This is a genomic window from Glycomyces luteolus (assembly GCF_027622875.1).
Lineage (GTDB): Bacteria > Actinomycetota > Actinomycetes > Mycobacteriales > Micromonosporaceae > Glycomyces > Glycomyces luteolus.
Genome location: NZ_JAPZVP010000004.1, coordinates 297,220 through 349,526, shown reverse-complemented (window position 1 = coordinate 349,526; position 52,307 = coordinate 297,220). Strand labels below are relative to the sequence as shown.

At 69.9% G+C, this 52,307-nt stretch carries 48 protein-coding genes and 1 tRNA gene; 21 read left to right on the top strand and 28 right to left on the bottom strand.

Features of this window, described 5'->3' with window-relative positions:
• Positions 1–101: 101 nt before the first annotated feature.
• The 3 genes from O1R50_RS07250 to thyX all read right to left on the bottom strand — a co-directional run bounded on the left by O1R50_RS07250 (position 102) and on the right by thyX (position 3,633).
• Entirely contained in the window at positions 102–1,793 is a 1,692-nt protein-coding gene (locus tag O1R50_RS07250) for a ribonuclease J (protein WP_270109242.1), read from the bottom strand.
• The gene (dapA, locus tag O1R50_RS07245; protein WP_270109241.1) at positions 1,793–2,686 is read right to left on the bottom strand and encodes a 4-hydroxy-tetrahydrodipicolinate synthase; all 894 of its coding nucleotides are present in this window, start codon (positions 2,684–2,686) and stop codon (positions 1,793–1,795) included. Before dapA ends, O1R50_RS07250 begins: the two co-directional genes overlap by 1 nt.
• A 194-nt stretch (positions 2,687–2,880) precedes the next feature.
• Entirely contained in the window at positions 2,881–3,633 is a 753-nt protein-coding gene (gene thyX / locus O1R50_RS07240) for an FAD-dependent thymidylate synthase (protein ID WP_270109240.1), read from the bottom strand.
• A 206-nt stretch (positions 3,634–3,839) separates the two neighbouring features.
• Between thyX and O1R50_RS07235 the strand changes: the two genes are divergently transcribed.
• Positions 3,840–4,331: a hypothetical protein gene (locus O1R50_RS07235; RefSeq protein ID WP_205326155.1), complete on the top strand. Its 492-nt coding sequence runs from the start codon at positions 3,840–3,842 to the stop codon at positions 4,329–4,331.
• A gap of 13 nt (positions 4,332–4,344) precedes the next feature.
• Positions 4,345–5,166, top strand: coding sequence for a DUF4097 family beta strand repeat-containing protein (locus tag O1R50_RS07230; protein ID WP_270109239.1), 822 nt, complete (start codon positions 4,345–4,347; stop codon positions 5,164–5,166).
• Positions 5,167–5,253: 87 nt separating this feature from the next.
• On the opposite strand, the gene O1R50_RS07225 is transcribed toward O1R50_RS07230, so the two are convergent.
• Positions 5,254–5,763 (bottom strand): DUF2752 domain-containing protein, encoded by a 510-nt coding sequence (locus tag O1R50_RS07225; protein WP_270109238.1) that lies wholly within the window; start codon positions 5,761–5,763, stop codon positions 5,254–5,256.
• Positions 5,764–6,040: 277 nt separating this feature from the next.
• Between O1R50_RS07225 and O1R50_RS07220 the strand changes: the two genes are divergently transcribed.
• Both O1R50_RS07220 and O1R50_RS07215 read left to right on the top strand, forming a co-directional pair.
• Complete coding sequence (locus O1R50_RS07220; RefSeq protein WP_270109237.1) at positions 6,041–6,727, top strand: LppM family (lipo)protein; 687 nt, start codon at positions 6,041–6,043, stop codon at positions 6,725–6,727.
• Between the two features lie 150 nt (positions 6,728–6,877).
• Positions 6,878–7,675 (top strand): hypothetical protein, encoded by a 798-nt coding sequence (locus O1R50_RS07215; protein WP_270109236.1) that lies wholly within the window; start codon positions 6,878–6,880, stop codon positions 7,673–7,675.
• An 82-nt stretch (positions 7,676–7,757) separates the two neighbouring features.
• On the opposite strand, the gene dapB is transcribed toward O1R50_RS07215, so the two are convergent.
• The 6 genes from dapB to O1R50_RS07185 all read right to left on the bottom strand — a co-directional run bounded on the left by dapB (position 7,758) and on the right by O1R50_RS07185 (position 14,166).
• The gene (gene dapB / locus O1R50_RS07210) at positions 7,758–8,492 is read right to left on the bottom strand and encodes a 4-hydroxy-tetrahydrodipicolinate reductase (protein ID WP_270109235.1); all 735 of its coding nucleotides are present in this window, start codon (positions 8,490–8,492) and stop codon (positions 7,758–7,760) included.
• Complete coding sequence (locus tag O1R50_RS07205; protein ID WP_270109234.1) at positions 8,489–9,787, bottom strand: M16 family metallopeptidase; 1,299 nt, start codon at positions 9,785–9,787, stop codon at positions 8,489–8,491. The genes dapB and O1R50_RS07205 overlap by 4 nt, the downstream gene beginning before the upstream one ends.
• Positions 9,788–12,226 (bottom strand): polyribonucleotide nucleotidyltransferase, encoded by a 2,439-nt coding sequence (locus tag O1R50_RS07200; protein WP_270109233.1) that lies wholly within the window; start codon positions 12,224–12,226, stop codon positions 9,788–9,790. It lies immediately after the preceding gene.
• 322 nt (positions 12,227–12,548) lie between these two features.
• Positions 12,549–12,824 (bottom strand): 30S ribosomal protein S15, encoded by a 276-nt coding sequence (rpsO, locus tag O1R50_RS07195; RefSeq protein WP_205326163.1) that lies wholly within the window; start codon positions 12,822–12,824, stop codon positions 12,549–12,551.
• A gap of 85 nt (positions 12,825–12,909) precedes the next feature.
• Entirely contained in the window at positions 12,910–13,839 is a 930-nt protein-coding gene (locus O1R50_RS07190; protein WP_270109231.1) for a bifunctional riboflavin kinase/FAD synthetase, read from the bottom strand.
• 93 nt (positions 13,840–13,932) lie between these two features.
• Positions 13,933–14,166 carry a hypothetical protein gene (locus tag O1R50_RS07185; RefSeq protein ID WP_270109230.1) on the bottom strand — a complete coding sequence of 78 codons (234 nt, stop codon included), beginning with the start codon at positions 14,164–14,166 and terminating at the stop codon, positions 13,933–13,935.
• Between the two features lie 260 nt (positions 14,167–14,426).
• Between O1R50_RS07185 and O1R50_RS07180 the strand changes: the two genes are divergently transcribed.
• Positions 14,427–15,536 (top strand): phospholipase D-like domain-containing protein, encoded by a 1,110-nt coding sequence (locus O1R50_RS07180; protein ID WP_270109229.1) that lies wholly within the window; start codon positions 14,427–14,429, stop codon positions 15,534–15,536.
• Positions 15,537–15,585: 49 nt separating this feature from the next.
• On the opposite strand, the gene O1R50_RS07175 is transcribed toward O1R50_RS07180, so the two are convergent.
• The 3 genes from O1R50_RS07175 to O1R50_RS07165 form a co-directional block, all read right to left on the bottom strand.
• Positions 15,586–16,539, bottom strand: coding sequence for a carbohydrate ABC transporter permease (locus tag O1R50_RS07175; RefSeq protein WP_270109228.1), 954 nt, complete (start codon positions 16,537–16,539; stop codon positions 15,586–15,588).
• On the bottom strand, positions 16,536–17,513 hold the full coding sequence (locus O1R50_RS07170) for a carbohydrate ABC transporter permease (protein ID WP_270109227.1): 978 nt from the start codon (positions 17,511–17,513) through the stop codon (positions 16,536–16,538). Before O1R50_RS07170 ends, O1R50_RS07175 begins: the two co-directional genes overlap by 4 nt.
• A 121-nt stretch (positions 17,514–17,634) precedes the next feature.
• Positions 17,635–18,966, bottom strand: coding sequence for an ABC transporter substrate-binding protein (locus O1R50_RS07165; RefSeq protein ID WP_270109226.1), 1,332 nt, complete (start codon positions 18,964–18,966; stop codon positions 17,635–17,637).
• Between the two features lie 319 nt (positions 18,967–19,285).
• Here O1R50_RS07165 and O1R50_RS07160 point away from each other — a divergent pair, with 319 nt between their 5' ends.
• Positions 19,286–20,632, top strand: a complete 1,347-nt coding sequence (locus tag O1R50_RS07160) for a GH1 family beta-glucosidase (protein WP_270109225.1) — start codon at positions 19,286–19,288, stop codon at positions 20,630–20,632.
• On the opposite strand, the gene O1R50_RS07155 is transcribed toward O1R50_RS07160, so the two are convergent.
• Positions 20,629–21,198, bottom strand: coding sequence for a thiamine phosphate synthase (locus tag O1R50_RS07155; protein ID WP_270109224.1), 570 nt, complete (start codon positions 21,196–21,198; stop codon positions 20,629–20,631). The two genes, O1R50_RS07160 and O1R50_RS07155, sit on opposite strands and share 4 nt — an antisense overlap.
• 144 nt (positions 21,199–21,342) lie before the next feature.
• Between O1R50_RS07155 and O1R50_RS07150 the strand changes: the two genes are divergently transcribed.
• Both O1R50_RS07150 and O1R50_RS07145 read left to right on the top strand, forming a co-directional pair.
• Positions 21,343–22,125: a maleylpyruvate isomerase family mycothiol-dependent enzyme gene (locus O1R50_RS07150; RefSeq protein WP_205326170.1), complete on the top strand. Its 783-nt coding sequence runs from the start codon at positions 21,343–21,345 to the stop codon at positions 22,123–22,125.
• 165 nt (positions 22,126–22,290) lie between these two features.
• Positions 22,291–23,571 carry a YibE/F family protein gene (locus O1R50_RS07145; protein ID WP_270109223.1) on the top strand — a complete coding sequence of 427 codons (1,281 nt, stop codon included), beginning with the start codon at positions 22,291–22,293 and terminating at the stop codon, positions 23,569–23,571.
• Positions 23,572–23,587: 16 nt separating this feature from the next.
• Here O1R50_RS07145 and O1R50_RS07140 read toward each other — a convergent pair whose 3' ends face one another.
• Complete coding sequence (locus tag O1R50_RS07140; RefSeq protein ID WP_270109222.1) at positions 23,588–24,508, bottom strand: LysR family transcriptional regulator; 921 nt, start codon at positions 24,506–24,508, stop codon at positions 23,588–23,590.
• A 101-nt stretch (positions 24,509–24,609) separates the two neighbouring features.
• Between O1R50_RS07140 and O1R50_RS07135 the strand changes: the two genes are divergently transcribed.
• Entirely contained in the window at positions 24,610–25,857 is a 1,248-nt protein-coding gene (locus tag O1R50_RS07135; RefSeq protein ID WP_270109221.1) for a pyridoxal phosphate-dependent aminotransferase, read from the top strand.
• Here the strand turns inward: O1R50_RS07135 and O1R50_RS07130 are convergent.
• From O1R50_RS07130 to O1R50_RS07120, 3 genes are all read right to left on the bottom strand, one after another.
• Entirely contained in the window at positions 25,854–26,201 is a 348-nt protein-coding gene (locus O1R50_RS07130) for a hypothetical protein (protein ID WP_270109220.1), read from the bottom strand. The genes O1R50_RS07135 and O1R50_RS07130 overlap by 4 nt on opposite strands.
• A 125-nt stretch (positions 26,202–26,326) precedes the next feature.
• Positions 26,327–26,617: a 4a-hydroxytetrahydrobiopterin dehydratase gene (locus tag O1R50_RS07125; protein WP_270109219.1), complete on the bottom strand. Its 291-nt coding sequence runs from the start codon at positions 26,615–26,617 to the stop codon at positions 26,327–26,329.
• 26 nt (positions 26,618–26,643) lie between these two features.
• Positions 26,644–27,255, bottom strand: coding sequence for a carbonic anhydrase (locus tag O1R50_RS07120; protein WP_270109218.1), 612 nt, complete (start codon positions 27,253–27,255; stop codon positions 26,644–26,646).
• Positions 27,256–27,415: 160 nt separating this feature from the next.
• Between O1R50_RS07120 and O1R50_RS07115 the strand changes: the two genes are divergently transcribed.
• The gene (locus O1R50_RS07115) at positions 27,416–28,141 is read left to right on the top strand and encodes a winged helix-turn-helix transcriptional regulator (RefSeq protein WP_408612621.1); all 726 of its coding nucleotides are present in this window, start codon (positions 27,416–27,418) and stop codon (positions 28,139–28,141) included.
• Here the strand turns inward: O1R50_RS07115 and O1R50_RS07110 are convergent.
• A complete protein-coding gene (locus O1R50_RS07110; protein WP_270109216.1) occupies positions 28,138–28,953 on the bottom strand; it encodes a putative hydro-lyase in 816 nt (271 codons plus the stop codon). The genes O1R50_RS07115 and O1R50_RS07110 overlap by 4 nt on opposite strands.
• A gap of 204 nt (positions 28,954–29,157) precedes the next feature.
• On the opposite strand from O1R50_RS07110, the gene O1R50_RS07105 reads away from it, so the two are divergent.
• Together O1R50_RS07105 and O1R50_RS07100 are read left to right on the top strand one after the other, a co-directional pair.
• Positions 29,158–32,205, top strand: a complete 3,048-nt coding sequence (locus tag O1R50_RS07105) for an AfsR/SARP family transcriptional regulator (protein WP_270109215.1) — start codon at positions 29,158–29,160, stop codon at positions 32,203–32,205.
• 97 nt (positions 32,206–32,302) lie between these two features.
• Positions 32,303–33,283: a zinc-binding dehydrogenase gene (locus tag O1R50_RS07100; RefSeq protein WP_270109214.1), complete on the top strand. Its 981-nt coding sequence runs from the start codon at positions 32,303–32,305 to the stop codon at positions 33,281–33,283.
• A gap of 81 nt (positions 33,284–33,364) precedes the next feature.
• On the opposite strand, the gene O1R50_RS07095 is transcribed toward O1R50_RS07100, so the two are convergent.
• Both O1R50_RS07095 and O1R50_RS07090 read right to left on the bottom strand, forming a co-directional pair.
• Positions 33,365–34,570: an MFS transporter gene (locus O1R50_RS07095; RefSeq protein WP_270109213.1), complete on the bottom strand. Its 1,206-nt coding sequence runs from the start codon at positions 34,568–34,570 to the stop codon at positions 33,365–33,367.
• Positions 34,571–34,762: 192 nt separating this feature from the next.
• Complete coding sequence (locus tag O1R50_RS07090; protein WP_270109212.1) at positions 34,763–35,617, bottom strand: helix-turn-helix transcriptional regulator; 855 nt, start codon at positions 35,615–35,617, stop codon at positions 34,763–34,765.
• Positions 35,618–35,720: 103 nt separating this feature from the next.
• Between O1R50_RS07090 and O1R50_RS07085 the strand changes: the two genes are divergently transcribed.
• Entirely contained in the window at positions 35,721–36,494 is a 774-nt protein-coding gene (locus O1R50_RS07085; protein ID WP_270109210.1) for an SDR family oxidoreductase, read from the top strand.
• 77 nt (positions 36,495–36,571) lie between these two features.
• Entirely contained in the window at positions 36,572–37,045 is a 474-nt protein-coding gene (locus O1R50_RS07080; RefSeq protein ID WP_270109209.1) for a GNAT family N-acetyltransferase, read from the top strand.
• Positions 37,046–37,085: 40 nt separating this feature from the next.
• Here O1R50_RS07080 and O1R50_RS07075 read toward each other — a convergent pair.
• A tRNA-Ile gene (locus O1R50_RS07075) sits at positions 37,086–37,159 on the bottom strand.
• Positions 37,160–37,531: 372 nt separating this feature from the next.
• Between O1R50_RS07075 and O1R50_RS07070 the strand changes: the two genes are divergently transcribed.
• The 4 genes from O1R50_RS07070 to O1R50_RS07055 are packed head-to-tail and all read left to right on the top strand — an operon-like array spanning position 37,532 to position 41,635.
• Entirely contained in the window at positions 37,532–38,851 is a 1,320-nt protein-coding gene (locus tag O1R50_RS07070) for a branched-chain amino acid ABC transporter permease (RefSeq protein ID WP_270109208.1), read from the top strand.
• A gap of 9 nt (positions 38,852–38,860) precedes the next feature.
• Entirely contained in the window at positions 38,861–39,904 is a 1,044-nt protein-coding gene (locus O1R50_RS07065) for a branched-chain amino acid ABC transporter permease (protein ID WP_270109207.1), read from the top strand.
• Positions 39,894–40,790, top strand: a complete 897-nt coding sequence (locus O1R50_RS07060; RefSeq protein WP_270109206.1) for an ABC transporter ATP-binding protein — start codon at positions 39,894–39,896, stop codon at positions 40,788–40,790. The genes O1R50_RS07065 and O1R50_RS07060 overlap by 11 nt, the downstream gene beginning before the upstream one ends.
• Positions 40,791–40,798: 8 nt before the next feature.
• Positions 40,799–41,635: an ABC transporter ATP-binding protein gene (locus tag O1R50_RS07055; protein WP_270109204.1), complete on the top strand. Its 837-nt coding sequence runs from the start codon at positions 40,799–40,801 to the stop codon at positions 41,633–41,635.
• 74 nt (positions 41,636–41,709) lie between these two features.
• Here the strand turns inward: O1R50_RS07055 and O1R50_RS07050 are convergent, their stop codons facing one another.
• The gene (locus tag O1R50_RS07050) at positions 41,710–42,951 is read right to left on the bottom strand and encodes an ABC transporter substrate-binding protein (RefSeq protein ID WP_270109203.1); all 1,242 of its coding nucleotides are present in this window, start codon (positions 42,949–42,951) and stop codon (positions 41,710–41,712) included.
• A gap of 312 nt (positions 42,952–43,263) precedes the next feature.
• Here O1R50_RS07050 and O1R50_RS07045 point away from each other — a divergent pair, with 312 nt between their 5' ends.
• Both O1R50_RS07045 and O1R50_RS07040 read left to right on the top strand, forming a co-directional pair.
• On the top strand, positions 43,264–44,376 hold the full coding sequence (locus tag O1R50_RS07045; RefSeq protein WP_270109202.1) for a hypothetical protein: 1,113 nt from the start codon (positions 43,264–43,266) through the stop codon (positions 44,374–44,376).
• A gap of 90 nt (positions 44,377–44,466) precedes the next feature.
• Complete coding sequence (locus O1R50_RS07040; protein ID WP_270109201.1) at positions 44,467–45,384, top strand: carbohydrate kinase family protein; 918 nt, start codon at positions 44,467–44,469, stop codon at positions 45,382–45,384.
• 35 nt (positions 45,385–45,419) lie between these two features.
• Here O1R50_RS07040 and O1R50_RS07035 read toward each other — a convergent pair whose 3' ends face one another.
• The 5 genes from O1R50_RS07035 to O1R50_RS07015 form a co-directional block, all read right to left on the bottom strand.
• Complete coding sequence (locus O1R50_RS07035; protein ID WP_270109200.1) at positions 45,420–46,583, bottom strand: hypothetical protein; 1,164 nt, start codon at positions 46,581–46,583, stop codon at positions 45,420–45,422.
• An 87-nt stretch (positions 46,584–46,670) separates the two neighbouring features.
• Positions 46,671–47,180, bottom strand: a complete 510-nt coding sequence (locus O1R50_RS07030) for a GNAT family N-acetyltransferase (protein WP_270109199.1) — start codon at positions 47,178–47,180, stop codon at positions 46,671–46,673.
• A gap of 42 nt (positions 47,181–47,222) precedes the next feature.
• On the bottom strand, positions 47,223–48,068 hold the full coding sequence (locus tag O1R50_RS07025; protein WP_270109198.1) for a glutaminyl-peptide cyclotransferase: 846 nt from the start codon (positions 48,066–48,068) through the stop codon (positions 47,223–47,225).
• Between the two features lie 99 nt (positions 48,069–48,167).
• Positions 48,168–49,040, bottom strand: coding sequence for a putative RNA methyltransferase (locus tag O1R50_RS07020; RefSeq protein ID WP_270109197.1), 873 nt, complete (start codon positions 49,038–49,040; stop codon positions 48,168–48,170).
• The gene (locus O1R50_RS07015) at positions 49,037–49,624 is read right to left on the bottom strand and encodes a TetR/AcrR family transcriptional regulator (protein ID WP_270109196.1); all 588 of its coding nucleotides are present in this window, start codon (positions 49,622–49,624) and stop codon (positions 49,037–49,039) included. The genes O1R50_RS07020 and O1R50_RS07015 overlap by 4 nt, the downstream gene beginning before the upstream one ends.
• A 141-nt stretch (positions 49,625–49,765) precedes the next feature.
• Here O1R50_RS07015 and O1R50_RS07010 point away from each other — a divergent pair, with 141 nt between their 5' ends.
• Positions 49,766–52,240 carry a glycoside hydrolase family 3 protein gene (locus tag O1R50_RS07010; RefSeq protein ID WP_270109195.1) on the top strand — a complete coding sequence of 825 codons (2,475 nt, stop codon included), beginning with the start codon at positions 49,766–49,768 and terminating at the stop codon, positions 52,238–52,240.
• Positions 52,241–52,307 lie beyond the last annotated feature (67 nt).

Here is a 52,307-nt window from a genome sequence, read left to right as displayed (position 1 = left end):
CGCCCTTTCGGGCGCGGCCCCGCCGCCGTCGTTCGGTCCGCCTCAGAAGGCTGCGCTTCATGCGTCCGCTCAGACTTCGAGGCTGCGCTTCATGCGTCCGCTCAGACTTCGAGGACGTGGGGGACGATCATCGGGCGGCGGCGGTAGGTGTCGTTGACCCACTTGCCGACCGTGCGCCGCAGGATCTGCTGGAGCTGGTGCGGGTCGGTGATGCCGTCCTGCGCGGCGCGCTCCATGGCGTCGTCGATGAGCGGCAGGACCCCGTCGAAGGCCTTGGGGTCCTCGGAGAAGCCCTTGGCCGAGACGGTGGGGCCGCCGACGACCTTGCCGTTCTCGGAGTCGATCACGACGGTGGCCGCGATGAAGCCGCCGTCGCCGAGCATCCGGCGCTCGCTGAGCACCGGCTCCCCGACGTCGCCCACGGAGAGGCCGTCCACATAGATCAGGTTGTTCGGGACGTGCCCGACGAGGCGGGCGCGGCCGTCGATCAGGTCGACGACGTCGCCGTTCTCGATGACGATGACCTGGTCGGCCGGGACGCCGGACTCGATCGCGAGGCGCGCGTGCGCCTGCAGGTGCCGGGCCTCGCCGTGGACCGGGATCATGTTCGAGGGCTTGACGACGTTGAGCACGTACAGCAGCTCGCCCGCGGGGGCGTGGCCGGAGACGTGGACCTTCGCGACGTCCTTGTGGATCACGGTGGCGCCAGTGCGCGCGAGGCGGTTGATGACCCCGTACACGGCGGTCTCGTTGCCGGGCACGAGCGACGAGGCGAGGATGATCGTGTCCTCGGGTTCGACGGCGATATGCCGGTGGTCGCCGGAGGCCATGCGGCCCAAGGCGCTCATCGGCTCGCCCTGCGAACCGGTCGACATGTAGACGATCTCGTCGGCGCGCAGGCGCACGGCCTCGTCCATGCTCACGAGCAGGCCGTCGGGGACGTGCATGAGGCCGAGGTCGCGGGCGATCGCCATGTTGCGGACCATGGAGCGGCCGACGAAGGCGACCTTGCGGCCGTGCGCGTGGGCGGCGTCCATGACCTGCTGCACGCGGTGCACATGGCTGGCGAAGGACGCGACGATGATGCGGCCCTTGACGTCCTCGAAGAGCTTGTCGAGGACGGGCCCGATCTGGCGCTCGGAGGTCACGAAGCCGGGGATCTCGGCGTTCGTGGAGTCCGAGAGGAGCAGGTCGACGCCCTGCTCGCCGAGCCGGGCGAACCCGGCGAGGTCGGTGATGCGCCCGTCGAGCGGGAGCTGGTCCATCTTGAAGTCGCCGGTGTGGAGCACCAGGCCGGCCTCGGTGCGGATCGCTACGGCGAGCGCGTCGGGGATGGAGTGGTTGACCGCGAGGAACTCGCAGCCGAACGGCCCGAGCTGCAGCGTCTCGTTCTCGGCGACGACGACCCCGGCGGGCTTGATGCGGCGCTCGCGGAGCTTGGCCTCCACCAGGGCGACGGAGAACTTGGAGCCGACGACGGGGATGTTGTTCTTGTGCTCGAGCAGGAACGGGATCGCGCCGATGTGATCCTCGTGGCCGTGCGTGACGACGATGGCCTCGATGTCGTCGAGGCGGTCGAGGATCTGCGTGAAGTCCGGCAGGATCAGGTCGACGCCGGGCTGGTCGACGTCGGGGAAGAGCACCCCGCAGTCGACGATGAGCAGGCGCCCTTCGTATTCGAAGAGCGTCATGTTGCGGCCGATGGCGCCGAGTCCGCCGAGCGGGATGACGCGGAGCGCGCCGTCGGGGAGGGCGCCGGGGGCGCCGAGGTTCTTGGGTCGAGTCAGGCCCATCAGGCCTCCTTCAGGTCGGCGAGGGCGGTGGCGATTTCGGCGGCGAGCGCTTCGTGCGCGGGCAGGAGCGGCAGGCGGGGTTCGCCGGCGGGCAGGCCCTGGCCGCTGAGGCCGGCCTTGACGGCGATGATGCCGGGGCCGCGTCCCATGAGGGCGTTGACGGCGGGCAGGAGCCGGTCGTTGATCTGGGAGGCCTTGGCGGTGTCGCCGTCGTCGTAGGCGTCGAACATGGCGTTGAGGTGCTTGCCGATGAGGTGGGCGACGACGGAGACGACGCCGATCTGGCCGCTGGCGTAGGCGGCGAGGTTGAGCTCGTCGACGCCGCAGTAGAAGGCGAGGCCGGTGGCGACGCGGACGCGCTGGGCCTTGGCGAGGTCGCCGGTGGCGTCCTTGACGCTGATGATCCGCGAGTGGTCGGCGAGGCGGGCGAAGGTGGCCTCGTCGATGCCGATGACCGAGCGCGGGGGGATGTCGTAGAGCATGACCGGCAGGTCGGCGGCGTCGGCGATGGCGCTGAAGTGGGCGACGACGCCGTCCTGGGTGGGCTTGTTGTAGTAGGGGGTGACGAGCAGGAGACCGTGGGCGCCGGCCTTCTCGGCCGCCTGGGCGAGCCGCACCGAGTGGCGGGTGTCGTAGGTGGAGGCGCCGGCGATGATGCGGGCGCGGTCGCCGACGGCTTCGAGGACCGTCTCGAGGACCTGGGTCTTCTCGGCGTCGGTGGTGGTGGGGGATTCGCCGGTGGTGCCGTTGACGACGAGGCCCTCGCAGCCCTGCTCGTCGACGAGGTGCCGGGCGAGGGCGGCGGTGCCTTGGACGTCGAGTTCGCCCGAGGGCGTGAACGGCGTGATCATGGCCGCGAGTGTTCGCCCGAAGGGGCGGGTTGCGTTGCGCATGTTGCTTTCACCAATGCTGGTTCCGGCGGCCGGGGCGCCTGCGCCCGGCCGCTCGCTGCGTTTGTAACTGTCTCAAGTTTTTTCCTCGCACCGCCTCGAATCGGCGTTCGCGGCGAAGCCTGCGGGCCGTGCATCGGCTCGCTCGGCGATCCTTGCGAGCCGTGAATTGGCGGAGCGGGGAATTGCCCGCGGCTCTAGCCCTCGGTGACGTAGGGGCTGGAGGCGACCTCGGTGCCGTCGTCGAGCTTCGTGATCTGGAAGTCGGCGAAGACGTTGGCGGCCTTCTCTTTGAGCTGCTTGAGGCATTCGATGGCCAGCGCCCGGATCTCGACGTCGGCGTGCTCGGAGGCGCGCATGGCGATGAAGTGCCGCCAGGCGCGGTAGTTGCCGGTCACGACGATGCGGGTCTCGGTGGCGTTGGGGAGTACTGAGCGCGCCGCTTGGCGCGCTTGCTTTCGGCGCAGCGTGGGGTTGGCGACGTCGGCGAACTGCTTCTCGAGTCCTTCGAGGAGGTCGTTGTAGGCGCTCTGGGCGGCTTCGGCGGCGGCGAGGAAGCGCTGGTGCAGTTCGGGGTCGTTGGCGATGACCTCGGGTTCGACCATTGCGGCGTCGCGTTCGGGGACGTAGCGCTGGGAGAGCTGGGAGTACGAGAAGTGGCGGTGGCGGATCAGCTCGTGGGTGAGGGAGCGGGAGATGCCGCTGAGGTAGAAGCTGACGGTGCCGTGCTCGAGGACGGAGAGGTGTCCGACTTGGAGGATGTGCTCGAGGTAGCCGGCGTTGGTGGCGGTCTTGGGGTTGGGCTTGGTCCAGGACTGGTAGCAGGCGCGTCCGGCGAATTCGGCGAGGGCTTGGCCGCCGTCGGCGTCCGTCTCCCAGGGGACGTCGGCCGGGGACTCGAAGTGCGTCCAGGCGATGAGTCGGACGTCCATCGGTACGATTTCGGGCATCCCCGCTCCCCCTCGTTTCGTGTTCGGTGCGCGTTATTGCTGGTTCTCGACTCCCTGAGGGTACTCGGCTGCGGAGTGTGATCCGACGCGCGCCCGGGTTCGGGCGGGGCCGCGGGGGTGTACGGGTGGGGGTGGTGGTTCGGATCGCACTGTCTGGTTCCACGACGCCGGTTGACAGACGTCAGAAATGATGTCACCATGGTGTCATGGACTTGACGCCGTACATCGAATCGCTCCGCCGGAGCCTCACCGCTGCCGCCGCGCCCGGTGGCGAGGAAGCCGCGCGGACTGCTGAACTGCTGTCCGAGGCGCTCGACGCGGGGGCTCGCCTGGCGCTCATGGAAGCCCTTTCGGAGGCCGCCGCGGAGATCACCGCCGGGCTCGACCAGGCCGGTTCTCCGGCGTCGGTCGATCTGCGCGTGCGCGGCCGGGAAGTGGACCTGCGGGTGAGCGGCGGCGAGACCGCCGAAGTCGCGCCGCCTCCGGCCCCGCCGGTGGACGACGACGTCGCCCGCATCACGCTGCGTCTCCCCGAGTCGCTGAAGGACAACGTCGAGAAGGCGGCTTCCGCTGACGGCTACTCGGTCAACGCCTGGCTGGTGCGCGCGATCAACAACGCCGTCCACGCCTCGCGCACCTCGGGCCAGCCCGCCGGCGCGAAGTACAGCCAGCGCATCACCGGCTACGCCAGGGCTTAGAGGAGCACCTCCCATGAACGAGTACACCGAATTCACCCACGACGGTCCGATCACGGCGGCGATCACCCTCGCCGACGGCTCGGTCACCGTCACCGCCCACGAGCTCGACACCGTGCTGGTGGAGGTCAAGCCCGCGCAGCGCCGCTCCGAAGGGGACGCCGACGCCGCCGACCTGGCGCGCGTCGAGTTCGAGAACGGGCACCTGCGAGTGGTGGCGCCCGAGAAGCCGCAGAACTGGTTCTTCCGCCGGGAGATAGGCGTTCACCTCGCGGTGAAGGTGCCGGTCCGCTCGGAGGTCTCGGTGAAGACGACTTCGGCGCCGATCAGCCTGCACGGCAAGCTCGGCGCGGTCTCGATCAACACGGTCGCCGGCTCGGCGACGGTGGAGAGCGCGACCAGCGTCCGCGCGAACACCGTCTCGGGTTCGATCAGCGTCATCGAGGCGGTCGAGGACTTCCGCGCCAACACCGCTTCGGGGCAGGTGCGGGCCGACCACGTCGGCGGGGACTTCTCCGCGAAGACGGTGGCCGGTTCGATCTCGGCCGAGCGGGTCGACTCGAACGCGAACGTGAACACGCTGTCGGGCGGGATCGAGCTCAGTGCGCTCCGGTCCGGTTCGGTCAAGGCGAACACGGTCTCGGGCCGGATCAGCCTCGGCGTGGTGCCGGGTACGGACATCTGGGTCGACCTCGACGCGAAGGCGGGCTCGGTGACCTCCGAGCTGGCCACGGGCGACACCTCGCCGGCGCCGTCGAGCACCGGCACGAGCCTCGAAGTGCGGGCCCGCTCGGTTTCGGGCGACATCTACCTGCACCGCGCGAACGCCTACGCGTAACGCTTGAACGCAACACTCAAGCGAGGGCCCGATCGCCTCGGCGATGCTTGCGAGCCAAGCATCGGCACAGGGGTGGTCGGGCCTTTGTCATACGTAGAAGAACGTGAACGGCTCCCACGGCAGGTTGCGGGCGATGAAGAAGACGCCCCAGACGATGAGGTACGCGGAGAGCGCGCCGGGGGTGAGGTGGAAGGTCGGGAGCCGCCAGGTGCGGCGCGGGACGAGGCGCGGCAGGGCCCAGGCGAGGTAGAGCCAGACGATGAACGGGGCGGCGAACACGGCCATGAGGTGGTGGCGCGCGGCCTCGGGCAGGTTGAGGGTGGCCAGGTAGTAGAACGCGCGGGTGCCGCCGCAGCCGGGGCAGTCGAAGCCGGTGGCGATCTTGAACAGGCAGGTGCTCGGGCCGGTGTTGTCGGTCGGGTTCGTGGCGACGATCCCGGCCGCGGCGGCCGAGAAGCAGCCGAGGATCGCGAGCGGCGCGAACGCGGGGTGCCCGATCACGCCCGCGACCCAGCGCTGGACCGGATTGCCGCGCTTGGGTTCCGGCGGGGTCTGGCCGGGCTCTGACGCCAGCGTGGCCTCATCGACTGCGCACACATCGCCTCCTCCCTGACAGCGTAACGGGGGCGGGCGAGCGCGCGGGTCCGGCGGGCACGGCCCGAGGGGCGGAGGCTCGCCCGCCGGGCCCCTGGAAACAGGTGGCATGGAGACACGGCATGCCGCTCCGGCTGCGGTATTGCGGACACGGCGAGAGCGACCGGGGCTCGTCCGCAGGGTCCCCAGATCGAAGGGTGGCACCGGGTACGACAATCGGCGTGCGGCGAGTCGGTCGAAACCGCCGAATCGGCGCTATTCCGGGCCTAGGCTCTGGGGCATGCTGGGTCTGCAAACTCGCCGCGTGCTCCTCGCCGCCGCCGCGCTCGGACTGCTCGTCGCCACTTCCGGTTGCCTCCGGCTCGACCTCGGCCTCCAGGTCCGCCCCGACGACACCGTGGGCGGCACCTTCACCGCCGCCTGGAGCGACGACTTCGTCGCGGACGCCGCCGACGAAGGCCTCGACCAGGAGCAGCTCGACGCGTTCCTCGACGCCCTCCTCGACGGCGTCCCCGGCACCGAGCGCACCCCGTACTCCGAGGACGGCTACCGCGGCTACACCGCGAGCTTCACGGACAGACCGCTCGCCGACTTCTCCGAGTTCGGCGGCGACGACTGGGGCTACCTCCGCCTCGACCACGACGGGCGCGAATACGCCCTCGAGAGCCACTGGGACCTGCGCGCCGCCGGGTTCCTCGACCCCGGCGCGTTCGCCGACGCCGAGATCCTCCTCAGCGTCGACTTCCCCGCCCGCGTCACCGAGCACAACGGCACGCTCGAAGGCCGCACCGTCACCTGGACCATGACACCCGGCGAGGAATACGACCTCACCGCCACCGCCGTCGAGAACGACGGCATCGCCTTCCTCATCGCCGGGATCGCGTTCACGCTGGTCGTGTGCGCGCTCCTGTGGCTGTGGCAGGGGCGGCGTTTGCGCCGCCACTCGGTCGGCAACCCGTCCGCTTGAGCCGTTAGCTCCCGCACAAACCGTAGCCGTCTCACATACGGCCCGTATTCTGGTGAGCCTGTCGGCGTGGCGAATGCATGACACCAGTGGGGAGGGCCGGTGACTCAATACGAGTCGAAAAGCAAGGGGCACAAGCAACACGACCCCAACATGGAACTGAGCATCGGCCAGGTCCTCGCCGCCGCGGGAGCAACGGTCCTCGGCGCGATCCTCGCCAAACTCCTCGGCCTGTGGGGCACCCTCGCCGGCACCGCCGTCCTCAGTGTCTGCTCCTCGATCGGCGCCGTCCTCATCCTCCGGGCCATGCGCCGCACCGGCGAGAAGATCAAAGCGCAGATCACCGCGCTCGCGCCGGTCGCCAAGGGCAAGGCCCCGGCGGTGACCGTCGAGCTCAACCCCGACACGGTCACTGCCACAGCGAAGATCCCCGACACCCAACGGCACCGAGCGCTACGCGAGGACACGATCGTCCTCGGGACCAACGCGGCGGACACCGACGAGATCGTCGTCGCCGCCGAACCCGCCCCCGAAGGCCACGTCACGAAGACCCAGTCCAACCAGCGGACCCTCATCGCCATCCTCGTCTCCAGCGTCCTCGTCTTCAGCCTCACCGTCGCCGCCCTCTACCTCCTCGGCGCCCTGACCGGCGAACCCGACCGGTTCATCACCAACGACAACCCGCAGACGATCGTCAGCGAGGCCCCCGTGGAGAGCGGCACCCCCGAGAGCACCGAGACCACCGAGGCGCCCACCGAATCCGCGACCCCGAGCGAGACGCCCACCTCCGAAGCGCCCACCGAGACCACCGCCCCCACCGAGTCCGCGACCACCGAGACGCCCAGCCAGTCCCCCACCCCCGACGCCGGGTCCAGTACCGGCGGCACCGAGGAGACCACAAGCCCCACCCCGCAGGACGGCACCGTCACGGAGACTCCCGCCACCGAATAGCGCGAGACGACGAGGAAGGGCCCCGCCGATCGGCGGGGCCCTTCCTCGTGTTCGTCGTGCGGTGTCCTTGCCGCGTGACAACTCAGTCGAGCAGGTCGTCCAGGCCCACCGTGAGGCCCGGGCGCTTCAGGACCTCGCGCACCGCCAGGAGCACGCCGGGCATGAACGAGGCCCGGTCGAGCGAGTCGTGGCTGATCGCGAAGCGCTCGCCGGGGCCGCCGAAGCGCACCTCCTGGCTCGCCACGTAACCCGCCGAGCGGATCGCGTGGATGCGCACCCCGTCGACCTCGGCGCCGCGCGCGCCCTGCGGGTCCGTCTCGGTCGCGTCGGGCATGTCGGGCAGCTCGGCCTCGGCACGCGCCGCCGCGATCACCCGGGCGGTGTGCACCGCCGTGCCCGAAGGCGCGTCGACCTTCCGCGGGTGGTGCGACTCGATGATCTCGGCCGAGTCGAAGTGCTTGGCGGCCTTCGCCGCGAACTGCATCATCAGCACCGCGCCGATCCCGAAGTTCGGCGCGATCACCGAACCGACCTCCGGGTCCGCGGCGAGGATCTCGCGCGCGGACTCGAGGCGCTTCGCGTCGAAGCCCGACACGCCGATCACGGTGTGGATGCCGTGGTCGACGCACCACTCCAGGTTGCCCATCACGACGTCGGGCAGCGTGAAGTCCACGACCACGTCGACGCCGACGAGCGCGTCCAGCGACTCGTCGCGGTCCACCGTCGCGGCCAGCTCCATATCCTCGGCGGCGTCCACCGCCTCGCACACGGCCTTGCCCATACGGCCGTGCGCACCCAGCACACCCACCTTGATCATGCGAAATCCCTCTGGTCGAACGGCCCCACGGCCACGGTCGTCATCGGTTGCGTCAGGATGGCGGCGGCCACCGCCCGGACCTGCTCGGACGTCACCGCCTCGATGTCGGCGATCTCCCGCTCCAGGCTCCAGTGCTCGCCGTACAGGAGCTCCTCGCGGCCCAGCCCGTTCATGCGCGAACCGGAGTCCTCCATCGACAGCACCATGCCGCCCTTGCTCATGCCCTTGCCGCGCCGCAGCTCGGCGTCGGTGACGCCCTCGGCGGCCACCTTCGCGAGCTCGGCCAGCACCAGGTCGCGGACCTGGTGGACCTTGTCGGGGTTGGATCCGGCGTAGACGCCGAACATGCCCGTGTCCGCGAAGTACGTCGAGAACGAGTACACCGTGTACGCCAGGCCGCGCTGCTCGCGCACCGACTGGAACAGCCGCGAGGACATGCCGCCGCCGAGGATGTTGTTCAGCACCTCGAACGCGTCCTTGCGGGGGTCGTGCCGCGAGAACAGGCGGCAGCCGACCACGAGGTGCGCCTGCTCGGTGTCGTGCCGCTCCACCATGAGCGGCACCGGCTCGGGCAGCAGGTCCTCGTCGTGGCGGCGCTGGCGCGGCACGTCGGCGCCGCCCAGCATCGGCGCGAACGCCTCCGACACGAGCTTCACGGTCTCGGCGTGGTCGACACCGCCCGCGGCGCACACCGTCAAGTTCGGGGCCCTGTAGTGCTGCCGGTAGAACGCGTAGATCTGGTCGCGGGTGAGCGCCCGGACCGTCTCCGGGTCGCCGGCGATGTCGCGGCCCAGGGCGCCGTCACCGAACAGCGCCAGGGAGAACAGCTCGTGGACGACGTCCGACGGCTCGTCGGCGGACGCGGCGATCTCCTCGAGGATCACGTCGCGCTCGACCTCGACGTCGGCGGGGGTCACCAGCGAGTTGCACATGGCGTCGCCGAGCACGTCGACCGCCATCGGCAGGTCGTCGTCGAGCACGCGCGCGTAGAAGCAGGTCAGCTCCCGCGCCGTGTACGCGTTCGACTCGCCGCCGACGGCCTCGACCGCCTCGGCGATCTCGGTGGCCGTGCGCTTCTCGGTGCCCTTGAACAGCAGGTGCTCCAGGAAGTGCGACACGCCGGCGAGCTCGGGGGCCTCGTCGCGGGATCCCACACCGACCCACACGCCCACCGAAGCGGAGCGCATGGTCGGGACGGATTCGGTGAGCACACGCAAACCGCCGGGCAGCACGGTCACTCGGACCGTGCCGCCCAGCGGATCGTCAATCAGCGTGTGAGTCTGGGGTCGACTCATCTACTCTTCCGAGCCTCCGCCTTCGTCGCTGCGGCGGGTGCGGCGGCGGCGGCGCTCGCCGTCGCCCGAACCGCCGCGGTCGCCGCCGGAGGACGAGCGCTCGCCGCGCTCGCCGCCGCCGGAGCGCTCACCGGAGCGCTCGCGGTCGCGGCGCGGGCCGCGGTCACCGCGGTCGCCCCGGTCCCCGCGGGACTCCTTGCGCTCGGCCGGACGGCCCTTCTTGTACCCCTCGGGCTCCTGGCCCTCCGGGTACACCTTGTCCAGGTAGATCTTGCCGCGGTTGTCGATGTCGCCGATCTCGACCTCGATCTTGTCGCCGACGCTCAGCACGTCCTCGACCCGCTCGACGCGCTTGCCGTCGCCGACCTTCGAGATGTGCAGGAGGCCGTCGCGGCCAGGCGTCAGCGAGATGAACGCGCCGAAGTCGGTGGTCTTGACGACCGTGCCGAGGAACCGGTCGCCCACGTTCGGGAGGGTCGGGTTCGCGATCGCGTTGATCGTCTCGACCGCGGCCTGAGCGGCCTCGCCGTTCTCCGCCGACACGTAGATCGTGCCGTCGTCCTCGACGGTGATGTCCGCGCCCGTGTCGTCCTGGATCTGGTTGATCGTCTGGCCCTTCGGGCCGATGATCGCGCCGATCTTGTCGACGGGGATCTTCAGGGTCGTGATGCGCGGCGCGGTCGCGGCCAGCTCGCCCGGCTCGCTGATCGCGTCGAGCATGACGTCGAGGATCGCGTGGCGGGCGTCGTTGGCCTGCTGCAGCGCCTTGGCCAGCACGTCCGACGGCAGGCCGTCGAGCTTGGTGTCCAGCTGCAGGGCGGTGACGAACTCGGCGGTGCCGGCGACCTTGAAGTCCATGTCGCCGTAGGCGTCTTCAGCGCCGAGGATGTCGGTCAGCGTGACGTACTTGGTCTCGCCGTCGACCTCCTCGGAGATGAGGCCCATCGCGATGCCCGCGACGGGGGCCTTGATCGGCACACCGGCGTTCATGAGCGACATCGTGGACGCGCAGACCGAGCCCATCGAGGTCGAGCCGTTGGACGCGAGCGCCTCGGAGACCTGGCGGATCGCGTACGGGAACTCCTCGCGGCTCGGCAGCACCGGCACGAGGGCGCGCTCGGCGAGCGCGCCGTGGCCGATCTCGCGGCGCTTCGGCGAACCGACGCGGCCGGTCTCACCGGTCGAGTACGGCGGGAAGTTGTAGTTGTGCATGTAGCGCTTCTTGCTGACCGGCGACAGCGTGTCGATGGCCTGCTCCATGCGCAGCATGTTCAGCGTGGTGACACCCATGATCTGGGTCTCGCCGCGCTCGAACAGGGCCGAGCCGTGGACGCGCGGCAGGATGCCCGCCTCGGCCGCGAGCGGCCGGATGTACGCCGGCAGGCGGCCGTCGATGCGGACGCCCTCGGTGATGACGCGCTTGCGGACCAGCTTCTTGGTGAGCGAGCGCAGCGAAGCGCCCAGTTCGCCTTCGCGGCCTTCGAAGTCCGCGCCGAGCTTCTCGAGCATGACCGACTTGACGCGGTCGAGCTCGTCCTGGCGGTCGGTCTTGTCGGCGATCTGCAGCGCCTGGTCGAGCTCGGCCGACACGGCCGCCTCGACGGCGGCGTACGCGTCGTCCTGGTAGTCGAGGAAGCGCGGGTAGTCGGCGACGGGCTTCGCGGCGACCTTGGCCAGTTCGGCCTGGGCGCGCACGAGCTCGGCGATGACCGGCTTGACGGCCTCGAGGCCGTTCGCCACGACCTCTTCGGTCGGCTTGGTGCCGCCGGCCGCGATGAGGCTGATGGTGTTGTCGGTGGCCTCGGCCTCGACCATCATGATCGCGACGTCGCCCGAGTCGAGGACCCGGCCGGTGACGACCATGTCGAAGGTGGCCTTCTCGATCTGCTCCAGGGTCGGGAACGCGACCCAGGTGCCCTCGATGAGGACGATGCGGGTCGAGCCCAGCGGACCCGAGAAGGGCAGGCCGGCGAGCTGGGTCGACATGGAGGCGCCGTTCATGGCGACCACGTCGTACTCGTCGCGGGCGTCGACGGCGAGGATCGTGCCGATGACCTGGACCTCGTTGCGCAGACCCGACACGAACGACGGGCGCAGGCCGCGGTCGATCAGGCGGCAGGTGAGGATGGCGTTCTCGCTCGGGCGGCCCTCGCGGCGGAAGAACGAGCCCGGGATGCGCCCGGCGGCGTACATCCGCTCCTCGATGTCGACGGTGAGCGGGAAGAAGTCGAAGTGGTCCTTCGGGTTCTTCGAGGCGGCGGTGGTCGAGAGGACGACGGTGTCGTCCATCTGGACGATCGCGGAGCCCTGGGCCAGCTTGGCCAGGCGGCCCGTGCTGAAGACGATCTTGCGGGTGCCGAAGGCGCCGTTGTCGATCACGGCGGTGGCGTGGTGCTCCCCGAGGTTGAAGGCCTCAGGTGTCCGTTCGTTATCGGACATAGAGTGTCGATCTCCTTGTGTAGTTCGGAATGCGCGGCTCGCCTGCGCGCTTTTCCGGTCTTCGATCGAAGCACTCGGAAGCTCGGCCCCGCGTCGTGCGGGACGTTCCGGATGCCACTACCGAGGACCGGGGCGGTCTCTGGCGGGCCGTGCCGCGCCTCGCTGCGAGGCGCTGCGGTGAGCACTGGTGCTCATCGCCCACCTTACGTTACCCGGCCGACGCGGCGGCACTGGCGAAGTAAAAGTGAGCCGCGATAGGCGTCCGACGGGGGACGCGAAAGGGAGCGCCCCTCGCGGGACGCTCCCTGCTGCAAGCCTTGGATCAGGCGTTGTCGCGGATGCCGAGGCGCTCGATGAGGCCGCGGTAGCGCGCGATGTCTTCCTTCTTCAGGTACTTGAGGAGGCGGCGGCGCTTGCCGACCAGGAGGAGCAGGCCACGACGCGAGTGGTGGTCGTGCTTGTGCTCCTGGACGTGGGCGGTGAGCTCGCGGATGCGGGTCGTCAGGATCGCGACCTGGACGTCGGTGGAACCCGAGTCGCCCTCGCTGGTCGCGTATTCCTTGATGATCGCGGCCTTCTTTTCAGCGTCGAGCGCCATATCGAACACCCTTTCATGATTTACGGCCAACCCGCGGTGTCGAGCAGGCTGGTCAAATGAACAACCTGTCCAGGCTAACAGGGCGTCAGCCCAGGTCCAAAGCCCGGCGGGTGTCTGCGACATCGGTCTCGATCTGCGCGATGAGCGGCTCGATCCCGTCGAAGGCGATCTGCCCGCGCAGCCGCGCGGTGAAGTCCAGCCGGACCTCGGCTCCGTACAGGTCGCCCGAGAAGTCGAGCAGGTACGCCTCGACGGTGCGCTCCTTGCCGTCGAAGGTCGGGTTCGAGCCGACGCTGATCGCGGCCGGGTACCGGTGCGAGTCGCGGTGGAGCCAGCCCGCGTAGACGCCGTCGGCGGGGACCGCCGTGCCCGCGAGGATGTCGAGGTTCGCGGTCGGGAAGCCGAGCGCGGTGCCGCCGCGGCCCGCACCGTGCACGATCGTGCCTTCGATGCCGTAGTCGCGCCCGAGCACCTCCGCCGCGCCCGCGACGTCGCCCTCGGCGATGAGGCCGCGCACGCGGGTCGATGAAAACGCTTCCTCATCGGCGGTGAGCGTCTGCGGCAGAACCTCGAAGTCGTACTCCTCGCCGAGCTCGGCGAGCTTCTTGACGTCGCCGGCGGCCTTGTGGCCGAAACGCCAGTTCTCGCCCACGACCACGGCCTTGGCGTGCAGGCCGCCCACGAGGACGTGCCGCACGAAGTAGTCCGGGCTGAGCTGCGAGAGCTCCTTGGTGAACGGGAGCACGCACACCGCGTCGACGCCGAGCGCGCCGAGCAGCTCGATGCGCCGCTCGATACGGGTCAGCTGCGGCGGCATCGCGTGCGGTGCGACCACGGCGGTCGGGTGGGGATCGAAGGTGACGACGACACTGCGGGCCTCGCGCTCGGCGGCGGCCTTGACGGCGGTGCGGACGAGTGCCGCGTGGCCCCGGTGCACCCCGTCGAACACGCCGATGGCGACGACGGAAGCGGGCCAGCCCTCGGGGGTCGCGTCTATTCCACGCCAGGTTTCCACGGTCCAGATCTTGCCACTCCCGCAAGGCGGACGGCACCCTGATGGGGCGGCAGTGATGCAAGCGTGTTCCGACGCGACCGAGGGCCCGGGACCCTAGAGCATCAGCGACTCGTCGGCGTTGCCGCCCGAGGCGAAGATGAGCAGCAGCAGCACCCCTACGGCCACCACCAGCAGCATGCCGATGAACAGCCAGCCGGTGCTCGCGGGTTCGGCCAGTCGGGGCTGCTCCTCGGCGAGGACTTGCGGTTCTGCGTGGTCGGGGTCCTGCCTGGTCTGTTCGGAGAGGCTCCTGCGGAATTCCTCTGGCAGTTCTTCTGCGGCACTCATACTCATGACGACTCCTGACTGCACTGGTCTGAGAAGCACTTGATGGTGGGGACCTCTCCATTGATTGTTGAGAAAACGTCGCCTATCCGGCCGTCGTTTCCAGGAATCCGCCTGACAACAACCGCATTTCACCCTCGTGGAAATTACACGGCCGTGACGGCCCTACCACGCGAAACGTCCGGTACCCGCCCGAAAGCCCGCCGCGGCCCCGAACCCATGACATGTTCGTGTCTCTGGCACCGACCGATCGGAGGGCACGCATGACCCGGAGCATCATCCCCCTGGTGGCGGCGGGGGCGCTGCTCGCGGCCCTGACCGTGGCCGTCTCGACCGAGGCCGACGCGGCGGGCACCGGATGCGCCCGCACCGGCGGCTACACCATGTGCGCCACGGATCCGAACGGCGCCAAGGACACCTCGATCGTCAGCGAGATCGTCAGGCAGGTCGACGCGACCGGCAAGGGCGACACGATCCGGGCCGCGGTCTTCCAGTGGACGCTCGACGCGCCCGTGGCCCCGCTCGCCGAGGCGATGGTCGCGGCCGAGAAGCGCGGCGTCGACGTGCGGGCCGTGGTCGGCACCCGCTCGGACCAGCCCTCGGCGAACGATCCGGTGATCAACAAGCTCGAGGCCGCTGGGGCGCAGGTCCGCCAGTGCAGCGGCTCATGCCTGCCGAACGCGGACGGGACCCGCAAGGGCCCCATGCACAACCGGTTCTTCCTCATCGAGCGGGGCGGCGCGCCCACCGTGCTGGTGACGAGCTTCAGCTTCGTCCGCTCGCACACGACGCAGTCGCACAACCTGCTCGGCGTCCACGGCGACCGCGGCCTGTTCGACTTCTACACGTCCTACTGGAGCCGGTTGTACGCCAAGAACTGGGACGGCTGGACCGATGAGAACAAGGGCACCACGGGAAGCCTCGCGCGGGCGTGGGTGTTCCCGCGCGGGGAGGACGCGATCGCGGCGCAGCTCGCGGGGATCACCAAGTGCGCCTCGGGCGACCGGGTGCTGGTGGCGCACGCGAACTTCCAGTCCAACCGCCCGGCCGTGCGCAGCCAGCTCGACCGGATCCAGGGCCTGGGCTGCCAGGTGCGGGTGGTGGTGCTCGACGCGGACACGTCGAGTCCGCGGTGGATCGAGGAGAAGCTCGGGTCGGGCAACGTGCGCGTGCATGGGGCGCACCGGAACAAGTACATCGTCGCCGAGGCGAGTTTCGGCGGGAGGCACCGTGCCGTGGTCTGGACCGGGACGCACAACCTCAACGGCAACGGCATGAAGCACGCGGACGACAACCTGCTCCGGGTCGCGAACCAGGAGGTGACCGACCGCTACGCGCAGCATTTCCAGGGCTTGTGGAACGGCGGCAGATAGACGAGGGGGGAGGGGCCTCGCGGCCCCTCCCCCTTTTGACCTGCGTCGCTTAACCCTTGACGGAACCCGCCAGCAGCCCGCGCACGAAGTAGCGCTGGAGCAGCAGGAACACCACGAGCGGCACGATGATCGCGATGAAGGCCGCGGCAGGGAGCCGCGTCCAACCGAAGCCCCAGGTCCCGGCCATGTCGCCGAGGACGGCGGTGAGCGGCCGGGTGGCCTCGCCGGGGGCGAAGGTGCGGCCGACGAGGAAGTCGTTCCACACCCACAGGAACTGGAAGATCGCGATGGAGGCCAGCGCCGGGGTCACCAGCGGCAGCACCACCTTGCGGAAGATCTGCGAGTGGCTGGCGCCGTCGATGCGGGCGGCCTCCATGACGTCCGACGGGAGTTCCCGCATGAAGTTGTGCAGCAGGAAGATCGCCAGCGGCAGGCCGAAGATCGAGTGCGCGATCCAGACTTGCACGATCGTGTTCACGCCGTCGAGCTCCCAGGCGGGCATGACCGTGACGCCGCCGATGTGCAGGCCCCTGCTGAAGATCGACAGCAGCGGGATGAGCGCCATCTGGAGCGGGACGACCTGGAGGGCGAAGATGCCGACGTACAGGAGGTTCCGGCCCTTGAAGTTGATCCACGAGAGCGCGTAGGCGGCCAGCGCGGCGAACGCGACGGGCACCAGCACGCCCGGGATGGTGATGACGATCGTGTTGATCAGGTTGCGGATGAGCCCGCCGCCCTGGGAGTCCGAGTAGAGCACGTAGTTGTAGTTGTAGAGGCTGATCGAGCCCGGGTCGGCGAAGAAGTTCCACCAGCCCGAGGTGCGGATGTCGTCGTCGGGCCGCAGCGAGGAGATGAACAGCCCCGCGGTGGGGATCGTCCACAGTACGGCGATGACGAGGGCGACGAGGCTGGCGACGCGGCTGGAGAGCACGCGGCGCAGGCGTTCGCCGCTGCTCTCGCCGATCCGCGCGACCTTCTCGGGTGCTTGCGTGTCGGTGCTCATCGGGCCTCCAGTTCCTGGCGGCGCATGTTGCGCACCTGGTAGATGACGACGGGGACGACGAGCAGGAACAGCAGCACGGCGAGGGTGGCGCCGCGGCCGTCGTTGTTGAGGCGGAAGGCCTGCTCGACCATGTTGTGGGCGAGGACGTCGGTCTTGTGGTGGCCCTGGGTCATCGCGCGCACGATGTCGAACAGTTTGAGCGTGGCGATGAAGACCGTGACGGCGACGACGAGGATGGCCGAGCGGATCGACGGGACGGTGATGCTCCAGAAGATCTGCGAGGGCTTGGCCCCGTCGATGCGGGCGGCCTCGATCATTTCGATCGGCACGCCCTTGAGCGCGGCCGAGAGGACGACGGTGGCGAAGCCGACCTCGATCCAGACGAGGACGACCATGAGCAGGAAGTTGTTCCAGGGCGCCTCGTTGAGCCAGTTGACCGGCGGGATCCCGAGGTTGACGAGGACGGCGTTGAGCAGGCCGATCTGGTTCCCGCCGGTGCCGCTGTACTGGTAGACGAATTTCCAGATGATGGAGGCGCCCACGAAGGAGATGCCCATGGGGAGGAACACCAGGGCCTTGTAGGTGCGCTCGCCGGCGCGGCCGTCGATGAGGACGGCGTAGACGAGGCCGAGCGCGGTCGACACGAGCGGGACGATGATGATCCACAGTGCGGTGTTGATGAGGATCTGGAGGGCGTCGGGGTCGGTGACGGCCCAGCTGTAGTTCTCCATGCCGACGAAGGCGGTGCCGTCGGCGTTGAAGAAGGACATGACGATGGTGCGCAGGGCCGGGTAGACCAGGCCGATGAGCAGGAACAGCACGGCCGGCGTCAGGAATACGAAGGCGACCGCTCGGCTGCGGTCGCGGCGGGAGGCGAGTTCGGCGAGTCCGTAGAGGGCCAGGAGGATCGCGATGAACGCGACCAGGCCGACGGCTAGGAGGCCGAACCGGTCGAGATAAGCGGAGATGTCCACGTTGAGTGACTCCAGTTGTCCGTGCCACTTGACGGCTTGCCAGCTGCGTCGAAGGGGCAATGGGGCCGAGCGGGGCCGGTGAGGCCCCGCTCGGTCTCGCACTTGCTACGCGGGCCGGATCTTACGGCCAGGAAGCTTCGATGTCGTCGGCCATCTGCTGGGCGGTCTTGTCGCCGTCGACCCACTCGACCACGCCGGTCCAGAAGGACGAGGCGCCCACGGCGCCCGGCATGAGGTCCGAGCCGTCGAAGCGGACGGTCACGTCCGGGTCGATGAGGATCTCGGTGGCGAACTGGTTGATCGGCGTGGTGGCGTTGGCCGGGTCCACGCCCTGGCGGGCGGTGCTCCACGGGCCGGTCTGGAGACGGGCGTTGTGGTAGAGCTCGGAGGCCAGGAACTGGCGGACCATCTCGGTGGGCTCGGAGTCGCTGAACGCGGCCACGAACTCGCCGCCGACGAGCATGGTGTTGTCGCCTTCGTTGGACTCGGGGAAGCGGAAGGCGAACACGTCGCCGTCCTCTGCCACGGTGGTGCCCTCAGGCCACATGGCGCCGTAGAAGGACGCCTGCCGGCTCATGGCGCAGCCGCCGTCGAGGATCGGGTAGCCGGCCTCCTGGAAGGCGGTGGCGCTGATGGTGTCGGTGCCGCCGTAGACGTACTCGTCGTTGGTGAGGACGGTGCCGGCCTTCTCGATGGCCTGGACGATCTGCGGGTCGTTGAACGGGATCTGGTGGGTGGTCCACTGGTCGTAGACGTCGGTGCCTTCGCGGAGGACGATGTCCTCGATCCAGTCGGTTCCCGGCCAGCCGGTGGCGCCGCCGGATTCGAAGCCGACGCACCAGGGCTGGATGCCGGCGTCGACCATCTTGTCGGACAGGGCGATCAGCTCGTCCCAGGTGGTCGGGACCTCGTAGCCGTTGTCGTTGAAGTACGACGGGGAGTACCAGATGAAGGACTTGGCGTTGGACGAGTGCGGCGCGGCGTAGAGCGTGCCGTCGATGGTGCCGTAGTTGAGCCAGTCCTCGGACCAGCCCTCGGTGGCGAGCTTGCTGACCTCGTCGGAGGCCGGCTTGAGGTCGGCGGCGAAGTTGGACATGAGGCCGGGCTGCGGGAAGAGCGCGATGTCGGGGGCGTTGCCGCCGTCGACGCGGATCTTCATGTCGGACTCGAACTCGCCGGAGCCCTCGTACTCGATTTTGGCGCCGGTGCAGGATTCGAAGTAGGACCAGGCCTCCATCATCTCGTCGGCCTCCACGTCTCGGATGGAGCCCAGGATCGAGACGGTTTCGCCCTTGAGGTCGCCGTACTGCTCGTAGTTGGCGCAGTCGGTGGCGTCGTCCGGGACCGCGCCGCGGCCGTCGTCCTCTTCCTCCGGCGCACCGCATGCCGTCACGGCGAGCGCGATGGCACTGGCGGCAGCCGCGAGGCAGGATATGCGTCGTGCGTTGCTCATCGGGGTTTCCCTCTCTTCGCAGTTGTGGTGCCCCCGGCGAGTCCGACTGCCTCCCTGTCCCCACCTTGCGCGGAACCGCTATCACTGGTTCCGCCCCTGGTAAGGACTGCCTCACCCGCCGTTGGGGCGACGCTGGCAATGGTGCTCTGGGTAACACTGAAAGTCAAGTGTGCATTGCCGAATCGTTACCGGGTGCAATTGGATCGATATCTGTTGACTCCCAATGTATGGGAGCGATACCAATGGCGTATCATTCCGGGGCCCGGCATCCAAATGCTGTTCATAAGATACAGCCGATAGTTCGCGAAAGGTGCGATCGATGACGCAGCTGACCTTCCCTCAGGGCTTCCTGTGGGGGACCGCCACGGCCTCTTACCAAATCGAGGGCGCGGCGACCGAGGACGGCCGGGGCCAGTCCATCTGGGACACGTTCTCGGCGACGCCCGGCAAGACCTGGCGCGGCCAGTCGGGGGCCGTGGCCTGCGACCACTACCACCGCGTCGACGAGGACATCGAGCTGATGGCCTCCCTCGGCGTCGACACCTACCGGTTCTCGATCGCGTGGCCGCGCATCCAGCCCGACGGCACCGGACCGGCCAACCCCAAGGGCCTGGACTTCTACGACCGGCTCGTCGACAAGCTGGTGGCCGCCGGGATCAAGCCGATGCCGACCCTCTACCACTGGGACCTCCCGCAGTCCTTCGAGGACCGCGGCGGCTGGCCCGAGCGCGAGACCGCCGAGCGCTTCGGCGACTACGCCGCCATCGTCGGCGCGCGCCTCTCGGACCGCGTCCACACCTGGTGGACCCTCAACGAGCCGTGGTGCTCGGCGTTCCTCGGCTACGGCAACGGCCACCACGCGCCCGGCCGCACCGAGCCCGCCGCGGCGCTCGCCTCCGTGCACCACCTCAACCTCGCGCACGGCCTCGCCGTGCAGGCGCTGCGCGCCGCCGGGGCCGACCAGGTCTCGATCGTGCTCAACCCGACCCAGTGCCGCGGCGAGGAAGAGGCCGTGCGCGTCGTGGACGGCATCGCGAACCGGGTCTTCTTCGACCCGATCCTCCGCGGCCAGTACCCCGCCGACGTCATCGAGCGCACCCAGCACCACACCGACTGGTCCTTCGTCCAGGAGGGCGACCTCGAGGCGATCAACCAGCCGATCGACGTGCTGGGGGTCAACTACTACAGCCCGACATGGCTGCGCGCCAAGCCGGGCGAGCCGGAGAGCGACGTCGGCCCGGGCACCATCGGCATCGAGGGCTACACGCCCGAGGGCCTGGAGTTCACCGACATGGGCTGGGCGGTCGACGCCACGGGCCTGACGGACCTCCTGGTGCGCATCCACAAGGACTACGGCATCGCCACGATGATCACCGAGAACGGCGCGGCCTACCCGACCGGACCGGGCGAGGACGGCGAGGTCCACGACCACGAGCGCGTCGCCTACCTCCGCTCCCACATCGCGGCCGTCCACGACGCGATCGAGGCCGGCGCCGACGTGCGCGGCTACACCGCCTGGTCGCTCATGGACAACTTCGAGTGGGCCTTCGGCTACGACAAGCGCTTCGGCATCGTCCACGTCGACTACGCCACCCAGAAGCGCACCCCGAAGGACAGCGCGAAGTTCTACTCGAAGGTCATCGCCGACAACGGCCTCACGCGTTAATCGAGCGCGGCCCGGAGCTCGCGCACCGCGCGCTCCGGGTCGTCGGCGCGCATGACCGCGCCCATGACCGCGACCCCCGCCGCGCCCGCCTCCCTTGCGGCGCGGGCCCTGTCGGGGCCGTCGACGCCGCCGAGCGCGAACACCGGGACCGGGCTCGCCGCGCACGCCTCCCGCAGCGCGGCGAGCCCGATCGCGGGCCCGTAGCCGGGTTTGGACTCGGAGAGCCAGATCGGCGAATAGGTGCAGTAGTCGAGACCGGGATCGATCGGCTCCCCGGCATGGACCGAGCGGCCCACGAGCGCCGGCCTCGGCTCCGGCACGGGGAAGCGACTCGAGAGATGCGCTGCCGAGACGGGTCCGGCAGGGTCCGAGATGATGAGCCCTCCCCCGGCCGCGTCCACTATCGGCTGCAGCCGCGCCGCCAGCGCCGTCCGCTCCTCCCATCGAAGGTGCTTGTCGCGCAAGATGAGCGCGAAGGGCCCGCCGCGGAGGGCCAGCGCGACCTGCTCGGTGAGCGGCAGCGGGCACCGAGGCAGGTCGGAGACGACGAGGAGCCGGTGGAGCACGCGCCCGATGCTACGTCCGTAGTGGCGCAAGTGCCATGAGTCGCCTCGAGTCCGACTCGCCACGGCTCCACCGGTTTAACACTTGTGTATCGGTCCAGCGCCCGAACTTGCGTAATTCACGACACAGGTGCGAAACTTCATGGGATGAACATCGGCGATCAAATCAACGGGCTGCGCACCGAAGGGGAGCGGATCGCTGTCGCTGGTGGAGAACTCGCGCTCAATGCGAGCGTGCCCACCTGCCCAGGATGGAACGTCAAGGATCTCTTGACCCACATCGGGACCGTCCATCGATGGGCGGCGGCGATCGTGGGCGAAGCGTTGCCTTACGATCCACGGAAACAGGAGTTCCAGCACATCGTGGGGCCCCTGCCCCACGACGACCTGCTGGTCGACTGGGTCCGCGAAGGGCTGCTGCGGCTCGCGGCCGTACTGGAGGCCGCTCCGAGCGGGCTCCAGTGCTGGCAGATGTTCCCCTCCGAGTCGTCGCGCCGCTTCTGGGTCCGCAGGCAGGCCCACGAGACCACCATCCACCGTGTCGACGCCGAGCAGGCCCGGGGCGACGAGATCTCACCGATCTGTCCCGAATTCGCGGCGGACGGCATCGACGAGCTGCTGCTGGGCTTCCACGGCAGGCCGTCGAGCAGGGTGCGGGCGCTGCGCCCGACCGTGCTCCACATTCACGCCACCGACCTGCCGCCGGGGCGCGGCGACTGGTACATCCATCCCACCGACACGGGTCCGCTCGTGACGTTCAGCGAGGTCGAGACCCCGCACTGCGTCATCGAGGGCCCGGTGGAGCTGCTGTACCTGGCGCTTTGGAACCGGCTGCCGTTCGACGATCTGCTGGTCCGCGGGGACCCGGCACTGCTCCACTTGTGGCGCAATTACTCCGCGGTCCGCTGGGTCGACCCTGTGGACGTATGACGATCCTGACTGTGTGCGACTGGAGCGCTACAGTCCGAAACCCCAGGTAGCCGACCGCTCACGGTCCGATTTGTCCGTGCCGTGCAGATTCATGGCTCGCCCCTGCACGCGGTCGGGGCGCGCTGCTGCGCGACAACGGTGACCGGGGATCGTAAGCTCACGGTCGTGAACCAGGATGCTCTGAAGCACAGTCATGTCGTCCCGAACGACGCCGTCCCCCGCGCCGCGCTGTGGATCCTGGTCCCGGCCGCGGCCGCGACGATCCTCGGGCTGATCCTGCTGTGGCCCACCGGGGTCGAGGACGCCGAGGGGATCGAGGGCTACGGCACCGAAGTCGACGGCCACGTCATCACGGTGAACGAGACGGAATGCGAACCGGCCGATGAGGAGCTCAACGACCGGCTGCAGGTGACCGTCTGCGGCGACGTGGTCGTGCGCCTCCTCACCGGCGAGCACGCGAACGAAGAGGCCATCGTCGACATCCCCAGCGGCCCGGGCGCTCCCGTCGTCGAGGCCGGGGACGACGTCATCCTCATCTACACGCCCGACTCGGTCTCGGGCCAGCAGTACCACATCATCGACCACGACCGGTCCAGCGCGCTGTGGGCGCTCGTCATCGCGTTCGCGCTCGCCGTGGTCGCGTTCGGCCGGTGGAAAGGCCTGCGGTCGCTGGTGAGCCTCGGCATCACCTTCGCGGTCGTGCTGCTGTTCATGGTCCCGGCGATCCTCGACGGCTCATCGCCGATCCTCGTCGCCGTGGTCGGCTCGGCCGCGATCATGCTCGTCTCGCTCTATCTGGGACACGGCTGGAACCGCACGACCACGGTGGCCGTGGTCGGGACGCTCGCGTCCCTCATCGTCACGGTGCTGCTCGCCGAGGCCGCGGTGAACCTCACCAAGCTCAACGGGGTCAACGACGAGAACACCACGAACCTGGCGCTGCAGTACCCGATCGACATGTCCGGCCTGCTCCTGGCGGGCATCCTCATCGGCGCGCTCGGCGTCATCGACGACGTGACGGTCTCGCAGGCGGCCACCGTCGACGAGGTCGCCAAGGCCAACCCGAAGTGGGGCTCGACGCGGCTGTTCAAATCCGGGATGCGGGTCGGGCGCGACCACCTGACCTCGGTCGTGAACACGCTCGTCCTCGCGTACGCGGGCGCGTCGCTGCCGCTGCTGGTGCTCATCGCCGCGGCCAACCGGCCCCTGGAGCAGGTGCTCACGAGCCAGACGATCGCCACCGAGATCGTGCGGTCGGTCGCGGGCACGCTCGGCCTCATCGCGGCCGTGCCGATCACGACGTGGCTCGCGGCCTACCTCGCGCGGCGGCAGCCGAAACCGAAGGAGCCGAAGGCGCCCAAGGTGAAGCCGAAGCCCACCCCCAAGCCGGAGGCCGCGGGCTGGGACGAGGACGAGTCGCCGTACCCGCCTTCGCACCTTCGCTGAGGGTCGACTGCCCGTTTCAAAACTGCTCCGCCGCCGCCATGAGCTTCCGCGCGGCCTGGTGCAGCGCCTGCAGCACGGTCATCACCGCCGGGCGGCCCGTGGAGGCCGTCCGGTGGACCACGTAGACGTCCCGGCCCGGCAGATCCTCGGCCACTTTGCGCACGGCCACGTCCTTGCGCTCGGCTGCGGCCATCCACGGCGCCACCGTCACCCCGAGCCCCTTCGCGACCAGGGTCAGGATCGTGTCGAGGCCCTCGAACTCCGAGACCGGCGCGCTGATCCCCTCGGTCCGCCACAGCCGCGCCAGCGCCATCCGCGACGGCTCGCCCTCCGGGGAGGCGATCCAGGACTCCCCCGCCAGCTCGTGCGCCGAGAGGACCTCCTTGTCCGCCAGGGGATGGCGCACGGGGAGGACCGCCACGAGCGGGTCGTTCACGAGGTGGTGGAAGGTGAGCGGGCCCGTGGTGGCGGGGCGGCGCTGGCCGGACCAGTCGTCGATGAGCGCCAGGTCGATCTCGCCCGAGCGCACGCGCGAGAGGGATTCGGAGACGGTGTGCTGCTGGAGCAGCACCATCTGGAGTTCGGGGTAGCGGCGCAGGCGCCGCACGATCGGGCCCGCGAGGGCCACGGCGACGGTGGGGAACGCGGTGACGGTGACGCGCCCGCGCGGTTCGGCGGACTCGGCGGCGAGGTCGGTCTCGGCGGCGTCGATGGCCTCCAGGATGTGCGCGGTGTGGGCCACGAGCCGGCGCCCCGCGTCGGTCAGCTGGGCGGACCGGGCGGTGCGTTCGAGGAGTGACACGCCGGTCTCCTTCTCCAAGGCGGCCAACTGCTGTGAGACGGCGGAGGCGGTCTGGCCGGTCGCCACGGCAGTGGCGGATATCGATCCCTGGGCCGCGAATTCGTAGAGAAGCCGCAGGCGGCGCACGTCTAGCATAAGGAAATCTTACCCTCGGCGAAAGCTAGAAATACTTGCGTTGATGCTCCCTGAAGAGGAGATTGGTGCAGGTCGAACGACCATCCACCAAGGAGTCACCCGTGACCGTCTCCGCCACCCTCGCCGCCAATGAGGCCGTAGCCGCTCGCCGCGCCGCCGGGCAGGAGGTGCTCGCGCTCGGTTTCGGTGAAGCAGGGATTCCGGTGCACCCCTTGCTGAGCCAGCACCTCGCCCAGGCCGCCGGCCGGATCGCGTACGGGCCCGTCGCCGGGACGGAGGAGGCCCGCGAGGCCGCTGCCGGGTACTGGACCCGCCGCGGCAACCCGACCGACGCGGGGCAGGTGCTCCTCGGGCCCGGCTCCAAGCCGCTCCTGTTCGCGCTCCAGCACGCCGTCGGCGGCGAGGTCGTGCTCCCCCAGCCCGCGTGGGTGTCGTACGCGGCCCAGTCGCAGCTGCTCGGCCGCGAGCCGATCCGGGTGCCCGTGCCCGCGGGAGAGGGCGGGGTCCCCGACGCCGCACTCATGGTCGCGGCCGTGCGCGAGGCGCGCGCCGCGGGCCGCGATCCGCGCCTCGTGGTGGTCACTCTGCCGGACAACCCGACCGGACGGCTCGCCTCCGAGGCGTCGGTGCGGGCCCTGTGCGAGGCGGCCCGCGAACTGGACCTGATCATCGTGGCCGACGAGATCTACCGCGACCTCGTCTTCAAGCCCGGCGCGTTCCCGTCCCCCGGTCAGTGGGCGCCCGAGCGGACGGTGACGACCACCGCGCTGTCCAAGAACTACGCGCTGGGCGGCTGGCGCATCGGCGCGGCCCGGTTCCCTGATTCCGAACTGGGGCAGCGGCTTCAGGAGTCGGTGCGCGGCATCGCCTCCGAGCTGTGGTCCTCCGCGCCGCTGCCGATGCAGCACGCCGCCGCGTACGCCTGGTCCGACCCGGCCGAGCTGGTCGACCGGGTCGCCATGGCGCGGCGGCTGCACGGCTCGGTCGCGACCGCCGTCGCCGAGGTCTTCGCGGCCGTCGGCTGCGACGTGCGCGTCCCGCAGGGCGGCTTCTACGTGTGGCCGGAGTTCGAGCCGCTCCGCGCGGCGCTGGCCGAGCGCTGGGGCGTGCGCACGAGCGCCGACCTCGCCCGGGTCCTGCTGGACGAGTTCGGGATCGTGGTCATCGCCGGGGACGCGTTCGGGGACGACCCGGCGGCGCTGACGATCCGCGTCGCCGTCACCGGCATCTACGGCGAGTCCGACTCCGAGCGCCTCGCGGCGCTGCTCTCGAACGACCCGCTGGAGATGCCGTGGATCGCCGAGACCCTCGACGCCCTGCGGGACAAGCTGAAGGCGCTCGTCGCTTAGTGCAAGTGCTCGTAGAGCATGATCGCGACCGACACGCAGACGATCACCACGGCGAGCGCGGCGAAGAGGAACAGCGCGCCCACGAAGCGCTGGATCTCGAGTTCGCGGCCGTCCTTGACCGGCCCGCGCCAGCGGCCGTAACGCCAGTGGTCCCGGCCGAGCTGGTCGTCGCCGACGTCCAGCAGGAGTGTCTGGAGGTCGGCGACGCTGTCGGCCCTTTCGGCCAGCTGCCGCCGCAGACGGTACTCCCGGGTGTCGATCATGCCCCTGCGCCGGGCCCTGGCGAGGCGGTCGAGGGCGATGCGCTTGTCGGTCCTGGAGGCCCGAGCGGCAAATGCGTCCATGACGTGCTCCCACCTGTGCTTCCTTCATCATCGCAAAGACGAAGGCCCTTTGCGTTCCCCGTTTTCGCAGGTAGTACACATAAGGGACACAGGCGCACCACGCGGCGCAGCGGCCACTTCCGGTGCTACGCAAGCAGGTCGCTGACCGCCCGCGCCAGGTCGGTGTCCTTCGCGGAGACCTTGTTCCCGGCGGAATGGGTGGTCGTCGAGACGCGGAGGCGGTTGTAGTTGATCGTCAGGTCGGCGTGGTGGTCGCGCTGCTCGTTGAGGAAGCCGACGGCGGTCGCGGCGGCGAGGGCCTGGAGGTGGCCGCCGAAGGTCCAGGTCTGCTCCAGGCGGTCGCCGATGTGGCTCCAGCCGGGGAGGTCCGACAGCGCGAGCTCGATCTCGGCCTCGGTCAAGGGTTGGTCGCTCATACCCTGATTCTGACAGCTCTTCGCGTTCAGTTCTCGTCGATGAGCGTTACTCTGCCCGTGTCCAGGTCGTAGACCGCGCCGACCACCAGGACGCCGTCGAGGTTCTCGCGGCGGCCCAGATCGGCGACGGTGCGGCGCACCTGCAGGCGCATCGCGCGCGACGCGGCCTCTTCAGGCTCCTTCGTCTCCGACCACGCCTGGGACGCGGGCTGCCACAGCTGCTCGACGAGGTAGTCGGTGCGCGGGTCGTGTGCGTCGTCCTCGACCGCGTGGAGGGCCGCGTTGATCGCCCCGCAGCGCTCGTGCCCGAGCACGACCACGAGTGCCACGCCGAGCTCGGCTACGGCGAACTCGAGCGAGCCGACGGCGGCCCGGTCGGGCACGTGCCCGGCGGTGCGGACCACAAGGAGCTGGCCGAAGTCGCAGTCGAACACGCTCTCGGCGGTGACCCGCGAGTCGATGCATGTGAAGACCGCGGCACTGGGCGTCTGCCCGGGGGCGGCCTCGCGGGCCGCCGTGATGTCGCGCTTGTACCGGGGCTCGCCCGCCAAGAAGCGGCCGTTGCCTTCGAGGAGGGCGACCAGCGTGCTGGCGGCCTGGTGGTGCTCCATCAGCGAGGAGGCGGTCAGTTCTGGCACGCCCTGAATGGTGCCGCATGATTCGAGCCCGCGCAAGGCGGACGGGCGCGGCGTCACGCACCTTTTACAGAGCGCACGTTACCGTTCTGAGATCTGTTGGTCATTTACCAGGACTTGCTGCTGGTCTTACGGGACCTTAGGATGAGTACGTACTACCGCAATGGGATTCACCTGCGGTTTCACCCCGCCGTGTTTTGGAGGAACCGTGCGCACCTACGGCGACGGCTGCCCGGCCGCCCACGCGCTCGACCTCGTGGGCGAGCGCTGGTCGCTCCTCATCGTCCGCGAACTGCTCCTGGGACCCAAGCGCTTCACCGACCTCCGCGCGGGCCTCCACGGGGCCAGCGCGAACGTCCTCTCGCAGCGGCTGCGCGAACTCGAATCGCACGGCGTGATCTCCAAGCGGCGCCTGCCGCCCCCGGCCGCGTCCAAGGTGTACGAGCTCACCGAATGGGGCCGCGACCTCGAGCCCGTGATCGTGTTCCTGCTGCGCTGGGGCGCCCGCTCGGCGGCGATCCCGCTTGACGCGCCGATGGGCGCCGACGCGCTGATCCTCTCGATGCGGACCCTGTTCATGCCCGTGGCGGCGCGGGGCTTCGACGCGGCGTTCGAGCTCTGGGTCGACGACCGGCCGTTCATCGCCGAGATCATCGACGCGCAGCTGCTCCTCGCGCCGGGCCGGCCCGAGCACCCGCACGCGGTGATCCGCACCGACGCCGAGACGCTGAAGCGCCTCACCCTGGGCAGCCGCAGCCTCGACGTCTCGCTGCACGCGGGCCGCGTCACCGTACAGGGCGACCAGGCCATGGCGGAGCGGTTCCTGGGGCTGTTCCGCCTGCCCGAGCCGGCCCCGGCATCGGCGGGGGCGACGCCGGGCCCGGCTTAGCGGAGGAGGCGGATCTCCCCGGTGTCGTTGATCTTGGCGCGGCGGTCGGTGATGAGCATGTGCCCGGGCGCGTGCGTGATCGCGAACGGCAGCTTGGCCTTGACCACCGCCTCCTGCAGCGTCACCCCGCACGCCCAGAACACGGGCACGTCGCCGTCGTGGAGCCAGACCGGGTCGCCGAAGTCGGGCTTGGCGAGATCGCGGATGCCGATGGCGGCGGGGCGTCCGATATGGACGGGAGCGCCGTGGGCGTACGGCATGTCCCCGGTGATCGCCGCCGCGTGGTCCGCCATCGCGGCCGGGACCGGCCGCATCGAGACCACCACGGGGCCGCGGAACCGCGTGGCGCCCAGGCATTTCAAGGTCGTGCGGTACATGGGGACGTTGACGCCCTGCTCGAGGTGGCGCAGCGGGATGCCGGCCCGCTCCAGGAACGGCTCGAACGTGAACGTGCAGCCGGTCAGGAACGTCACCAGGTCGGTGCCCCACAGGTCCGCCACGTCGGTGCGCTCCGCGACCAGCTCGCCCTTCTGCCACACCCGGTACACGGGCAGGTCGCGCCGCAGGTCCGCGCCGAACGCCAGCTCGGTCCGGTACCGGCCCGGCCCGACCACGTCGAGCAGCGGGCAGGCCTGCGGGTTGCGGACCGCGAAGCGGCGCAGCGCGATCGCATGGCGGGCCGGAACGGACACCAGGTTCGCCTGCACGTAGCCGTGCGACCAGCCGCTCGTCGTGGCGACCAGGCCGCCCCGGAACCTGGCGCGGGCCTCCTGCGGCCTGGTCTGGGACTCGGGACGCTGTCTCGTGAACATCGCTCCTCCTTTGCTCGTTACGTCGAGCATCGCGGCGGCCGCGTCAAGACCTTCACGAGTCGTTCATGAGACAAAGACCGGTACCTGCATCGTCACTCTGCGGATACCTGAAGCGAGCGTTCCCAATTGATCATGATCTGCCCATAGACTGGATTCGTCCCCATGCAATGACGGCCGCACCTCGACTCCCCCGGGAGGTGGACCGTGGATTTCGGCATCCTCGGGCCCCTGCAGCTGGCCTGGGAGGGCCTGCCCGTGGCGCTGCCCGGGCGGACCCTGCCCCGGCTGCTCGCCGTGCTGCTCCTGGAAGCCGGACACGTGGTGCCCCTGCCGAAGCTCGTCGACGCGATCTGGGGGGAGGTACCGCCGGCCACCGCGCGGCGGCAGGTCCAGAACACCGTCGCGAGCGCCCGCGGACTCCTGCTCTCCGCAGGCACCAGCGAACTCGAGACCGTCGGCGACGGCTACCGGCTGCGGGTGCGCCCCGAGAAGCTCGACTCGCTGCGCTTCCAGCGGACCGTCCGCATCGCCCGCGAGCAGGAGGCGGCCTCCGAACCCGAAGCGGCCCTCGCGAGTCTTCGCGAAGCCCTCGACCTGTGGCGCGGCCCGACCCTTGCCGGGCTCGGCGGCCGCGTCATCGAGGCCGGGGCGCGCCGCTGGGACGAGGAGCGCGCCGCAGCCGAGGAGAGCCGCGCCGAACTCGAACTCGCGCTCACCACAGGCGTATCGGTCGTCGCCGACCTGCGGCGCGTCCTCGAAGCGCACCCGTACCGGCAGCACACCGCCGAACTGCTCATGACCGCGCTCTACCGCGAGGACCGGCAGGCCGAGGCCCTCGACGTGTTCGAGTCGATCCGCCGCCAGCTCGCCGAGGAGCTCGGCATCGACCCCGGCCAGCGCCTCAGGGACCTGCACACCGCGATCCTCCGCGATGACCCGTCCCTCAGGGCCGCACCGAAACCCGACGCCCCCAAACCGGGGCCGGAACTGCCGTCCCCGGCCCAGCTGCCCTCCGACAGCGTCCACTTCACCGGCCGCACCGAGCAGCTCGCGGTCCTCGACCGGCTGCTCGAAGGGGGCCCGCAGGTCGCCGTGATCTCCGGGATCGGCGGCTCCGGGAAGACCACGCTGGCACTGCACTGGGCGCACCTGGTGCGCGAGCGGTTCCCGGACGGGCAGATGTACGTGAACCTTCGCGGCTTCGACCGGGCGCCCTCACTGGCGCCGCTCGACGCGCTGGCCGGGTTCCTGCGGGCGCTGCGGGTTCCCACCGAGGCCATCCCCTCGGACCTCGACGAGGCGGCCGCGCTGCTGCGCTCGCGCCTCGCGGACACCCGGACGCTCCTCATCCTCGACAACACCCGGAACTCGGCCCAGGTGCTGCCGCTGCTGCCCGCGACGGCCGGATGCGTCGCGGTCGTCACGAGCCGCGGACGGCTCCCCGATCTCGCCGCCGCGCACGACATCCGGCAGGTCACCGTGGGCGCGCTCGACGGCGACGATTCGGTGCGGCTCCTCAGGAGCCTCATCGGCGAGGACCGCGTCGAGCGCGAACCCGAAGCGGCCCAGCGGGTCGCGGAACTCTGCGGCGGCCTGCCGCTGGCGCTGCGGATCGTCGGCACCAACCTCGACGCGCAGCCCGGCACCACCTTGGCGGAGACCGCCACGGCCCTCGCCGGGCGCGACCGGCTCTCCCGCCTCGCCGTCGAAGGCGACCCCACGACCACCGTCGCGGCCGCGTTCGACCTGTCCTACCAGGCGCTCGAACCCGAAGAGGAGCTGCTGTACCTCAACCTCGCGTGCCTGCCGGGCACCGACTTCTCCAAGGGCCTCGCGTGCGCGCTCGTCACGTGGGAACCCGAAGCGGCCGAACGGCTCCTGGCCAGCCTCGTCGCCGCCCACCGGATCGACGAGTACCGGCCCGGCCGCTACCGCTTCCACGACCTGGTGCGCGAATACGCCCGCCGGAAGGCCGAGGCGGCGTTCGACCCGGCTGCGCTGCAACGGCTCCGGGAGCAGGCCGTCGAGTGGTACGCACAGGGCTCCACCCGGCTCCCGGTGCTGGAGTACCGCAACATCGTGGCGACCTTCCTCGAATGGAACGGCCACCCGCAGGTCTCGCGGCTGCTCACGCGGCTCATCGCATTCGCCGACGCCGGATACCGGGAGGACCTCACCGGGCGTCGGCCGCTCGCCGACTCGCAGTACGAGCTCCCCGAACTCGCCCTCGTCGCCGAACGCGGCATCGCGACCGGCGTGCGCTCCGACGAGCCCATGGACGCCGTGCGCGCCTTCGCGCTCGCGGACGCCGTCGCCTACGCGTCCGGGGACCTCCACCAGGCCAAGACGTTCGCGGAGAAGACCCTCGAATACCTCCGCAGGACCCCGCACGGCGACGCGACCGGCAAGGCCCGCAACGACCTCGCCACCACCCTCACCCAGCTCGGCCGCTACCGGGAGGCGGTCTCGCTGCTGCGCGAGGCGATGCTCGCCGCCGAGCGCTCCGGGAACCGCTCCGTCCAGGTCGAGGTGCTGACCTCGCTCGGCACGGTGCTCCGCCGCATGGGCATCTTCGCCGAGTCCGAGACGCTGCTGCTGAAGGCCCGCGAGCTCGACGCGTCCGCCGAGGACGGGCCGACCACGGTCTACCCGCTGCTGTCGCTCTCGGAGCTGTACGCCGACCAGGGCCGCATCAGCTCCGCCGAGGAGCTTTGCCACGAGATCGCCGAGATGCTGCGCGACCACCCGTCCAAGTACTACCGGGCGCGGCTCTACTTCCGGCAGGCCGCGGTGCACCACGCCGACCAGGACTACCCGCGCGCCGAGGCCGCGCTGCTGCACGGCCTCGAACTGGTCGAGCAGGTCAACGCCTGGCGGCACCAGCTCGTCTACACCTATTGGCTCGCCGAGCTCTACGTCGACACCGAGCAGCTCGACCACGCCCGCGACGCCGTCGAGCGGGCGGCGCCGCTGGACCGGTACGAGACCTCGGAGACCCTCGCCGTGAAGGCCCGCGTGCTGTGCAAGCTCTACACCGCCGACGGCGACCTCCGCCGGGCCGTGCACATGGGCAGGCAGGCCTGCGATGTGTTCGCCGCGATGCCCGACCCGCTGCGGCAGGCGCGCAGCCTGCGCGCGCTGGCGGACGCCTACCAGGCGGCCGGGCACCCGCAGGAGGCCGAGCGGTGCCGGGAGGAGTCCCGCGACCTGTTGAGCGGCTTGGGCATCGATCCGGGTTTACGGCACCCCTGACTTTCGTCAGGGGCAGGTTCAGTCGCTCGACAGATGCGGACCCAGTCGCCCCGTTCCTACAGTTGTCTTCACACCCACCGAGGAGATGAGGGACGACATGCACGCGATCAGGCAACACGAATTCGGCGGCCCCGAAGTGCTCGTGTACGAGGAGGTGGCCGACCCTGAGCCCGGTCCCGGGCAGCTGCGCATCGACAGCCGCGCCGCCGGAGTCCACCTGCTCGACACGACCTTCCGCAGCGGCGAGAAGAACGGCCCCTACCCGCTCCCGGACCTGCCGATGATCCCCGGCCGCGAGGCGGCCGGGATCGTCGACGCGGTCGGCGAGGGCGTCGACGCGTCGTGGATCGGCAAGCGCGTGGTCGCCCATCTCGGGTTCGCCTCCGGCGGATACGCCGAGAAGGCCGTGCGCGAGGTCGAGCACGTGCACGAGATCCCCGAGGGCGCCGGGTTCGCGGAGGCGATCGCGATGATCGGCACCGGCCGGACCGCTCTCATGGTCCTGTCGGTCGGCCCGGTGACCCCTGAGGACGTGGTGATCGTCCCGGCCGCTGCGGGCGGGATCGGCACGCTGCTGGTGCAGGCCGCGAAGAACGCGGGCGCCTACGTGGTCGGCCTCGCGGGCGGGCCGGACAAGGTGCGGCAGGTCGCTGAGAACGGGGCCGACGCTGCGATCGACTACAAGGCCGAGGACTGGACTTCGGTACTCGACGAGGCGTTGGAGGGCCGCGAGGCGACGCTGCTGTTCGACTCCGTCGGCGGCGAGACCGGCCGGGCCGCCTTCGACCGGCTGGGCTTCGGCGGCCGGATGGTGGTCTTCGGATGGTCGGCGGGGAAGGCCACCGCGGCCACGGTCGAGGACATCGTGGGACGCGGCCTCACGGTTTCGGGTGCGCTCGGCCCGAAGCTCCTCCAGAAGCTGGGCGGTCTGCGGACCCTCGAAGAGCGATCGCTGGCGGAGCTCGCGGCCGGAAGGCTCCGGCCCGCAGTGCACACCTTCAAGCTGTCCGAGGCGGCCAAGGCCCATCGGGCGCTGGAGCACCGGGGCACGACCGGCAAGGTGGTGCTGATTCCGTAGGGCGGGCAGCATCGCGCACCGGGACGACGGCGCCGCCCCGGCCGGGTCGGCCGAGGCGGCGATGCGGTTCGGGGCCTTCGCTTACGAGGCCCGGGCAAGTTCGGCGGTCGTCAGGTGGCTCGGGACCACCGGCAGGACCTCGGCCTCGGTGTGGGCCCGCGCCAGCGGGACCGAGAGGGCGAGACCGGCCAGGGCCAGGCCGACGCCGACGAGGATCGGCGCGGTCAGGCTCAGCCCGGCCGAGAGGGCCAGGCCGCCGAGCCAGGCGCCGTTCGCGTTGGCGAGGTTGAAGGCCGCGTGGTGCAGCGAGGACGCGAGCGACGGGGCGGCGTGGGCGCCGTCGAGCAGCAGCCGCTGCATGATCGGGCCGACCAGCGAGGACGAGAGCGCCATCAGGAACACCCCGGCGATCGCCAGGACCGGGTTCGCCATCGTGAAGTACATCATCAGCAGCACGGCCGCGATGGTGGTGAACGAGGCGAACAGGCCCTGGATCGGGGCGCGGTCGGCGACGTGGCCGCCGAGGATGTTCCCGGCGGTGAGGCCGAGGCCGAACACCGCGAGGGTGATCGCGATGGCGACCGCGCCGAGGCCGGTGACCTCTTCGAGGATCGGCGTCAGGTACGTGTAGGCCGCGAACATCCCGCCGAAGCCGACCGCGCCGGTGATGAGCGGCAGCAGGACGCGCTTGGAGCGGATCGCCCGGATCTCGTCGGCGGCCTTGGTGGGCACGATGACCCCGCGGGTGTCGGGCACCGTGAACCAGATCGCGGCGGCGGCCACCAGGCCGAGGGCGGCCACGGCGGCGAAGATCCAGCGCCAGGAGAACTGGCCGATGAGCAGGGCGCTCGCGGGCACGCCCACGATCGTCGCCACGGTCAGTCCGGACATGATCCCCGAGATCGCGCGGGCGCGCCGCTCGTAGGAGACCAGGCTCGCGCCGACCACCGCGGCCGCGCCGAAGAACGCGCCGTGCGGGAGCCCGGCGAAGAACCGGGAGGCGAGCAGGGTGCCGAAGTCGGGGGCCAGGGCGGTGACGAGGTTGGCGAGCGCGAACCAGCCCATCAGGGAGATGAGCAGCGGCTTGCGGGGGACGCGGGTGGTGGCGACGGTGAGCAGCGGGGCGCCGAGGACGACGCCGATGGCGTAGGCCGAGACGGCGAGGCCGGCCTCGGCGAGCGAGACGCCCGAGGAGGCGGCCACCTGGGGCAGGATGCCCATGATGACGAACTCGGCGGTGCCGATGCCGAACGCACCGATTGACATGGCGAACAGGGGCATGCGCATGGGAGCAGCTCCGGGAAGGAAGTGGGGAGGGTGAGAACGCTGAGGCTGTCACCGGCTGCGTCCTTGCCTTACCGGTCGCTGTTCAAGAGCGGGAGGCGTTTGCCGCGCCTCTGGAACCAAGCATAGATACACTCGCCGTCCGAGCAAAAGTCCGGGAGATGAAATTCCTGCGTGATGTCGGTCGCCGCGGCGTTACGAACTGCGCGCAGGGGTTTCGGGAGTGACGGGCGCCAATGCGGCCATCGCCGCGAACACCTCGGCGGTGCGCGAATTCGGCTGCGGCACATAGAAGATCATCCGGAAGCAGGTGCCGGGCACCTCCAGGACCTGGCAGTCGAACTCGAGCGGCCCGTACTCCTGGTGCACGACCCGCTTGGTCTGGACGGTGCGGACGCCGACCTCGTGGTCGGCCCACAGCTCTCCGAACTCGGGGCTGGACCGCAGGAGTTCGTCCACGAGCGCCCGCAGCACGGCGTCCCCGGGATCGCGGGCGAGCGAGGCGCGCACGTCGGCCACGCACTGGCGCAGGAACCCCGCATAGCGCGAATCCGACAGGGCCGCACCGGCATGCGGGCCGGAGAAGTTCGTGCGCAGGATGTTCCGCTGCTCGGGCGACAATTTCGAGAGCCACCCCATCAGACGATCCGCGAGCGGGTTCCAGGCGAGCATGTCGTACGCCGCGTTCACCACGTAGGCGGGGAAGTCGTCGAGCCCGGCCAGCAGGTTCCGGATCGTCGGCGGCACCTCGCCGCGACCCGCGGCGCTCGTGTCCGGCCGCTCGTCGGCGAGGTTGAACAGGTGGGCCCGCTCGTCGTGGACGAGCATCAGCGCCCGCGCCAGCGCGCCGAGCACCTGCCGCGACGGCTTCGGCCCGCGGGCCTGTTCGAGGCGGATGTAGTACTCAACCGAGATCCCGGCCAACTGCGCGACCTCCTGCCGCCGCAGGCCGGGCGTGCGCCGCCGCGGCCCCTCGGGCAGGCCCACGTCGCCGGGCCGGAGCGCGGCGCGGCGGGTGCGGAGGAAGTCGGCGAGCTGCTGGCGGTCCATGCCCACGATCATGCCCCGGATCGCCGACCGGAACCAGGTACGGCCGGTACCACCATAAACGGTCCTCTTTGCAAGGCGCCCAATCGAGCGCAGGCTCGTAGGCATGAACGAGAACCAGACACCCGCCAAGACCGCTCGCAACAGTGTTTCCCTCATTACCGGCGCCAACAAGGGCATCGGATTCCACATCGCCCGCGCCCTCGGCGCGGAGGGCCACACCGTGCTCATCGGCGCGCGTTCGCAGGAGCGCGGCGAGCAGGCCGCCGCAGCGCTCCGGGAGGAGGGCCTGGACGCCCGCTTCCTGTATCTCGACGTGACCGACGAGGCCGTGGTCGCCGCCGCCGCGAAACGGGTCGAGGACGAGTTCGGCCGACTCGACGTGCTCGTCAACAACGCGGGTATCGCGCTGGCGGACGGCGACTGGAACACCAGCGAGCTCACCGTGGCGACGGCCCGGAAGGTGTTCGAGACCAACGTCATCGGGGTCGTCTCGGTGACCAACGCGTTCCTGCCGCTCATCCGCAAGTCGGACGCGGGCCGGATCGTCAACGTCTCCAGCGAGGTCGGCTCGCTCGGCTTCATGACCGGCGACCACGAGTTCGCGGCGATGCAGGGCGGCGCGTACGGCGCTTCGAAGTCGGCGCTGAACATGCTGACCGTGTCCTGGTCCAAGGAGTTGGCGCCCACCGGCATCAAGATCAACGCGATGACCCCGGGCTACACCGCGACCGACCTGAACGGCAACCAGGGCTGGCGCAAGCCCGAGGACGCCGCGAAGGCCGCGGTGAAGCTGGCGCTGCTCCCTGCGGACGGGCCGAACGGCGGCTTCTTCCAGGAGGGCAACGAGTACTTCGCCACCGAAGTGGTCCCCTGGTAGGCACCGGCGTCCGGCCATGAAGCCCGCCCGGCGGGATCGGGCTTGCCCCGGGGCCGGGCCGGGTTTACGCTCCCGCCATGGCCGGACCCGTCATCGCCCCCGCCGAACCCGCTGACGCCGGGGAGATCCTGACCCTCTCGCGCGCCGCGTATGTCAGCGAGGCGCAGCTCAACGGCGACCCGTTCATCCCGCCGCTTACGGAGACGGTGGAGGAGGTTGCGGCGCAGATCGATGCGGTCCACGTCCTGAAGGCGGTCTGGAACGGCCGCATCGTGGGCGCGGGACGGGCGCGCCAGGAAGGCGACGTACTGCATCTGGGCCGGATCGTGGTGGCCCCTGACCTGCAGGGCCGCGGCATCGGTTCGCGGCTGATCGCGGCCCTCGAAGGCCTTGCGGCGCATGGCACTGCGCATCTCGCGCTGTTCACGGGCGCGAAGAGCGAGTCGAATCTGCGCCTCTACCGGCGCCTCGGCTACACCGAATCGCACCGCGCTCCGGGCGGACCGGGCGTCGAACTCGTCCACTTGCGCAAGCCCGCCGGACGCGCATGAGCATAAGGAAGGCCCCGCCAAGCGCGGGGCCTTCGCTCTGTAGGGCAGGCAGGACTTGAACCCGCGACCCAGGGATTATGAGTCCCCTGCTCTAACCAGCTGAGCTACTGCCCCGAGCGGGCAATATCCTCTCACACCGCGTGGCCGGGCGGTGTCCGGAGGGGAAGTCGGGGCGCGGAAAAGGGTATCTGGAACGTCGCGCGGATGTCATCAGTCTCGAATGCGCCCGCAACGGACGTAGGGAACAACAGGACGCAACGAAGGTGGTCGCCGGTAACATCTGAGCCACATTTGCAACGGTTCGATAACGACACCTGCAGTTGTTACTCAGCTCTCCATAAGATCCGAGTCACTCCCGACGTTTCGTGTTTCTCGAACAATCCACGATGCGCGGGTTCCGAAGCCCAAACCTCCCGAGGGGGCCCATTGAGACGTGCAGTGTTGTTGCTGTCGGCTGCGTTCGCCGGCCTGTTGCTGGGGTTGGGGGTGAACAGCAGCGCCACCGCCCAGGACGCCTTCGGCGTCCACGGCACGCTGGAGAACCAGCAGGACGAACCGGTCGCGGGGGTCTCGATCACCGTCGCCGACGCGGCGGGCACCGAGATCGCGACGGTCCAGAGCGCCGAGGACGGCACCTGGGCCGTACCGCTCGACGCCGGCGGGGACTACCTCGTCACCCTGGACGAGTCCACCCTCCCCGACGGCCTGGTCGTGCGCAACGGCAAGCCGGAACTCGAAGTCACCATCAGTTCCGACCGGACCGTGCTGTTCCCACTCGACACACAGGTCGTCGGCGGTACAGACCCCGGCGGGGACGAGCCCTCCACCTCCGGCGAAGAGTCCGGCGAGACCGGCGGCGAGTCGACCGCCGACCCTGAAGCCGCGGAGAACGGCGAGAACCTCGGCGAGATCGAGGACGAGGGCGGCGCCACCCGCGCCGCCAGCCTCCTGGTCTCCGGCCTCCACTTCGGCCTGATGATCGCCCTCGCGGCCGTCGGACTCTCGATGGTCTTCGGCACCACCGGACTCACCAACTTCGCCCACGGCGACCTCGTCACCTTCGGCGGGGTCATGGCCCTCCTGTTCAACCTCACCTTCGGGCTCCCCGTATGGGTCGCGGCGATCGCTGCGGTCCTCCTCGGCGCCGCCTTCGGCTGGGTCCAGGACTGGGGCCTGTGGTCGCGGCTGTTCAAACGCGGCACCGGCCTCGTCTCGATGATGATCATCTCGATCGGCGTGGCCCTGCTCATCCGCTTCGCGACGCTCTTCTTCTTCGGCGGCGAACGCAAGCGCTACGACGAGTACGTGGGCCAGCAGCCCTGGGACTTCGGCTGGCTCGTGATCGCCCCCAAGGAGGTCGTGACCGGCCTGATCGCGCTCGGCGTGTGCATCGCCGTCGGCCTCGCCCTCGTCTACACCCGGCTCGGCAAGGCCACCAGGGCCGTCGCCGACAACCCGTCGCTCGCGGCCTCCACCGGCATCAACGTGACCCAGGTCGTGCGCCTGGTGTGGACCATCGGCGGCGGGCTCGCGGCCATGTCCGGCGTGTTCCTCTCGATCAGCGACGGCGTCAAGTTCGACATGGGCCAGCACCTGCTCCTCATGGTGTTCGCCGCGGTCGTCCTCGGCGGGCTCGGCACCGCGTTCGGCGCGTTCGTCGGCGCGATGCTCATCGGCGTGTTCGTGCAGATGTCGACCCTCGTGATCGCGCCCGAGCTGAAGTACGTCGGCGCGCTCGCCGTCCTCATCATCATCATGCTCACCCGGCCGCAGGGCATCCTCGGCCGCCGCGAGAGAATCGGCTAGGAGAGCGAAATGGATTGGCAGTTCGTCTTCAGCCAGGCGCTCACGCAGGCCATCGGGCCGACGATGCTCGTGTACGCCCTCGGGGCCATCGGCCTCAACCTCCAGTTCGGCTACACGGGCCTGCTCAACTTCGGCCAGGCCGCGTTCGCCGCGGTCGGGGCCTACGGCCTCGCGCTCTCAGTGGCGGCCTTCGGGCTGCCGTTCTGGCTGGGAATCATCATCGGCCTGGGCGCCGCGGTCATCCTGGCCCTGCTCATGGGCATACCGACCCTGCGCCTGCGCGCCGACTACCTCGCGATCGTCACGATCGCCGCGGCCGAGATCGTGCGGCGGCTCTTCCGGGCCACCGTCTGGGCCGAGCACACCGGCGGCTCGGACGGCATGCGCGAGTTCTCCGACCCGTTCTTCGAACTCAACCCGTTCCCCCCGGACGCGACCTGGACGCTCGGCTTCATCTCCATGGACAGCGGGCGCCTCATCGTCGACTTCGGGCTGTTCGACCTCCAGTACTCCAACCGCGACCTGTGGGTCATGGCCGTCGGCTGGGCGCTCATCGCGATCTTCCTGGGGATCCTCGGCCTGCTCGTGCACAGCCCGTGGGGCCGCGTCCTCAAGGGCATCCGCGAGGACGAGGAGGCCGTGCGGAGCCTGGGCAAGAACGTGTTCGCGTACAAGATGCAGGCGCTGGTCATCGGCGGCCTCATCGGCGCGGTCGCCGGGTTCGTGTTCGCGCTCGCCCGCGCCAACGTGCAGCCGGACGCGTTCTCGACCGACTTCACGTTCTACTTCTACATCGTCCTGATCCTCGGCGGCGCGGCCCGGCTCTTCGGGCCCGTGCTCGGGGCGGCCCTGTTCTGGTTCCTGTACAACATCTTCGCGCAGGGCCTGAGCGAGGCGATCAACTCGGGGCTGATCTCGACCGACATCATCAACCAGACGCAGGTGGGGCCGCTCGTGTTCTTCCTGCTGGGCCTCGGCATGGTCCTGCTGCTGATCTTCCGGCCGCAGGGGATCCTCGGCAACCGAAGGGAGCTGATGCTCGATGTCCGATGAAGCGCAGCCAGAGACCGAACCGGAAGCGCCGGTGGGCAACGCCAGAGCGGGCATCACCGCGGCGCGCGCGTCCCTCGCGGACGTGCCGCCCGAACCCGGTGCGCCCAAACAGGATCCGATCCTGAAGGCCACCGGCGTGCGCCGCGCCTTCGGGGGCCTCGTCGCCGTCGACGTGCAGCACCTGGAGGTCCAGCGGGGCACCATCACGGCCCTCATCGGGCCGAACGGCGCGGGCAAGACCACGTTCTTCAACCTGCTCACCGGCTTCGACCGGCCGAGCCGGGGCGAGTGGGTGTTCGACGGCCGCCGCGCCGACCGGATGCGCTCCTACCAGGTGGCCCGGGCGGGCATGGTCCGCACGTTCCAGCTGACGAAGGCGCTCACCCGCATGACCGTCATGGACAACATGCTCATCGGCGCCGCGAACCAGGTCGGCGAGCGGTTCTGGGCCGGCCTGATCCCTCCCGTGTGGAAGGCCCAGGAGGCCGCGAACCGCGCCAAGGCCATGGAGCTGCTCGAGCGGTTCAAGCTCATCGACAAGCGCGAGGACTACGCCGGAGAGCTCTCCGGCGGCCAGCGCAAGCTCCTCGAGATGGCCAGGGCGCTCATGCTCAATCCGAAGATGGTCATGCTCGACGAGCCGATGGCCGGGGTGAACCCGGCTTTGAAGCAGTCGCTGCTGGAGCACATCAAGGACCTGCGCGAGGAAGGGATGACGGTCCTGTTCGTGGAGCACGACATGGACATGGTGCACGAGATCGCGGACTGGGTCGCCGTGATGGCGGCCGGGCAGCTGATCACCGAGGGCACGCCGGACCAGATCTCGGCGGACCGGCGGGTCATCGACGCGTACCTGGGCGCCCACCACGACGCGGCTCAGCGTTAGGAGACGACATGAGCGACAACGAGACTGCGGTCGGCATCGGGCCGACGGGCGTGCCCCTGGAGGACGTGCCCGAGTCGGACACCGAGGTGTGCTCCCGCGAGGGGCACCTGGCGGCCTCGCAGGAGGCGCTGCTGCGCGCCGACGAGGTGACGGCCGGGTACCTGCCCGGCGTGTCGATCCTCAACGGCACGGACCTGTACGCGAACGAAGGCGAGCTGGTGGGCATCATCGGCCCGAACGGGGCCGGGAAGTCGACGCTGCTGAAGGCGATGTTCGGGCTGGTGGGCATCACCTCCGGCAAGGTGACCCTGCGGGGCCAGGACATCACGAACCGGAGGGCGCACCAGCTGGTGCCGCTGGGGGTCGGCTTCGTGCCGCAGACGAACAACGTGTTCGCGGCGCTCACGGTCGAGGAGAACCTCGAGATGGGGGTGTTCCTGCGGCCCAAGGCGTTCAAGGCGCGGTTCGACTTCGTGACGGACCTGTTCCCGATCCTGGGCGAGCGGCGCGCGCAGCGGGCCGGTTCGCTCTCGGGCGGCGAGCGGCAGATGGTGGCGATGGGCCGGGCGCTCATGATGGAGCCGACGGTGCTGCTGCTCGACGAGCCGTCGGCGGGGCTGTCCCCGGCGATGCAGGACGAGGTCTTCTTCAACACCAAGCAGATCAACCAGACCGGTGTCACGGTGGTCATGGTCGAGCAGAACGCCCGGCGATGCCTCCAGATCTGCGACCGGGGCTACGTGCTGGACCAGGGCCGCAGCGCCTACACCGGTCCGGGCGAGAGCCTGATCGACGATCCGAAGGTGGTCGAGCTGTACCTGGGCACGCTGGGGAAGGCTCGCTAGAACACGGATAAGGCGATGCCCCCGGGGTCCTGTGGTCCCCGGGGGCATCGCCGTTTCAGAAGGAAACCGGTGCTCTACTCTTCGAGGTCGCCGAAGCGGTACTCGAGGTTCACGAAGGTGTTGTCGGCCTGGTACTGGAAGACGCCGATGGTCGCGGCGGTGACGTCGCCTTCAGGCGAGAACTCGATGGGGCCGGAGTAGCCCTCGTAGTCGATGTCCTCGCCGTCCTCCAGCAGCTTGGCGCATTCGGTGTAGCCGTTGCACTTGGTGCCCTCGCGGCTGACGTCGATCAGGTTGTCCTTGATGGTCTCGGAGTCGACCTTGCCGCCCTGGAGCGCGGCGAGGGCCGCGAGCACGGTGGCGTCGTAGGACTCGGGGCCGTACGTGAAGTCGACGAGCTCCGGGTCCACCTCGAGGAGGCGCTCCTGGATGCCGGCGGTGTCGGCGCCCGGGTAGGTGCCCTTGGCGCCCTCCATGAAGCCCGCGGGGAACTGCTCGCCGTAGTTGGAGAGGTTGCCGTCGACGAGGTACCAGCCGAGGTCCTGCGCGCTCATGTTCTCTTCGGCGAGGGCCGGGGCCAGGTTCACGATCTCGTTGAAGGTGATGAGGACGACCGCGTCGGCGCCGGAGTCGGCGACCTTCCCGACCTCGGCCGAGAACTCGGTCGCGGACGGGTCGTACACGATCTTCTCGACGACGGTGCCGCCGAAGTCCGTGAAGTTCTGCTCCACGGCGTCGGCGAGGCCGGTGCCGTAGGAGTCCTGGAGGGCCAGGATGGCGATCTTCTCGTGGCCGTCGGCGATGATCGTGTCGGCCAGGACGCGGCCCTGGAGGACGTCCGAGGGCGCGGTGCGGAAGTAGTAGTCGCCGTTCGCGTACGTGGTGAACTCGGGCGAGGTGTTCGCCGGCGAGATCTGGACGATCCCCTCCTGGTAGAGCTTGTCGATGAAGCTGAGCGACACGCTGGAGGAGGCGGCGCCGATCACGGTGTGGACGCCCTGGCGGATGAGCGCGTCGGCGGACTGGCTCGCGATCTCCGAGGTGGTGTCGCCCGAGTCCTGGTGGATGACGGTGGCGTCGCAGCCGAGCACGCCGCCGGCCTCGTTGATCTCCTGGATGGCGAGGTCGACGCCCGCGAACTCCGGCGGGCCGAGGAACGCGAGCGAACCGGTCTGCGGCAGGATCGTGCCGATCTTCAAGCCGTCGCTTTCGCAGTCAGTGCCGCCTGATCCTGAATCTTCGCCGCATGCGGTGAGCGAGAGCGCTGTGATACCCGCTGTGGCGACCGCCAGCAGTGCTCGGGGAAAGCGAGACATGGTTGCTCCTAGTTTCTGTTCGAGAGGACCAGCAGGAGATATTGGAGGTTGCGTGATCCGAGTTACACACTATGGCAGTGGTGGTGGTGATGACATGTGTCGTGACCACACCCGATCCTGTTTGTGATGCGTCCGTGACCTTCTCGAACAGGTATTGCAATCGCAGGTCGCCCGTGTTGCAGCCCAGAGTCGTCCCCGCCCAACGTTTCCCGGCGGTTCCCCCGCCCGGGGGAGCACGGACGCCCCTGTGAGGGGAGCGCGGTCGCCCCCGCGCGGGAGGAAACGAGCCTCCGAAACCGCGAATCTGAACGCATGACAACGACAACGCCGCTCCCCCGGCCCACCCGCCTCTCGCGACTGACCGCGATCGCCGCCTTCCTCTGGTCGCTCCTGGCCCTCCCGATCGGGCTCTGGCAGCTCCTCGACCCCGAGCACGGCCCCTACGCGCACGACCTCTACGACCCCACGATCCCGCTCCCCGCAGCGGTTCCCGACTGGACGGCGCCGGCCGCGCTCATCGCCGCCGGCATCGGCGGGCTCCTCATCGCCAGGGCCCGGCCGAGCCTGTGGCCGCTCACCGCGCTCTACGCGGCGGTCTTCGGGCTGCTGCTCACCACCATCACACCGATCTCGTTCGCCGGGTACCTGGCCGCCTTCCTGATCCCGATCGCGGCCGTCGTCGTCCCGGTCCTGCTGGCGCGCGGCACGATCGCGCGCATGGTCACCGCCGCCGCGATCGCGGCGGTCGTCGTCGGCCTCGGCGTCACCGGAGTCGTCGACTACGCCGCCGTAGGCGCATTCGCGGCGGACCTCGGCGGCACGATCGCGGCGATGAGCGGCTACCTCTTCGCCCAGGTCTGGACCGTCGCGGGCGCCGCGATCTGGACCGCGCTGACACTCCAGCTGCTCCTGCGGCGCCGCGACGGCGAGCCCGTCCCCGCCTGGCTCGCCCCTGAGAACGCCGCCAAGTGGGGCCGGGTCGCGGCCTGGACCGCCTTCGCGTGCGCCCTCCCCTACGGCCTGGTCCGCATGAGCTGGCTGACCCCGTGGCCCTACATGGGCGGTCCGCTCGGCGACGAACTCGACCTGACCACCCGCGTCTGGGGCCTGCTGCTCGGCTTCGCCGCGCTCGGCGGCGGCGTGCTGTGCCTGGGCCTGAGCCAGCGCTGGGGCGAGCGCTGGCCGTTCTGGATGTTCGCGGTCAAGGGGCGGCCGGTGCCGCCGATGATCGCGATCGTCCCGGGCGCGATCATGGCGGCGGTGTTCACGTTCATGGCAGTGCCCATGGCGGCGACGGGAATCCGCCAGGGCGCCTACGACATCGTCTGGTCGTTCCCGTTCTGGCTCTGGGGTCCGGCCCTCGGAGCGGCGACGCTGGCCTACGCGATCCGGCGGGGCAAGGTCGGGACCGGAGTGGTCCGATAGCGGCTTGACCGATGGCGGGGCTCGACCTAAGGTCGAGTCCTGCAATCCATTCCAGATAATCCTGCAAGTTCTTGCAAAGGAAGCCAACACATGCTCGACATCCTGGTCGTCGGCGGCGTCGGCGTCGACACCATCGTGCGCGTCCCCGAGATCGCGATCGGCGAGGGCGACTCGCTCGGCGTGGAACCGATCTACGACTACGTGGCGCACACCGGCAACGGGGTCGCGCTCGGCTGCCTCCACCTCGGCCTCGCCACCCGCTTCATCGACTACATCGGCGACGACGAGCAGGGCCGCCTCGTCCTCCGCCACTACGAAGAGCACGGCCTGGACTTCCGGCACCTCATCTCCCCCAACGGGACCTCCCGCTCGGTGAACCTGGTCGACGCGGGCGGGCGCCGGTTCTCCTTCTACGACTACCGCCACGACGGCGACCTGCGGATGCCCGCCGAGTTCTTCGGGCCGCACGTGGCCGACACCCGGCACGTGCACGTCTCGATCCCGAACCACACCCGGGACGTCCTGGCCGCCATCCCCGAAGGCGTGACGGTCTCGACCGACCTGCACGGCTGGGACGGCGAGGCCGAGCACCAGAAGGCCTTCGCGCAGCGCGCCGACCTGGTGACCATGTCGGCCGCGAGGCTCGGCGGGGACCCCGAGAAGGCGATGCGCTGGGTCCTCGACAACGGCCGCGCCTCAATCGTGATCGCGACGGACGGCGAGCACGGCGGGTACGTCCTGGAGCGCGGCGGGTCCCTCGAGCACTACGACGCGATCGACCCGGTGCGCGAACTCGGGTGGACCGACTGGGCGCCCGTGGACTCCAACGGCGCGGGCGACGCGTTCGTCTCGGGGATGCTCTGGGCGCGGGCGCAGGGCGGGGACCTCGCGATGGCGCTCGACGCGGGGCGCGTCGCGGGCGCGTACGCGTGCCGCACGAAGGGCACCAGCACGGCCCTCATCTCGACCGAGCTGATGACCGAAAGCCTTGCGGCGCTGAGGAAGTAGCGGGAGCGGCCCCGGTACCGCGCCGGGGCCGTCCGCTAGCCCGCGGGCTTGTTGGCGGTCATGGCCTTCGCGCGGGCGATCACGTCGTCGAACGGCGAGGGATCGACCGGGGCCGGGGGCATCACGTCGCGCCGCTCGGGCTGGACCACGAGCATGAACAGGCAGCCGACCACGGCCGCGACGACCGGCGCGCCGAGGCCGATCTCGGCGGCCGGCCAGAGCCCGGTGACAGCGCCGGTCGCGATGAGGAACGCGGCCCAGACCGGCACCGCCCAGGCCCCGGCCAGCACCAGCAGGTCGCGGCGGCGGCGCAGCTCAGGCCGGATGAGCCAGACCAGGAAGTCGAGCCACGCGCCCGAGAGCAGGAAGATCCAGACGTACCCGCCGTATTCGAAACCGGAGTAGGCGCCGGCCATGACGGCCGGGTACGCGAACGCGACGGTGAAGAACCCCAACGGCAGCCGGAACCTGCCGGTCATGAGCACCGCCAGCGCGAGCACGAGCACCGTGGTGAACACGATGCCCGCCACTGGGAAGCCCTCGAAGACGTTGGGGCCCTGTAGGGCCGCGCCCACCGCGTACGGCGAGTTCGTGTGCGGCACCAGGTAGGCGAGGAAGAGCACCAGCGCGGTCGTGATGTACCCGAGGGAGAGCGCGGGCGCGGCCATGCGGGCTTCGAGCGGGATCGGCTCCGGTTCCACGGCGAGCGCGGCGCGCCGCCAGGCCGAGAGCAGGGGCGCGGCGACGACGAGGACGCCGCCCGCGGCGAGTGTGAGATGCGAAGGGCTGAAGAGGATCGCGAGGTTCGACTCGACGCCGAGCACTTCGTGCCAGATCATGTCGGCGATGCCGGAGACGATGAAGAGCGGCACGCCGATCACGGCGGGACCGTAGCCGTGCGGGACGGCGGCCATGCCGGTGCGGCCCTCGGCGCGGTGGGCGCGGACGAAGATCCAGGCGATCCAGGCGGCGGTGACGAAGAAGCCGGTGTAGAAGGCCAGGTGCCACCAGGTGAAGAACGATTCGGCCCAGCCGCGGGCGTGGGCGTTGACGTCGAGGATGAGGCCGCCGAAGAACCACGCGGAGAAGGCCGCAGTGGTGAGGTCCTGCCACCAGGTGGCGTAGGCGCGGGGCTGCCGGGAGTCGGTCAAGAGGTGCATCTTGTACTCCAGCAATCGGTCCAGGGGTGTGATGGCCATGACCTCATCATGGCCTACCTGAACCTTCCGCGCAATTCCCGCTTTCGCGACCGGTCTGTTCACTCAGGACGGTTCGTGCGCGGTTCGCTACTCACTGGGGCGCTTCAGTGTGAGGACCTTGGTGACGGTGCCGTCATCTTCGGGCTTGTCGCGGACGTGCTCGAAGCCGAGCTTCGCCATGACCGCGAGCGAGCCGGTGTTCTGGTCGGCGACGGTGGCGTGCACTTCCGCGAGGGCGAGCTTCTCGAACCCGTAGGCGCAGATCGCAAGGGCCAGTTCGGTGCCGAGCCCGCGGCCCCAGGCGCGGTGCGCGAGGGCGTAGATGAGCTCGTGGCCGCCGGACTCCTCGGTGGGCTTGATCTCAGCGTGGCCGATGAGGCCGCCGTTCTCGCGCACCGCCCAGACGTCGAACTTGTCGAGGTCGTAGACGTGCGTGAAGACGCGGTGGAACAGCGCCCTGTTGGCCTCCTCGGGCTCGGGTCCGTCGCCCATCCACTGCGAGACGCGCGGGTCGCCGAAGAGCGCGACGAAGTCCTCCTCGTCCGCTTTCACGTACGGTTCGAGGACGAGGCGGTCGGTGCGCAGGATCGGCGTCATAGCCGGGACGCTACCGCAGTCCCGGCCGGCGGCGAAACGGGTTTAAGGCCAGGTGAAGCGAACCAGGAAGAGCTTGGGCCAGTGCTTGCCGGTGAGGTAGAAGGCGCCTTCCTCTTCGGCGGCGGCGATGCCGTTGAGGACGTCGGCACCGGCCGAGTCCTCCTCGGGGAGGAGCCCGGTGGCGTCGACGCGGGCCTCGATATGGCCGGTCTCCGGGTCGATCGCCAGGATGTCGTCAGTCTGCCAGATGTTCGCCCACACGAGCCCGTTGCTGCATTCGAGCTCGTTGATCGAGAAGACCGGATTACCGCCGGTGTCTTCGACTGCGACCGTTCCGGTCGCTTCGAAGGTGGCCGGATCGCGGAACGTCAACTTGTCGGAACCGTCGCTCATGATGAGCCGTTCGCCGTCGTAGCAGATCCCCCAGCCTTCGCCTTCGTATTCGACGGTCTCGACGATGTCGAGTGTCTCGAGGTCGCGTTTGTAGGCGCGGTGCTCCTGCCAGGTGATCTGCCAGATCGCATCGTCGGTGAGGGTGAGGCCCTCGGCGAAGTCCTCCGCGGGAAGGTCTTGAGAGGCGAGCACCTCACCGGTTTCGGGGTCGGTGATGCGCACGTCCGACTCGCCGTAGAGCCCGGCGCTCTCGTAGAAGACGGTGCCGTATTCGGGGTGCTCGCCGAGCTCCAGGCCCTGGGTGAACGAATCGGGGTCGTGGTCGTAGGCCTCGAGGACTTCGATCGTGCCCTGCAGGTTCGAGTCCTGGTCCGGGATCTCCCAGCGCTCCGCCTCATCGGCGGCGGCGTCGCCGGTGCCGCATCCAGCCAGGGCGAGCAGTCCGGTCGCGCCGAAGGCCAGGCCGCGCCGCGCCGCGCGTTTCTCATCGAACACTGATCTCATCTCCAGCCGGTTCATGGGTGCTGGTTCGTACCGTACTGGTCAAGGCAAACGAGGACAAGTATTCGAACCGATGCAAGAAATTGATTTCCGTCAATGCTTCTTGCGCCAACGGGTCACGTCCGCCGCGACATGGACTTCGATCTTCTCCGGCAGTGCGGCCACAGCCGCGGCGAGTTCGGCGGCGTCGAGGTGGCGGGCGCTCGGGCCCATGCTGACGAGTCGCAGCACCTCGTTGTGTCCCAAGCCGATCGAATACTGAATGTCGTCGGTCCGCTCGGCCTCGAAGAGGGTGCCGAGCTGGTCGGCGGTCCGCTGCGGTTTCGCGGGGTCGACGCTCAGCAAGTCCAAGGCGTCGACGAGTTCGCGCAGGTGGTCCTGCCGGGGGGTGAGGACCACGAGTGCTCCTCGTGGGTGGAGTACGCGCGCGATCTCGTCGGCGTTGCGGGGGGCGAAGACGTTGAGGACCGCGGCGGCCGCGCCGTCGCGGATAGGCAGTCGCTGCCACGCGTCGGCGAGCACCGCGGCGAGGCGCCTCTGAGTTCCGGCGTCTCGCCGCGGTTCGCTTTCAGGAATCACGCGCTTGGCGCAGCGCCGCAGCGCGTACTTCGAGGTGTCGAGGCCGATGCCCTCGCGCGACGGATCGGCCGCCAGCGCGGCGGCGAGGTAATGCCCTGTGCCGCAGCCTGGTTCGATGATCACACCGGGCGCATCCGTGAGCGAGGCCTCGGCGACGGCCGCCATGAGCGGGTCGTAGACGCCCGAGTCGAGGAAGTCCTCACGCGCGGCGACCTGTTCGGCGGTGTCGCCAGTGGTGGCGTTCGATCCGGGTGCGAGCAGCGGCGCGTAGCCCTGCTTGGCGAGGTCGAAGGAGTGCCCTTCGGGGCAGGACAGGCGCCGGTCGGCCTGGTCGAGCGGTTGCGCGCAGTTGGGGCAGGCCAACGCGTCGAGGGCAGGCAGGTTCATTGGGCCGCTTTCGGATCGAGTAGCCGGACGAAGGCCCTGAACGCTGCGGGCATGTCGAACGACTCGGGCTCGTGGAGCCACTGGAACTGGAGACCGTCCATGATCGCGATGACGAGCGGCGCGGCCTCCTCCGGGGTGAGTCCGGACGGGAGCCGGTCACCCCATTCCTGGCGGAGGGTGGCGGCGAGGGCCACGCGGACGCGGCGGTAGCGGAGCCGGAAGTACTCGGCGGCGGGGTGGTCCTCGGTCACGGATTCGCCGAGAAGCGCGGAGAACGTGCGGACGATCGCCTCGCGGTGCGCGTTCGCCTCCACCACACCCATGGTGGCGGCCATGGTCATCGGCTCGGCGGTGGTGTCGCGGCCGCCGGTGTCGGTGCGTTCGCGGAACTGGATCACGCCGATGAGCAGGGCTTCCTTGCTCGGGAAGTAGTGGAGGAGGCCCTGCTGGGTAAGTCCGACCTTCTCTGCGACGGCGGCGAGGCTGGCGCCCCGGTAGCCGCGTTCGGCGATGACCTCGACGGCGGCCCGCACGATCTCATCGCGGCGGGCCTGGCCGCGGGCGCTGTGCTGCGTGCTCGTCATGGGCGTCTCGAATCTGCGGGGGCGGGTGCCCCGAGCATAGAGGGTAACGGTTAGGCCACGAAATCTACCGATTACTCGGTAAGCGTGCAAGACTTTCCATGCCCCCGGAGATCGATGAGGAACACCGAAAGGAAGGGCGTCATGAGCGACTGGAGCGTTCCGGCCGACAGGCCCGAGTACGACGGGGCCGTCGAAGCGGCCTTGGCGAAGATGGATCTGGAGACGAAGGCCGACCTGCTGGCCGGGCTCGACATGTGGCGGACGATCGCCGTGCCCGAGGCGGGCCTGCGCTCGATGACCGTCTCCGACGGCCCGATCGGGGTGCGCGGCCGCTTCTGGACCGTCGCGGACCCGTCGCTGGCGCTGCCGAGCCCGACCGCGCAGGCCGCCTCGTGGGACCCGGAGCTGGTGCGCCGCATCGGGAACCTGCTCGCGGCCGAATCCCGTCGCAAAGACGTGGACGTGCTGCTGGCGCCCACCATCAACCTGCACCGCTCACCGCTCGGCGGGCGCCACTTCGAGGCGTTCAGCGAGGACCCGTACCTGACCGGGCGCATCGCCCAGGCCTACGTGGCCGGGGTCCAGGAGTGCGGCGTCGGCACCACGATGAAGCACTACGTGGGCAACGACGCCGAGACCGACCGGTTCACTGTGGACAACATCATCGGCGAGCGGACGCTGCGCGAGCTCTACCTGCGGCCCTTCGAGATGGTCACGGCCGCCGTGCGCCCGTGGGGCGTCATGACCGCCTACAACTCCGTCAACGGCCGCACCATGACCGCGCACAAGGAGCTCATGGCGGTCCTGCGCGACGAGTTCGGGTTCGACGGCTTCAACGTCTCCGACTGGGGCGCGGCCCGCCACACCGTCGAGGGCGTCGAGGCCGGGCTCGACCTCGCCATGCCCGGGCCGTTCACCGTCTACGGCGAGCACCTCGTCGCGGCCGTCCGCGAAGGCCGCACCAGCGAGACCTACGTCGACGACGCGGTGCGCCGCATGCTCAAGCTCGCCGCCCGCGTCGGCGCCCTCGAAGGCGTCCGGGCTGCTGCGGACGAGCGGATCGAAGCGATCGCCGACCCCGAGGCGCTGCTGCGCGAGATCGCCCAGCGCTCCTTCGTGCTCGCGCAGAACAACGCCCCCGAAGGCGGGGCAGCGCCGATCCTGCCGCTCCACGCCGACGCGATCCGGAAGCTCGCGCTCATCGGCCCGGCCGCGGCCGAGGCCCGCATCCTCGGCGGCGGCTCCGCCACGGTCTTCCCGACCAACGTGGTCTCCCCGCTCGACGGCCTCCGCGAGGCCCTGGGCGACCGCGTCCAGTACGCGCAGGGCGTGGACCTCTTCGAGCAGATCCGGCCCGCCGGCAGCGACTTCGACCTCAAGGTGCGGCCGATGCGGACCGACGGCACCGAACTGCCCGCCGAGCCGCTCGCGAACGGCGACGTCAAATGGATGGGCTACCTGCCGGGCGGCCTCCCGCGGGACGAGTTCGACCGCGCCGTCCTCGACGGCGTCTTCACCGTCACCGAGACCGGCGACCACGTATTCGGCACTCGGGGCTTCGGCCACCACAAGCTCGTCATCGACGGCGACGTGGTCTTCGACGCCGACCAGTCATACGAGACCGACGACCCGTTCGAGGCGTTCTTCGGTCCCGGCGTCGAGCGCGTGACGCTGCATCTCGAAGCAGGGCAGCGGATCCCGGTCAGGCTCGAATTCTCGCCGTTCTCGTTCCCGCCCGGCTTCCCGCCCTCGGTCCTGTTCGGGCTCATGCACACCGGGCCCCGCCCCGACGAGGACCGGCTCATCACCGAGGCCGTCGAAGCGGCCCGCGCCGCCGACGTCGCCGTCGTCGTGGTCTCCACGACCGCGCTCACCGAATCCGAGGGCTTCGACCGGCGCGACCTGCGCCTGCCCGGCCGCCAGGACGAACTCGTCGCTGCCGTCGCCGAGGCCAACCCGAACACGGTCGTCGTCGTCAACACCGGTTCCCCGGTCGAGATGCCCTGGTCCGACGACGTCGCCGCGATCCTCCTGACCTGGTTCCCCGGCCAGGAGGGCGGACACGCGCTCGCCAACGTCCTGCTCGGCGCCGAACCCGGCGGGCGCCTCACCACGACGTGGCCGCGCCGCCTCGAGGACGCGCCCGTGGTCCAGGTCGTGCCCAAGGACGGTGAACTCCACTACGACGAAGGCATCTTCATCGGCTACCGGGCCTGGGAGCAGCGCGACAGCTTCGAGCCCGCGTACTGGTTCGGCCACGGCCTCTCCTACACCGAGTGGGAGTACGAGGACCTGGTCGTCGACGGCGGCGAGGCGAAGATCCGGGTCCGCAACGCCGGCCAGGTGACCGGCCGCGAGGTCGTCCAGGTCTACCTGGCCCCCGAATCCGGGCTCAACATCGAAGGCGGCATCGAGACCCACCGCCTGGCGGGCTTCGCATCCATCGAGGCGGCCCCGGGCGAGACCGTCGAGGTCACGATCCCGCTCGAGGAGCGCTCGTTCCAGTTCTGGAGCGAGGCGGACCACGCTTGGCGGACAGTACCGGGAGCCTGGGCCGTCGCGGCGGGCCGGAGCGTCGCCGACCTGCGGCTGAGGGCCCTGGTCAAACGGCACTAGAGCAGCGGGGGGGGGGGGGGGGGGGCGGGCCCCCCCCCCCCCCGGGGGGTGATAGGGGGACACAACA

What these genes read in the sequence shown, in the direction of transcription:
- O1R50_RS07055 (WP_270109204.1), top strand. Translation starts at nt 40,799, where the DNA reads ATGAGCGACAACGAGACTGCGGTCGGCATCGGGCCGACGGGCGTGCCC.
- O1R50_RS07220 (WP_270109237.1), top strand. Translation starts at nt 6,041, where the DNA reads ATGCTGGGTCTGCAAACTCGCCGCGTGCTCCTCGCCGCCGCCGCGCTC.
- O1R50_RS07095 (WP_270109213.1), bottom strand. Translation starts at nt 34,570, where the DNA reads ATGCGCATGCCCCTGTTCGCCATGTCAATCGGTGCGTTCGGCATCGGC.
- O1R50_RS07030 (WP_270109199.1), bottom strand. Translation starts at nt 47,180, where the DNA reads ATGACGCCGATCCTGCGCACCGACCGCCTCGTCCTCGAACCGTACGTG.
- O1R50_RS07200 (WP_270109233.1), bottom strand. Translation starts at nt 12,226, where the DNA reads ATGTCCGATAACGAACGGACACCTGAGGCCTTCAACCTCGGGGAGCAC.
- thyX (WP_270109240.1), bottom strand. Translation starts at nt 3,633, where the DNA reads ATGCCCGAAATCGTACCGATGGACGTCCGACTCATCGCCTGGACGCAC.
- O1R50_RS07035 (WP_270109200.1), bottom strand. Translation starts at nt 46,583, where the DNA reads ATGGCCATCACACCCCTGGACCGATTGCTGGAGTACAAGATGCACCTC.
- O1R50_RS07185 (WP_270109230.1), bottom strand. Translation starts at nt 14,166, where the DNA reads ATGAGTGCCGCAGAAGAACTGCCAGAGGAATTCCGCAGGAGCCTCTCC.
- O1R50_RS07160 (WP_270109225.1), top strand. Translation starts at nt 19,286, where the DNA reads ATGACGCAGCTGACCTTCCCTCAGGGCTTCCTGTGGGGGACCGCCACG.
- O1R50_RS07010 (WP_270109195.1), top strand. Translation starts at nt 49,766, where the DNA reads ATGAGCGACTGGAGCGTTCCGGCCGACAGGCCCGAGTACGACGGGGCC.
- O1R50_RS07015 (WP_270109196.1), bottom strand. Translation starts at nt 49,624, where the DNA reads ATGACGAGCACGCAGCACAGCGCCCGCGGCCAGGCCCGCCGCGATGAG.
- O1R50_RS07115 (WP_408612621.1), top strand. Translation starts at nt 27,416, where the DNA reads ATGGGATTCACCTGCGGTTTCACCCCGCCGTGTTTTGGAGGAACCGTG.
- O1R50_RS07085 (WP_270109210.1), top strand. Translation starts at nt 35,721, where the DNA reads ATGAACGAGAACCAGACACCCGCCAAGACCGCTCGCAACAGTGTTTCC.
- rpsO (WP_205326163.1), bottom strand. Translation starts at nt 12,824, where the DNA reads ATGGCGCTCGACGCTGAAAAGAAGGCCGCGATCATCAAGGAATACGCG.
- dapA (WP_270109241.1), bottom strand. Translation starts at nt 2,686, where the DNA reads ATGCGCAACGCAACCCGCCCCTTCGGGCGAACACTCGCGGCCATGATC.
- O1R50_RS07065 (WP_270109207.1), top strand. Translation starts at nt 38,861, where the DNA reads ATGGATTGGCAGTTCGTCTTCAGCCAGGCGCTCACGCAGGCCATCGGG.
- O1R50_RS07215 (WP_270109236.1), top strand. Translation starts at nt 6,878, where the DNA reads ATGGAACTGAGCATCGGCCAGGTCCTCGCCGCCGCGGGAGCAACGGTC.
- O1R50_RS07175 (WP_270109228.1), bottom strand. Translation starts at nt 16,539, where the DNA reads ATGAGCACCGACACGCAAGCACCCGAGAAGGTCGCGCGGATCGGCGAG.
- dapB (WP_270109235.1), bottom strand. Translation starts at nt 8,492, where the DNA reads ATGATCAAGGTGGGTGTGCTGGGTGCGCACGGCCGTATGGGCAAGGCC.
- O1R50_RS07110 (WP_270109216.1), bottom strand. Translation starts at nt 28,953, where the DNA reads ATGTTCACGAGACAGCGTCCCGAGTCCCAGACCAGGCCGCAGGAGGCC.
- O1R50_RS07140 (WP_270109222.1), bottom strand. Translation starts at nt 24,508, where the DNA reads ATGCTAGACGTGCGCCGCCTGCGGCTTCTCTACGAATTCGCGGCCCAG.
- O1R50_RS07150 (WP_205326170.1), top strand. Translation starts at nt 21,343, where the DNA reads ATGAACATCGGCGATCAAATCAACGGGCTGCGCACCGAAGGGGAGCGG.
- O1R50_RS07180 (WP_270109229.1), top strand. Translation starts at nt 14,427, where the DNA reads ATGACCCGGAGCATCATCCCCCTGGTGGCGGCGGGGGCGCTGCTCGCG.
- O1R50_RS07100 (WP_270109214.1), top strand. Translation starts at nt 32,303, where the DNA reads ATGCACGCGATCAGGCAACACGAATTCGGCGGCCCCGAAGTGCTCGTG.
- O1R50_RS07060 (WP_270109206.1), top strand. Translation starts at nt 39,894, where the DNA reads ATGTCCGATGAAGCGCAGCCAGAGACCGAACCGGAAGCGCCGGTGGGC.
- O1R50_RS07020 (WP_270109197.1), bottom strand. Translation starts at nt 49,040, where the DNA reads ATGAACCTGCCTGCCCTCGACGCGTTGGCCTGCCCCAACTGCGCGCAA.
- O1R50_RS07080 (WP_270109209.1), top strand. Translation starts at nt 36,572, where the DNA reads ATGGCCGGACCCGTCATCGCCCCCGCCGAACCCGCTGACGCCGGGGAG.
- O1R50_RS07090 (WP_270109212.1), bottom strand. Translation starts at nt 35,617, where the DNA reads ATGGACCGCCAGCAGCTCGCCGACTTCCTCCGCACCCGCCGCGCCGCG.
- O1R50_RS07235 (WP_205326155.1), top strand. Translation starts at nt 3,840, where the DNA reads ATGGACTTGACGCCGTACATCGAATCGCTCCGCCGGAGCCTCACCGCT.
- O1R50_RS07040 (WP_270109201.1), top strand. Translation starts at nt 44,467, where the DNA reads ATGCTCGACATCCTGGTCGTCGGCGGCGTCGGCGTCGACACCATCGTG.
- O1R50_RS07250 (WP_270109242.1), bottom strand. Translation starts at nt 1,793, where the DNA reads ATGGGCCTGACTCGACCCAAGAACCTCGGCGCCCCCGGCGCCCTCCCC.
- O1R50_RS07205 (WP_270109234.1), bottom strand. Translation starts at nt 9,787, where the DNA reads ATGAGTCGACCCCAGACTCACACGCTGATTGACGATCCGCTGGGCGGC.
- O1R50_RS07165 (WP_270109226.1), bottom strand. Translation starts at nt 18,966, where the DNA reads ATGAGCAACGCACGACGCATATCCTGCCTCGCGGCTGCCGCCAGTGCC.
- O1R50_RS07045 (WP_270109202.1), top strand. Translation starts at nt 43,264, where the DNA reads ATGACAACGACAACGCCGCTCCCCCGGCCCACCCGCCTCTCGCGACTG.
- O1R50_RS07050 (WP_270109203.1), bottom strand. Translation starts at nt 42,951, where the DNA reads ATGTCTCGCTTTCCCCGAGCACTGCTGGCGGTCGCCACAGCGGGTATC.
- O1R50_RS07125 (WP_270109219.1), bottom strand. Translation starts at nt 26,617, where the DNA reads ATGAGCGACCAACCCTTGACCGAGGCCGAGATCGAGCTCGCGCTGTCG.
- O1R50_RS07230 (WP_270109239.1), top strand. Translation starts at nt 4,345, where the DNA reads ATGAACGAGTACACCGAATTCACCCACGACGGTCCGATCACGGCGGCG.
- O1R50_RS07130 (WP_270109220.1), bottom strand. Translation starts at nt 26,201, where the DNA reads ATGGACGCATTTGCCGCTCGGGCCTCCAGGACCGACAAGCGCATCGCC.